Here is a 56994-nt window from a genome sequence, read left to right as displayed (position 1 = left end):
GAGAGGTGCTCCCAGCCCAACTGTACGCCGTGTTCGAGGCGACGGCCCAGTACACCGAGCCGTTCACCACGATCCTGGGCACCGACCTGTCGGTCCTCAAACGCCTGCCGGCGCGGGATGACCACGGCCAGGTCTGGCCCGCACACGACGGCCCCGCCGTCCACGCGAACGTCGACCGGGCGACCCTGCGCCAGGTCCTGCTCGCCGGCCTGGAAGACGCGGTGCACTTCGGCAAGAGGTTGCAGCGCTACGAAAACACCGCCGAAGGGGTGACCGCGTACTTCACCGACGGCTCCACGGAGCGCGGTGACGTCCTGGTCGGCGCGGACGGTATCCGTTCGACCGTCCGCCGGCACAGGGCCCCGCGATGCGAGACCGTCGACGCGGGCATCACCGCGATCTACGGACGCCTACCGATGGCCGTCGCCGAACCGCTGGTACCGGTCGAGACCCTCACCGACGTCTTCACAACCGCCTCGGACGAACGGAAAGTCTTCCTCGGGCTCGGTTCGGTGCGCTTCCCGACCTCCCCCGCCCAGGCCGCACAGCGGTTCGCACCGGGGACGAGCATGTCCGATCAGGACGACTACGTGGTGACCATCGTCGGCGGCCGCCACGAGTTCTTTCCTGCCACCGCCGCGGCGATGCGTGCGCTTCCGGCGGAGCAACTGCGCGGGATCGCCGCCGGGCTCCTCCAGGACTGGCCCGGCGGTGCCGCCGAGATCGTCGGCAACGCGGACGCCGCCTCGTTCTTCCTCGTCGAGATGTCCACCAGTGTGCCTGCCACGCTGGACGCGCCTGCCCGCGTCACCCTGCTCGGCGACGCGATCCACGCGATGACCCCCACTTTGGGGCGAGGGGCCAACGTCGCGATGCGGGATGGCGCCCTGCTCGGTCGCGCGCTCAAGGAAGTCGTCGACGGCTGCCTGCCCCTGGCCGAGGCTCTGGCCGGCTACGAGCGTGAGATGACCGCCTACGGGTTCTCCGTCGTGCGGCAGGCAGCCCGGATCGGCCGGCAGCGCATGGCCCAGAACGCTCTGCCTGAATAACGGGTGCTGACGCCGTGCTGTCGGCAGTTGGCGCCACAGCACCAACTGCCGACAGCCACCGAACATCCGCTTGAGGAGCCGCGAGCTGCGCCACGACCTCATCGAGCCCGGCTCCGCTCAGCAGGCTGGTGGATTGCAGGCCCGGCGGAAGCCCGAGCACGCGCCGCACAAGGTCATCGGCCACCGGCGAATCGACCCGATCCGCATACCAGCGGTCGAACTCCTCAGCACGTCTCGCCACCTCTCGACCATCCCACACACCACGCCATGCGAGCGCAACGCACGCTCATGCCGGGGAGCGCGACGCGTGATCGGTTTTCCACGGCCGAGGCAGGGCGGGTTGCGGGCCAGAACAGGCTCGAGGTACTTTCGATACGCGACGGTAGCGTAGCGAAAGGAGCGGATGAGCGCGGTGGCCAGCGACACGACTCAGCCCCCGGCGACGGGACGGCCCCGGGATCACACGCGCGACCTGGTCATTCTTGACGCGACACTGTCACTGCTGACCGAGGTGGGGTACGAGCAGCTCTCGATCGAGGCGGTGGCTGCGCGTTCCGGGGCAGCGAAGACGACGATCTACCGCCGGTACCGCGACAAGGCGGCGCTGGTCACCGCGGCGGTCGAGCGCCGCGCGCCCGCGAAGCCTCCGCAGCCAGGAGGAAAGAGCCTTCGGGAGGACGTGCATTCCCTGGCAACCTGGCTCGCGCGGAGCATTTCCGAACAAGACGCAGGTCTGCTCGCGGCCATGTTCGCCGGCATGCGCACCGACGCGCGGCTCGCCCAGGAGATGCGGCAGATCCTGCGGCGGGACGAGACCGCGATGACGGACGGACTTGTTCACCATGCGGCCGAACAGCTGACGCCCGGGGCAGCAGCACTGTTCGCCGAGGTCGCCCCTGCGATGATCATGCATCGCATCATGGTCGTGGGCGAACCGTGCGATACCGCCTTCGTTGCGCATCTCGTCGACGACGTCCTCATGCCACTCCTGCGCCGAACCTGAGTGTCCGCACACGCGATCCGGCCGGCTCGAATCACGCGCAAATCAGGAGACACGATGAAAGCAGTACGTTACGACCGTTTTTCGGGCATCGACGGGATCTACCTCGCGGACGTCCCCGAGCCCGTGGCCGGCGCGGGCGAAGTGGTCGTGCGGGTCGAAGCCGGTGCGCTCAACCCCGGGGCACTACCGGCGCTGCACGGCAGTTCGTACACGCCGGGCCGCGATCTCGCCGGTGAGATCGTGGCGGTCGGTGCCGACGTGCTCGGCTTCGCCGTCGGTGACGCGGTGCTGGGCCGGCTGCAGAGCTGGGACGCCCACGCCCAGTTCGTCGCCATCCCCGCAGACCAGCTGGTGCGCAAGCCCCACGACCTCTCCTGGGACGCGGCGGGCTCGCTCTCCACCACACCGATGGCGGGCCTCGGCGCCATCCGGGCGGTCGAACCCCGGGCAGGCGAGACCATCGTGATCTCGGGCGCCTCGGGCGGCGTCGGGTTCACCGCCGCACAGCTCGCACTCCGTGCCGGAGCGAGGGTGATCGGCCTGACCAGCAACGCACATTTCGACCTGCTCCGGCACCATGGCATCGAGCCCGTCCGGTACGGCGACGGCGAACGGGAACGGATCCTCGCCGCGACCGACCGAGCCGACGCCTTCATCGACACCGTCGGCGGTGGCTACCTCGACCTCGCCATCGACCTCGCCATCGACCTCGGCGTTCCGGCAGACCGCATCGACACCGTCGTCGACTACCGCGGAGCAAAAGAGAAGGGCGTCAAATCCCTCGGAACGACCGACGCCGGCGGACCACCGGCACTCGCCGAACTGGCCACCCTCGCCGCCACCGGCGACCTGCACATCCCCATCGCCGCAACATACCCGCTCACCGCCGTGCGCGACGCCTACCAGGCCCTGGCCGACCGCAAGACCCACGGACGCATCGTGCTGCACCCCCAGGACCTCGCCTGAACCGCCTGGTCCCCCATCCGCTCATGCGCTGACCGGTCGTCCTGCGGTCGCACGCTCACGCCGATGTGCGCGCAAAAAACTTAAGTAGTTACTTGACCAATGGGCCCTGCCGGGGATAACTTAAGTACATGCTTAACCATGGTGAGTCGCTGGACCTGGTGTTCCGCGCGCTGGGAGACCGGACGCGGCGTGCCCTGGTGGAGCGGCTCGTGCGCGGTCCGGCGTCGGTCAGTGAGCTGGCCGCGCCGCTGCCGATGTCGCTCGCGGCCGTCGTGCAACACCTGCAGGTACTCGAAACGGCCGGGATCGTGCGCTCGGAGAAGGTCGGCCGGGTGCGCACCTGCCGGATCGAACCGTCGGTTCTCCGCGCCGGCGAGCACTGGCTCGGACACCAGCGCACCGCGTGGGAAAGCAAGCTCGACCGGCTCGGGGACTTCCTCGAGCCAGGTGACTCGGAAGGAAATGCCTCATGACCGTCACGCACGCCACGTTCACCCTGGAACGCACCTACAACGCGACCCCCGCGCGGGTATTCGGCGCCTGGGCGGACCCCGCCGCGAAAGCCCGCTGGTTCGGCGGGGAAACCCACGAACTGGACTTCCGCACCGGCGGCCGCGAGGTCACCACGGGCACCGCGCCGAACGGGAACAAGCTGGAAGCCTCCTCGACCTACCACGACATCATCCCCGACGAGCGGATCGTCTACTCCACCACGCTGACCGGCGGCGACACCCTCGCCACCATCTCGACGACGACGATCGAGCTGCTCCCCGACGCCGGCGGTACCCGGCTGGTTCTCACCGAGCAAGGCACCTTCCTCGACGGCGCGGAAGAACCCGCCTGGCGCGAGCAGGGCACCAGTGCCTGGCTGGACAAGCTCGGCGAGGAGCTGAAGTGAGCGCCGGCCCGCGGGCGGTGATCGAGGCCCGCGTCGCGGCGGTGGCGGCGAAGGACCTGGACGCCCTCCTGGCCTGCTACGCCGAGGACGTCACGCTGTTCGACGCGGTCGGTCCCCTCCGCGACACCGGCCGGGACGCGGAACGGGCCCGGCTGCGGGAGTGGTTCGGCGCCTACCGGTCCGCGATCGAGCTGGACATCCGCGACCTGGACGTGGTCGCCGACGGCGACGTCGCGTTCGCGTCCTTCCTGTTCCACGTACGCGGGACCATGCTGGACGGAACCGACGTGGCGATGTGGGTACGTTCCACCGCCGGGCTCCGCCGCGACGACCAGGGCTGGAAGATCGTCCACGAACACAGTTCGGTGCCGTTCGACGGCGCGACCGGCGAGGCGCTCACACGGCTGCGGCCCGAGTCCGGTCCTGCGGCAGGCTGATGCCGAACCTGGTGGGCGATTGCGCCAACCATGGGCTTCCCCGTTGCTTGTCCTCCACGAACTGCCCTCAGGCGTTCGGGACGGCGATGTATTCGAAGACCGAACCGTCCGGATGCCTTGCCACCAGCCGTTCCCCGTTGGGCCCTGGCGACGGCCCCTCGATGATCTCGCCGCCGGCCAGTTCGATGTCCCGGACGACAGGTGCGACGTCGAACACGAGGATGGTCGCGGTCCGGTCGGTGTAGCCCTCGGCACCTTCTGCCCGCAGCAGCAGGAAAGGGCCGACACTGGCCAGTTCCACGGTGCCGTGACCGAACTTCTGCACCTCCTCGGCACCGGAAAGTGCCTGGTAGAGCGGTATGGCCTTGTCCAGGTCGTCCACCACGACCCTCGCCAGTACCTTCGCGATGTTGGGCACTGCTGCTCCTGTCATCGTGAACGCGCTACCAGGTGACCGGCAGCGAACGGACGCCATAGGTCACATTGGACCGGCGGTAGGACACCTCGTCGAAGCCGATCGCGAGCTTCAGTGACGGGAACCTCTTCAGCAAGGCGGGAAACGCGACATGCATCTCCATCCTGGCCAGCGGCAGGCCCACGCAGTGATGGATGCCGTACCCGTAGGCGAGGTGGGTCCGTGGCGGCCGGTCGAAGTCCAGCTCGTCCGGCCGCTCGAACCGGGCCGGGTCGCGGTTCGCCGAAGGCAGCGACACGAGCACCTGCTCGCCGCGGCGGATCAACGTCCCGTTCACCAGCACGTCGGCCGTGGCCGTGCGTATCTCGCCGTGGTGCGGGATGCAGACGTACCGGACCAATTCGTCCACAGCGGACTGGACGATCGCCGGATCGTCGCGGAGCCGGGCGAGCTGCGCGGGGTGACGCAGCAGGGCCAACGTGCCGATGCCGAGCATGTTGGCCGTGGTCTCGTGGCCGGCGACCAGCAACAGGTTGCCGATCCCCACGAGTTCTTCGTCGGTCACCTCCGAGCCGTACCGCCGAATCACTCTCCCCAGCAGGTTGTCGCCGGGATCGGCCCTGGTGGCCAGGACGTGAGCGCGCATCCCGGCGCGCAGCGCGTCACGGGCCGGGATCAGGGTTTCGAGGCTCGACATGACGTCAGTCATGATCGCGGTCAGGCCGGCGAAGTCGAACCCGTCCGCGTCGAGGCCGAGCAGTTCGCAGATGAGCATCGAGGGCACCGGAAGGGCGAACAAGGCGACCAGGTCGGCCGGCGGTCCGGCGGCGGCCATCGCGTCGAGCCGCTCCTCGACGATTTCGGTGAATCTCGGCCGCAGGGCGCGCATGCGCTGTTCGGTGAACTCGCCCGCGATCATGCGCCGCAGCCGGGTGTGCTCCGGCGGATCGCATTCGATGAACGTCCCCGGTTGCTGCGATCGCAGCTCGTCGGCCAACGTCCGGTCCTCCGGCTTCGGCAGCACGATCCCGAGCGGTGTCAGCTCACTGCTGAACCGGGCGTCGCCGAGCACTCGGCGTGCGTCGTCGAACCGGGTGATGAGCCAGACCTCGTCGCCGCCGTTGATCGACACCCGTGACACCGGCCGCGTGGTGCGGAGCTCGGCGAATTCGGGATCCGGGTCGAACGGGCATCCCGCGGCACGCCGGTACGGCAGCGGCAGGGTGTCGGCCGCGGTCACGGGAGGTCGTTCCCGGGTCCGGCTTCCGGCACCTGCACGGTCCAGTGGCAGCTGCGCTCGCCCAGCTCGTGCTCCACCGTGACGCCGAGCTTGTCCGCCGTCCGGTGATGCAGATCGACGCAGTATTCACACGGCCGCCGCAGGGTCAATTCGACGCCCTGCTCCTGCGCGCGCTCGCGGTAGTCATAGATACCGCAGCGGCGGACGGCGAGTGAAGTGCTGCGCGGCTCGTCGGTCCGGACCGTGTCGGAGCCGTAGACGTCGAGCATGGTGGCCAGCCCGGTCAGCAGATCACGCGCGCGGTCGGCCGGGTCCTCGATGCGGTTGAGCATGGCCGCGGAGTTGATGCTTGCCACCCGGTCGGTCCACGCGGGCAGCCCGTCGGCGCCGAGGTACTTCTCGATCGCCGCCTGTGTCCGGAAGTAGACGCCGAGGACGAACTGGGTCTTCTCCGCGTCGGTCATGGCGAGTCCGGGTTCGGGAGAGCTCATCGGGTTCCTTCGGTCAGGGGAATCGCCGGCCGCAGGCCGGTGGAGGCTTCGATCTCGGCGAGCGAGACGCGGACGACCTCCGCGATGGGCGGCGGAAGCCGGTCGGTCATGGCGGGGTCGTCCAGATCGACCAGTCGTGAGAGCTTCCAGCCGAGGTACGAACCGAGGGAAGCCAGCGGCGGCAGCGCCGGGACTGTCCGCACGGAAAGGTTGCGGCCGTCGAACAGGCCGGCCAGACGCCGTCGTACCGCGTCGAGGCTGGGCGCCTCCGGTTCGCGATCGGTGGTGAGCAGGCATACGACATCGGAGCCGCGAAGGACGAGCATGTAGTTGAGGACGGTGAAGTGCCCTGGTTCGGGGCTGTTTTCCGCCCACAACACCGATTCCACGTCCTCCTGGCGGACGCCGTCGCCACCGAGGCGCATGACGTCGTGCACGCGCCCCAGCGTCCGCACCACCGGGAGTGCCACCCCGCACGGGCAGGGGGTCCCGGTCACCTCGACCAGGTCACCGGTCCGGTAGCGCAGCAGGGGACGTGCGCGCAGGTCGAGACAGGTGACCACCAGCTCGCCTTCGTCCCGATCGCCGCGGACCGGCCGGATCCCCCGGGAGTCGGCCAGCTCGAACAGGTAGCTCTGCACCTGGAGGTGCAACCTGCCCTGCTCACAAGTGGCCGCCGTCGTGCCCGTCTCCGATGAGCCGAAACTGCCCACGAAGGCTTTCGCCCCCGTCAGCCGCTCCAGATGCCGCAGCAGCGACGGGCCGGCCTGCTCGGCCATGAGCAGCAACCGGCGGAACCGCGGCAGCGGCTCTCCGTGCCGGTACGCGAAATGCAGCATCTCCAGCAGACGCGAAGGGGAACCCACATAGGTGCTGACCGAGAGTTCACGCAGCAACCGCAGGATCCGGGTGTAGTCGCCGGTGACGTTGTCGACCCACAAGCGGAGCGAGAGCACCCCCAGGTACTCCATCACCTTTTCGAACTGGTACCCGGCCGGCGCGAACGGGCCGTTGATCAGGATCAGGGCGGAGTCCGCCGGGGTGAGCACCCGGCGCCACATCTCGCCGATGTTGATCGTGTTCGCGGCGAGGTCGTCCAGTGCCTTGGGCGCGGCCACCGGGTCGCCGGTGGTTCCCGAGGATTCGTAGTAGTGCAGGAACTCGCCTATCGGGCGGGTGAACACCGCACTCGAACCGGACCGGAATTCCGCCTGACTGAGGACGGCGAGTTCTGCCAGCATCTTCTCGACAAAGACTGCCGGCTCGTCGGCACGTGCCCGCACCACGGTCTCCTCGTCGCGCCAGCCGGCCAGGACGCTCCCGAACTGCCGGGAATCCGCGGCGGCGACCAGCGTTCGAACGAGTTTGTCCGCGTGCAAGGCGGGAAGATCCTCTTCGCCCGCGTGGACACGGCGGACAGCGGCGATCTGACGGTCCACGAAATCCGCATAGTCGGCGCGTACTTTCCCGTCACTGAACAGCATGCGAACTCCATTTGTCACCGACGGAAACGCGCAACCCGTTGTCGTTTCCCGAGTCTTTAAGATTGCGCAGACCATTGTCGAGCACTTGAGAACGTCAAGAACGAAGATGAAGAATATACTGACGCAAGAGGAACGAGTCCATGACCATTGCACTCTATCGGCGGCCGTGGCCACGACGCACCAGAAGGACCGGTAATCGACTATCAGTGCCCGTTTTCCTTGCCAAGCTTGCCCGTCCGGACCGCTTCGCCGGCGAAGCCCACCGGCGCGGATCTGCCGGGTACACCCGCTGGTGAGCTAGCATCCGGTGTGCGCAACACACGTTTTGGGGGATGAGGCCGCCTCATGGATTTCCGCGTGCTCGGAACGCTGGAGGTCTGGACCGACGCAGGCAGGGTGACGTTGCCGAGCCCGCGGCATCAACGGGTACTGGCCGCGCTCCTGCTCGCACCGAACTCCGTGGTGTCCATCGCGCGATTGGCCGATGCGGTCTGGCACGACGAACCACCCATGACAGCCACGAAGCAGATCCGGAACTGCGTGTCGGTGCTTCGTGAGCGGCTGGGCCGCGAACGCGACTTCATCGTCACGGACGGACCCGGTTACCGGCTGTCGATCGTGGACGACGAGCTCGACGCCATCCGGTTCCAACGTGGCATGGCTGTGGCGCAACAGTTCGCGGCCGAGAACAGCCTGCGGCGGGCGGTCGACACCGCCCGCGACGCGTTGCGGCTGTGGCGTGGCCCCGCCCTCGACGGATTGGACGCGGTCGCGCTGGCCGGGCCCATCACCAAACTGAACGAGCAGCGGTACAACGCCGTCGAGGCGTGTGCCGAGTGGCAGCTCCAGCTGGGTGAACATCAGGCTGTCGTCGAAGAGCTGGGCGAGCTGGTCGCCCTCCACCCGCTGCGCGAGCGCATGCACAGGCAGCTGATGGCGGCGCTCGACGGCTGCAGCCGGCCGGCCGACGCGCTCGCGGTGTTCAGCGCCCTGCGCGCCAGGTTGGTCGACGAGCTCGGCGTGGAACCCGGGCCCGAACTGCGAGCGCAGCAGGCACGCATCCTCGCCGGGGCGCGCGGCAAGCCATCGCCCGCCACCGGCGTCACGCCGGTGGCAGCCGATCGCGTACCGCGGCAGCTCGCGGCGGCCGTCGCCCGGCAGTGGACGGCCGAGGTCGAGCTGCGATCGCTCAACCGGCCCGAACCCGTCCCGCTCACCTGGAGGAGCACCGGACGGCCGGTCACCGCCGGGGCCGCGCTCCCCCGCCGCGACGTCGCGAGCCGGGGCGAACGACTCGTGTTCAGCGGTGACCTCCGCGACGTCGTCGCCAAGTTCCGGCAGGTGCCCTCCCGCCAGCTGGTCGTCCTCGGCGACCCAGGCGCCGGCAAGTCCGTCCTGGCGATGCTGTTCACCCTCGGACTGCTCGCCGACCGGTGCGAGGGGGAACCGGTACCGGTGTTGCTGCCGCTGGCGTCCTGGAATCCGCACCGGGAGCACCTGTGGCAGTGGCTGGCCACCAAACTGGTCGAGGACTATCCCGGCCTCGGCAACAAGGCTGTGTACGGCGCCGACGCGGCGACCCGGCTGGTGTCGGACCGCAAGATCGTCCCCGTGCTGGACGGCCTCGACGAGATACCGCCCGCGCTGCACGCCGCCGCCATCGACGCACTCGACCGCGCCGTCGCCGACGGCAGTCCGCTGGTGGTGACCTGCCGCGCCACGGAGTACGAGCAAGCCGTGACACAGAGCGGTTCCGTCATCGCCAGAGCCGCCGTGGTGGAGATCGAGCCGGTCGAGGCCGAGGCCGCCATCGAGTTCCTGACCGCGCGGACGAGAGCCGGCGAGACCCGGTGGCAGCCCGTCGAGCAGCGGCTGCGCCGGCAGCCGGACAGCCCGCTCGCGCTGGCGCTGCGCACCCCGCTGATGGTCGACCTGGCCAGAACCGCCTACGCCCACCCGAAAACGGATCCCGGCGAACTGTGCGACACCGACCGGTTCGGCGGTCCGGAGCTGATCGAAGACCACCTTCTGGACGCCTACCTCCCCGCCAGCTACACACATCGCCCTACACCACCCGCTCCGCACGGCCGGCCGGTCACGCCGCGGACCTACGACCCGCAGCAGGCCGAGCGGTGGCTCCGTTTCCTCGCCCGGCGGTTGCAGGACCAGCAGACCCGCGACCTCGCCTGGTGGCGTCTCGACCGGTTGATGCCCCGCCACGTCGCCGGGCGCTACCTCGGCCTGCCACCCGCACTGCTGTTCGCGGCGACCGGCTGGGTCGCCGCCGGCCCGATCGCCGGCCTCGTCTATGGCCTGTCGTTCGGTCTCGCGGGCTGGTTGGCGCACACCATCGGTGAGCGGCCAGGCCCACTTCGGGTGGAACTCCGCTTCCACCGGACGACCAGCCGTTTCCTCCGGCGGTTCCTCGCCGGCGCCGTCGCCGTCAGCCTGCTCGCCCTGGGCTGGTCGCTTTCACCGCCCGTCATCGCCCTGCTCGCCGTGGTGTTCGGGCTGGGCATCGCACCCCACGTCTGGCTGGACACCCCGATCGACGCCGGCACGGTGACCAGCCCGGCCACCGTGCTGCGCAGCGACCGGACCGCGGCTCTCGCCTACACCCTGTCGTTCATGATGTGCATGGGCCCGTTCTGGGGGATCGCCTTCGCCCTCACCAACGAGACCCGGTTCCTCACGGTTCTGGGCGGCAGTTTCGACCTGGTGCTGGCGCTGGCCACCGGCCTGGCTTCCGGGCTGCTCGGCCGTTTCATGCTCGGTACCGCGGGAAGCATCGCCTACGGGCTGGCGGGCGCGGTCGTCGGTGGTCAGGAGCTCCCGCGCGCCACCAGCGCCACGCAGGCGGTCATCGCCGGAATCCTGTTCGGGCTAGCGGTCGGGCTCGCCGTGTGCCTCGCCCGCGCGTGGGGTGCGTTCACGATGATGCGCCTGTTGCTCGCCGCTCGAGGCCACCTCCCGTGGCATTTGATGGGCTTCCTCGCCGACGCCCACCGCCGCGGCGTCCTACGCCAGGTCGGCGGCGTGTACCAGTTCCGCCACGCGCGCCTGCAAGCCCGCCTCGCCGGCCGGACGGAACCCACGGCGCACAGCTGACAGCCGAACAACGGCAGGACTCCGATTATCTGGTATCGATCGATACCGTATCGCGTGATTCGTTGCTGCTAGCGTGCCCCGCATGACCGCTGATACCCCCCGTCGGGCGACCGACCGCCCCGGGGATGGTTCGCCCTTCGCGCTCGGGCTGCTGCTGCGGCGGGCGCACTGGCGCGCCGCCGCGGTGATGACCGAGGCGCTGCGGCCGCTCGGCATCGAGCTGCGGCACTTCGCCGTGCTGATCGTGCTCGCCGATCGTGGGCCCACCCTGCAGCGGGACCTCGGTGCGGAGACCGGGTCCGACAAGGCGGGGATCATGCGCGTCGTCGACGACCTGGAACGCAAGGGCCTGGCCGTGCGCAAGGCCGTCCCCGGGGACCGGCGGGCCCGGGCCGTGGAGATCACGCCCGCGGGCCTGGAGCTGTTCGACGCTGCCCACGTCGCCGCGGAACCGCTGGCCGAACGCCTGGTCGCCGAACTCGAGCCCGGTGAGCCCGAGCGGCTGGCGGAGCTGCTGACCCGGTTCGCCCATCCCGAGAACCGCGACGCCTGACCCCGGCCGGAGAGTCGCGTCCGTCACCCAGCGGGGCGTTAGTATCGACCGAGAAAGTATTGAATGATACCGTCTCACTTGTAACGAACTACGTGGGAGGCGGACGATGGACGTCTACGAGGCGGTCGAGAGCCGGCGGGCGGTGCGCGGGTTCACCGACCGGCCCGTGCCGGAGGAGACGCTGCGGCGGGTCCTGTCCGCCGCCGCGCAGGCTCCTTCCGGTTCGAACCTGCAGCCTTGGCGGAGCTACGTGCTGACCGGCGCGCCGCTGGCCGAGCTCAAGAAGCGGACCGGCGAACGCCTGGCCGCCGGAGACCCCTGGGACGAGCCGGAGTACGAGCAGTACCCGGCCGCGCTGAAATCTCCGTACCGCGAGCGCCGGGCCGCCTTCGGCGAGCAGCGGTACGGTTCGCTCGGCATCCCGCGGGAGGACGTGGAAGCGCGCCAGCGTGCCGCTTCCGCGAACTGGGACTGTTTCGGCGCCCCGGCGGCCCTCTTCTGCTACCTCGACCGCGACCTGTGCCGGCCCCAGTGGTCCGACGCCGGGATGTACCTGCAGACCGTCATGCTGCTGCTGCGCGCCGAAGGGCTGCACAGCTGCCCGCAGATGGCGTGGGCGAAGTTCCACGAGACCGTCTCGGAGATCTTGGCGCCGCCGAAGGAACTTCTCCTCTTCTGCGGCCTGTCGATCGGGTTCGAGGACGCCGCGGCCGGCTCTTGCCGCACGCCCCGTGCTCCGCTCGACGAGACGGTCACGTTCGTCGGCCTCTGACCTCTTTTCCTTTCCCTTCACCAGATCAGGAGTTCGTCATGGCCACCTTGCTGCACCTGGACACGTCCGTCTGGCCGGAGTCCGCCTCCGCCTCCCGGCCGGTCACCGCCGCCTTCCGCAAGGCCTGGGAAGAGCAGCACCCGGACGGCACCGTCGTCTACCGCGACCTCGCCGCCGAGCCGGTCCCCCACCTCGGCACCGCCGGCGCCGAAGCCGGGTTCGCCGACCCGGCCACCCACACCCCGGAGCAGGCCGCCGCCTTCGCCCGGCGCGTCGAACTGGCCGAGGAGCTGGAGCGCGCCGACGTCGTCCTCATCGCCGCGCCGATGTACAACCTCACCATCCCCTCGACCCTGAAAGCCTGGCTGGACCACGTGGTCATCGCGGAGCGGACCGCCGGTCCCGGCTCGTCGGTCGCCGGCACCCCGGTCCACGTCGTCGCCAGCCGCGGCGGCTCCTACGAACCGGGCACGCCCCGCGAGGGCACCGACTACGTCCGGAACTACCTGACGGCCGTCCTCGGCGGCACGATGGGGATGAAGGTCGAGTTCATCGTCCCCGAACTCACCAGGGCCCACCTCCACCCGGCCATGGCCGCGCTGGTCCCGAAGGCCGAAGCGTCCCGGGCGAAGGCGCTCGAAGAGGCCGTGGTCAAAGGCAAGGCCGCCGCTGCCTAGCCCGTGGGAACGTCCCGGGTGGATCGTCGCGGGCTGCCATAATCGTGGCTGACCAGCGCAGAACCACCCGCGGCGAAAGCGGACCACCATGGCGTTTCGAGGGCATTCCGGACTGGTGGGGCGGGGATCGGAATGCCGTGTCCTCGATCAGCTGGTCGCGGCCGTTCGGACCGGCGAAAGCCGCGTGCTCGTCCTGCACGGCGCGCCGGGCGCCGGCAAGACGGCACTGCTGGAGTACCTGGAGAGCGCGGCGACCGGCGTCCGGGTCCTGCGCGCGGCCGGCGTCGAGTCCGAAATGGAGCTGACTTACACCACCCTGCACCACTTGTGCGGACCGCTGCTGGACCGGCTGGCGGACCTGCCCACGCCGCAACGCGAAGCGCTCGAGACGGTGTTCGGGAGGCGAGCGGGCACCCCGCCGGACCGGTTCCTGGCCGGCCTGGCGGTCCTCAGTCTCCTGTCGGACGTCTCGGCGGACGGTCCGGTGCTGTGCGTGATCGACAGCGCGCAGTCGATGGACAGCGCCTCGGCGCAGGTCGTCGGCTTCGTGGCCCGCCGGCTGCTGGCGGAGCCGGTCGCCTTCGTCCTCGCGACCCGCCACCGGCGCGCGGACCTGCTCGGGCTGCCGGAGCTGGAGATCACCGGGCTCGGTGAGGCCGACGCCCACGCCCTGCTCGACTCGGCCGCCCACGCCGGCCTCGACCAGCACGTCCGCGACCGGATCGTGGCCGAGGCCAAGGGCAACCCGCTCGCCCTGCTGGAGCTGCCTCGCGAGCTGCCCGCCGGTCGGCCGGAGGGCGGGTTCGGCCCGCCGGACACCGGCACGCTGCCCACCCGGGTCGAGCGGAGCTTCCTGAAGCGGATCGAGGAGCTCCCCGAGCAGGCCCGGCTGCTGCTCCTGGTCGCCGCCGCCGAGCCGGTCGGCGACCCCACCGTGGTGTGGCGCGCCGTCGAACGGCTCGGCGTCACGCCGTCGGCGGCCCTCGACGAGACGGACGGGCTGCTGTCGTTCGACGTCCGCGTGACCTTCCGCCACCCGCTCGTGCGATCGGCCGTGTACCGGGCCGCCGGCGACGCGGATCGCCGGGCGGTGCACCTGGCGCTGGCCGAGGTCACCGACCCGGAGTCCGGCGAGGACCGCCGTGCCTGGCACCTCGCCTCCGCCGCCGCCGAACCGGACGAGCTCGTCGCCGCGGAGCTCGAGCGGTCCGCCGGCCGGGCACGGGCCCGCGGTGGCCTGGCCGCGGACGCCGCCTTCCTCCAGCGGTCCGTGGCGCTGACCGTCGACGCCACCCGGCGCGCCGAGCGTGCCGTGGCGGCCGCGGACGCCAGCGTCCGGGCAGGCGACCTGGCCGGCGCACGCCGGCTCGCCGACCTCGCCGAAACCGAGACGCACAGCGAGTTCCTCCGCGGGCGAGCCCACCTGGTGCGGGGTCGCATCGCGCACGCGGCGGGCGACGACGAGGCCCCCCGCTTGCTGCTGGCCGCCGCGCGGCGGCTGGAGCCCTTCGACCCGGCTCTCGCGCGGGAGACCTACCTGCTCGCGTGGGGTACCGCCGCGTCGGGGGCCGCGGACGACGAGAGTCTCGTGGCGATCTCCCGGGCGATCCGGGACCTTCCCCCGCCGGAAGGCGATCCGCGCCCGCTCGACCTGGTGCTCGCGGGCTGCGCGCTGCTCGTCACCGAGGGCCGGGCCGCCGCGATCGGCCCGCTGCGCACGGCGATGGCCGCGCTCGTGGACGTGCCCACGCCGGACCTGCTGAAGTGGGGCTGGGTGGCCTGCGGGGTGAGCCCCGCGGCCTGGGACGAGCAGGTCATGTGCGAGACGTACGCGCGAGCCGCCGAGGTGGCGCGCACCACCGGCAGCCTGACCGAGCTGCCCGTCTACCTCGCCTGCCTGGGGTCGGCGAAGTCGGTGACCGGGGACTTCGCCGCCGCCGCGGCGACCTTCGCCGAAGCCGAGGCCGTCGCCACCGCCACCGGTCTGCCCGCTCCGCCGCACCCCCTCATCCTGAAAGCGTTGCAGGGCAAGGAGCCCACCGCGGCCGGCGGGCCGATCGCGCACTGGGCGGCCGCGGTCCTCTACAACGGCCTCGGCCGCTACGAGGAAGCGCTGTCGGCGGCCCAGGCCGGCGCCGAGGTCGCCCAGCTGATCGTCTCGGTGTGGGTGCTGCCCGAGCTCGTCGAGGCGGCGGTGCGGGTGGGCGACGACAAGATCGCCCGCCGCGCGCTCGAACACCTGGCGGACGCGGCGGCCGGGTGCGACACGGACTGGGCGCGGGGAATCCTGGCCCGTTCCCGGGCTTTGCTCGCCGAGAACACGGCCGCCGACGACCTCTACCGCGAGGCCATCGAGCGGTTGGGCCGGACGTTGTTGCGGCCCGACCTGGCCCGGGCGCACCTGCTGTACGGCGAGTGGCTGCGCCGCCGGACCCGGCGCGCCGACGCCCGGCACCACCTTCGCACGGCGCACGACATGTTCGTCTCGATCGGCATGACGGCGTTCGCCGAGCGGGCCCGCGGCGAGCTGGTCGCCGTCGGGGAACAGGCGCGGAAGGGCACCGCCGGTGCGTCGCCGAGCGACGAGCTGACCCCGCAGGAACGGCAGATCGCCCTGCTCGTCCGGGAGGGCTTCTCCAACCCCGAAGTGGGCGCCCGGCTCTTCCTCAGCCCGAGGACGGTGGAGTGGCACCTCCGCAAGGTCTTCACCAAGCTGTCGATCACCTCCCGGCGGCAGATCCGGGACGCCTTGCCGCACAACGAATGACCGGTCCCTGGTCCGCGCGGACCCGGGGGTGGTGGCGTCGCGAATGACTCATTCGGGACGCCAGAGGTCCCAACGAGTCATTCGCGACGCCGGACTCGCGTGACGCGCCCGGCGGATCACACCTGGCGCAGCACCGCCTCGATCTCGAGAGTGATCTGCACCTTCTCGCCGACCACGACCCCGCCGCCGTCGAGCGGCAGCTTGACCGTGACGCCGAAGTCGTTGCGGTCGATGGTCGTCGAAGCCGAGATGCCGGCCCGGGTGCCGCCGGCCGTGTCCGGCACGATGCCGTTCACCTCGAGCGCCAGCGACACGGGCCGGGTGATGCCCTTGATGGTCAGGTCGCCGTCGGCGACGAGGCCGTCGCCGTCGACCCGCACGCCGGTCGAGCGGAAGGTCCAGAGCGGGTGGTTTTCCACGTCGAGGAACGAGGCCGAGCGCACGTCCTTGTCCCGCCATTCGTTGCCCGTGTCCACCGACGCGGCCTCGACCGTGGCCGTGACCGACGAGCCGGTCACGTCGTCGCCGGTCACGATCCGGCCCGTGAACCGCGCGAACCGGCCGTGCACCTTGCTCACCATCATGTGCGGCACGGTGAAGGACACGTCGGAGTGGACGGCGTCGACGTCCCAGACCCCCGCGACGTAGCCGGGAATCGAGAGCTTCGCCGCCGTGGTCATTGCTGCGCGAGCCACTTGTCGAACGTGATCTCCCCGAGCCGGGCGTCCGGGCCGGGCAGCAGCGTCCGCTCGCTCAGCCGGACCCCGTAGTAGGTGGCCTGCTCGTCGACCACGACGTCACGGGGATCGCCCTTGGCCGCGAGGCCCTTGCGCACCAGCTCGGGCAGCTGGTACTGCTCCGGGCCGCCGATCTCGCGGAGGCCGTTCACCGGCTGCCCGATGGCGACGTGGCCGAGGCCGGCGGCGACGTCCTCGGCGGCCATCGGCTGGATCAGCCCCGGCGGCAGGTGGACCACGCCGTCGACCGTGCTGATGTCCGCGATGGTCTTGACGAACTCGAAGAACTGGGTGGCGTGCACGATCGAGTACGCCTGACCCGACTCGCGGATCAGCCGCTCCTGAACGCTTTTGGCGCGGAAGTAGCCCGACTCCAGCATCCGGTCCGTGCCGACCACCGACAGCGCCACGTAGTGCCCCACCCCGGCCTTCGCCGCGCACTCGAGCAGGTTGGTGGTGGAGGTCCGGAAGAACTCCATCACCGGCTCGTCGGCGAACGACGGCGAGTTCGACACGTCCACCACCACCGCGGCGCCCTCCAGCACCTCGGCCAGCCCTTCTCCGGTCAGGGTGTTCACCCCGGTGTTCGGAGCGGCGGCCACCGCCTCGTGACCGTGCTCACCCAGCTTGCCGACCAGCTTCGAGCCGATCAGCCCGGTTCCCCCGATTACGACGACCTTCACGACATTTCCCTTCGTTCGGCGAACGCGCTTCCGCAGCAAGGACAAGCCGGCACAGGGATGTGTGACGCAGGAGGCAGTCACATCCGCGCGGGCCGCATTGTCCTGGTGGTGAAAGGTGCCCGGCCGAGCCGCGAGGTAAGAGCGAGAACACCGGGTTTCAGACGGCTCCCCGGAGTACGCGTCAAGCAGAGCGTGGCTGGTCCCACCCGCCGCCGGGCGCCTTCACCGGACGACGAGAGGACGACGCATGAACCCGACCGAGCGCAGGCTCGCGACCTCCGTATTGGTGATCGGCACCGGCGGCTCCGGCCTGCGGGCGGCGATCCGGCTGGCCGAACGCGGCACCGAGGTGCTCCTGGTGGGCAAGCGGCCCAGCTCGGACGCCCACACCAACCTCGCCGCGGGCGGGATCAACGCGGCACTCGGCACCATGGACGTCGAGGACACCTGGCAGCAGCACGCCGCGGACACGCTGCAGGAGAGCTACTTCCTCGCCGACCCGCGCACCGTCCGGATCGTCGCCGAGGGCGCCGCTCGCGGCATCGCGGAGCTGGAAAGCTGGGGCATGCCGTTCGCGCGCGAGGCCGACGGGCGGATCTCCCAGCGGTTCTTCGGCGCGCACACCTTCCGCCGGACCGCGTTCGCCGGCGACTACACCGGCCTGGAGATCCAGCGGACCCTGGTGAACCGGGCCCGGCAGCTGTCCGTGCCGATCATCGACACGATGTACGTGACCCGGATCCTCACGCGCGACGGCGTCGTCTTCGGCGCCTACGGGTTCGACCTGGGCGACGGGACCCGGTACCTGATCCACGCCGACGCCGTGATCCTCGCCGCGGGCGGGCACACCCGGATCTGGCGGCGGACCTCGTCACGGCGTGACGAGAACACCGGCGACTCGTTCCGGCTCGCCCTCACGGCGGGCGCGCGCCTGCGCGATCCCGAGCTCGTCCAGTTCCACCCCTCCGGGCTGATCGCCCCGGAGGACGCGGCCGGCACGCTCGTGTCCGAGGCGGCCCGCGGCGAGGGCGGCATCCTGCGCAACCAGCTCGGCGAGCGGTTCATGGCCCGCTACGACCCGGCCCGGATGGAGCTGTCCACCCGCGACCGGGTCGCCCTCGCCGCTTACACCGAGATCAAGGAAGGCCGCGGCAGCCGGAACGGCGGGGTGTGGCTCGACGTCTCGCACCTCCCCCGCGAGACGATCATGCAGCGCCTCCCCCGCGTCTACCAGACGCTGATCGAGCTGCAGATGCTCGACATCACCACCACGCCGATCGAGGTCGCCCCGACCGCCCACTACTCGATGGGCGGGGTCTGGGTGCGGCCGGACGACCACGGCACCGGCGTGCCGGGCCTGTACGCCATCGGCGAGGCCGCGAGCGGGTTGCACGGGGCCAACCGGCTCGGCGGCAACTCGCTGATCGAGCTGCTCGTCTACGGCCGGATCGCGGGCGACGCCGCCGCGGACTACTCGGCCGCCCTCGATGCCCAGCAGCGTGACGCCGCCGCGGTCGCCGAGGCCCGCGACGAAGTGGACCGGCTGCTCGCGGCGGACGGGCCCGAGAACGTCCGGTCCCTGCAGCGGGCGATCCGCGACACGATGACCGAGCACGCCGGTGTGGTGCGCGACGAGCCGGGCCTGAAGACGGCGCTGGGCCGGCTCGACGACATCGAAGCGACCGCGGAGGACGTCGGCGTGCACCCCGACCTGGCCGGCTTCCAGGACCTGGCCCACGCGTTCGACCTGCGGTCGTCCCTGGTCGCCGCCCGCGCGACCGTGGAGGCCGCGATCGAGCGCCGGGAAACCCGTGGCTGCCACAACCGCTCCGACTTCCCCGAGCCGGACCCCGCGCTGCGGGTCAACCTGGTCTGGTCGGGACCGGGGCAGATCACCCGTGAGGCGGTGGCACCGGTGCCCACGGAGATCGCGGCGTTCGTCCGGGAAGTCTCGACGGCGGGCAAGCTCGTCGAATGATCGCTTGCCGGTGACCCGGCGCCGGTCCCGGTAGTCTCCTCGCGGAGACATGATGCAAAACAGCCGATCGCCGGAAACCCTCGTCGGGCGGCGAGATGAGTGCGAAGCCCTCGACGACCTCCTGACCGGTGTCCGGGGTGGCCTGAGCGCGGCCGTCCTGGTGCACGGCGAGGCCGGCATCGGCAAGACGGCACTGCTGGAGTACCTGCGGCGGAACGCGACCGGCTGCCAGGTCGGGCGGGCCACCGGCGTCGAGTCCGAGATGGAGCTCGCCTTCGGCGGGCTGCACCAGCTGTGCGCACCGTTCCTGGAGCACGCCGACCGGCTGCCGGGCCCCCAGCGCGAGGCACTCGGCACGGTGTTCGGCCTGACCGCGGCGCCGCCGCCGGACCGGTTCCTGGTCGGGCTGGCGGTGCTGAGCCTGCTCGCCGAGGCGGCCGGGGACCGGCCGCTCGTCTGTCTCGTCGACGACGCCCAGTGGCTGGACCAGGTCTCGGCCCAGATCCTCGTCTTCGTGGCGCGCCGCCTCCTCGCCGAGCAGGTGGCGCTGGTGTTCGCGATGCGGGACCCGAGCGCCGGCCACGCGCTGACGACGCTGCCGCGGCTCGAGGTGGCGGCGCTGAGCGGCTATGACGCGGGTGTGCTGCTGGACTCGGCGACCCGGGGACCGCTCGACGAACGGATCCGGGGGCGGATCCTGGCCGAGGCGCGCGGGAACCCCCTCGCCCTCCTGGAACTGCCGCGGACCCTGACCGCCGCGGAGCTGGCCGGCGGGTTCGGCAGTCCCGACGCCCGGCCCCTATCCGGCCAGCTGGAAGAGGGGTTCCTCCGCCGCGTCCGGTCGCTGCCGGCGGAGACCCAGCGCGTGCTGCTCATCGCCGCCGCCGAGCCGGGCGGCGACGTCGCGTTGGTGCGGCGGGCCGCGCGGCGCCTGGACATCGCGGCGGACGACGCGGCGGCCCCCGCGGAGGCGGCCGGGCTGCTCACTTTGGACACCTGGGTCCGGTTCCGGCACCCCCTGGTCCGGTCGGCGGCCTACCGCGCGGCGCCCACCCGTGACCGCCAGGCCGTGCACCGGGCGCTCTCGGAGGCGACCGACGCCCAGGCCGACCCGGACCGCCGCGCCTGGCACCTGGCCTGCGCCACCGCGGGGCTCGACGAGTCCGTCGCCGCCGGGCTGGAACGGTCGGCAGACCAGGCGCGGGCACGCGGCGGCGTCGCGGCCGCGGCGGCCTTCCTCGCCCGCGCCGCCCAGCTCACCCCCGACCCGGCCCGCCGCGGTGCCCGATCGCTGGCGGCGGCCCACGCCCAGCACCAGGCCGGCGCCTTCGGCGAGGCACTCACGCTGCTGGACGCGGCCGACCTCAACCCGCTCGACGACCTCGCCCGCGCCCAGTCGACCCTGCTGCGCGGCCAGGTCATGTTCGCCTCCCGCAGCGCCAGCGCCGGTCTGCCGGTGCTGCTCGACGCGGCGAAACAGCTCGAACCGCTCGACGCCGGCCTGGCCAGGCAGACCTACCGCGACGCGATCTACGCGGCGCTCACCGCGGGCCGGATGCCGGGCGACGAAGCCATCGAAAAGGTCGCCAGGGCCACGCTCACCATGGCGCCCGCACCGGACGCGACGCGAACCGGCCTGCTCCTCGAAGGCCTCGCACGGATGACGGTCGAGGGCTACCCGGCCGGCGTGCCGCTGGTCCAGGAGGCACTGACCGCTTTGCGGGACGCGGAGCTCGCCGACGACGAGGCGCTGGGCTGGCTCCCCCTCGCTTGCCGCATGGCGCACGCCGCTTGGGAGTTCGACACCTGGTCCGTTCTCTCGGCCAGGCTGGTCGAGCTGGCCCGCGGCACCAGGGCGTTGTCCGTGCTGCCGTCGGCGCTGCTGCTGCGGCTGTCGAACCGGGTCTACGCCGGGGACCTCACCGAGGCGGCCGCGCTCGTGGCCGAAGCCACCACGATCGGCGAGGCCACCGGCAGTGGTTTCTTCGCCCACTACGGCGCGCTGGTGCTCGAACCGTGGCGCGGCGGCGAGGCCGAGACGCGCCGGGTGATCGACGTCATCACCCACGACATGCTCCTGCGCGGCGAGGGGAAGGTGCTGACCGCGACCGGCTGGGCGGCCGCGGTGCTCCACAACAGCCTGGGGCGCTACGAGGAGGCGTACGCCGCCGCTGGGCGCGGTTCGGCGTACCCGCAGGAGCTGGGACTGTCCCTCGGGTCGACGGTCGAGCTGGTCGAAGCCGCGGTCCGGACCGGCCGGACGGCGGACGCGGCCGCGGCGGCCGCCCGGATCGGCGGGCTGGCCCGGGCGAGCGGGACCGACTGGGCCCTGGGCACCGCGGCGGGGGTGGCCGCGCAGGTGAGCGACGGACGTGCGGCCGACGAGCTGTACCGCGAGGCGGTCGAACGGCTCGACCGGGCCGGGGTGCGGATGGAAGCCGCCCGGTTCCGGCTGCTGCACGGCGAGTGGCTGCGGCGCGCGGACCGCCGTGACGACGCGCGGGACCAGCTCGGCCTCGCCCACGAGCTGCTGAGCGGAATCGGGGCCGAGGCGTTCACCGAGCGCGCGCGGCGTGAGTACGAGGCGACCGGGGCGACCGTGCGCAAGCCGGCCGTCCGGGCGCCGGCGACCCTCACCCCGCAGGAAGCACAGATCGCCCGCCTGGCCGGCGAGGGGCTGACCAACCCGGAGATCGGGGCGCGGTTGTTCATCAGCCCCCGCACGGTCGAATGGCATCTGAGTACCGTTTTCGCCAAGCTGGGCATCACGTCGCGACGGCAGCTGCGCACCGCGACGGCGAACAGGGTCAGCTGACGGTCCGCGCGGTCCGGCCGAGCACGGCCCAGATCGCGAGGAGCAGGCCGGTCACCAGCAATACCGCGTCGCCCATGCCGACGCCGAGGAGGAGCAGCGGCCCCGCCGCCCATCCGGCGTACCGGTACAGCCGTCTCACCGCGTCGCCGCCGAACGAGCGAAGCTGTTCGGCCAGTTCGGGGTCGTCGGCTTTCATGCTTTTCTCGATGGCCCGCAGCGCGCGGTGCTCCTGGCGGTTGAGTGCGCCCATCACGGCGTCCTTTCCGGACGGACGACGGCGACCGGGCAGGGTGCGTGGTGCAGCACCGCGTGGCTGACCGAACCGAGCACGAAAGCGGTCGCACCACCACGGCCGTGCGACCCGACGACCACGAGCCGGGCCGCGGCGGCGGTGGCCTGCTCGATCACCGCGTGAGCGGGCCGGTCCCGCACGACGACGCGCTGCACCACGACGTCGGGGTACTTCTCTTCCCAGCCCGCCAGCCATTCGGCCAGCAGCGGATGCTCGGCGGTCTCGATGTCGTCCCAGCCCAGCAAGGGCACCAGGCCGGCGTCGAGCGCGCCGTCGGTCCAGGCGTGCACCGCGATCAACAGCGCTTCACGCAGATCCGCCGTCCGGAAGGCGAACTCCAGTGCCGCCTCGCTGAGCTGCGAGCCGTCGATGCCGACGACCACCGGGCCGTCGTTTTCGGACGGCTGATCCCCGCGCACGACGACGACCGGGCATTCCGCGTGCGCAGCCAGTCCGATCGCGACCGAACCGGTCAGCGGCGACGTGCCTCCGCCGAGGCCGCGGTCACCGACGACCAGCAGCTCGGCGCGACGCGAGGCCGCAACCAGCAGCGGTACCGGGAAGCCGTCGTCGACCCGGCCGGAGATTTCGATGCCGCCGGCGGCCTCCGCGGCTGCCTCGACGCCCGCAGAGACGGCGGCACGAGCGCGGGTCACCATCGCCTTGCGGTAGTGACTGCCGAAGCCCGGATCGCCGAGGTGCCGGGTGCCGAACCAGCTGAAGGCGCCGATCACCGCCAGCGGGGCCCCGCGGCGTGCGGCTTCGCGTGCGGCCCATCGGGCTGCGTCGAGTGCCGTCGGCGATCCGTCGACGCCGACGACGACAGGCAGGTTCTCTTCTGGCCGATGTCCCATCTCACGCTCCAGTCCCGAGTCGACAACCAGGACCGGACCGGGCCGCGGGTTTGTGACATCAGTGACCGTCAGTGGCCCGCCGGGGCTCCGCGGAGCTGCTTGCGCGAGTCGACGCCGAGCTTCGTGAACACCTTGCGCAGGTGCCATTCGACGGTGCGGGGGCTGATGAACAGCTCGGCGCCGATCTCCGAGTTCGTCTTCCCCTCGCCGGCGAGACGGGCGATCTGGGTTTCCTGTGCTGTGAGGGCGTCCCGTGCCTCGGCCGTGCGCCGGCGTACCGACTCGCCGGTGGCCAGGAGTTCGCGGCGGGCCCGTTCGGCGAAGGCTTCCGCGCCGAAGCCGCGCAGCATCTCGTGCGCGGTGTGCAGGTGCTCCCGCGCGTCGCGGCGCCGGTTCTCGCGCCGGAGCCATTCGCCGTACACCAGGTGGGTGCGGGCGAGATCGACGGCGACCCGGCTGTGGGCGAGCCGCTCGACGGACTCGCGGTACAGCCGATCCGCGGTGGCGCCGCGGCTGAGCAGCGCTCTCGACCGGGCCAGCACGCCGAGGGCCCACTCCGTGCCGCTGGCCGTGGCCCGTTCCTCGAGCCGGCGCAGCGCGTCCGCCGCCGCTTCGGGGGCATCGGCACGAGTGCCCGCCTCGACCAGTTCGGCGAGGGCGAACCCGAACATCCCCAAGTCTTCGTGCTCGCACGCCTGCCGCGCGCTGGACAGCGCGGCCCGGTACTGACCGAAACCGTTGTACAGCAACGCGTTGAAGTAGTGACGCGCAGCGCTCGCGCGCCCCTCCTTCCAGGTGCTCGCCCACTCCGCGCCGGCCTCGAGCACCGCATGCGTCGTGGCATCGCCACGCCACGCTTGGAGCATGAGCCGGGCGTAGGCGAGGTGCGAGTTGCCGGTCACCTTCAAGATCGCGTTGGACTCCTCGACCAGCGCCGCGGCCGCCTCGAACTCGCCGGCGTACACGTGGACGACCCCCCGGTAGTTGAGGGCCAGGGGCAGGAAGTTGAGCGCGCCGTTTTCGCGTGCCCCGCGGACGGCGTGGACGGCCAGTTCGTGCCACGTCTCGTCGTCCCACATGTCCGCGGCCGCCAGCCAGGCCAGCCAGTGCCAGCGCATGGTCTCGTCCGGTTTGTCCCCGGCCTCCTGCCGGAACGTCACCAGCGCCCGGTGCAGGGGCGGCGCGCCCTGGACGTAGCCCTCGGCGAGCCGCGTCACCAGGCCGTCGAGCAGGGTGTCCACCAGCCGGGGTGGCTGCGGTCCCGGCGGCGCGGCCCTGGCGGCCTCGGCGACCTTCCGCAGTGCGCCGGGTTCGCCAAGCCGGCCGGCCGAAACCGCCGATCCGATGGTTTCGAGGTACGCCTCACGCGCTCGTCCGTCGCCGGCCCTCGCCAGCTGCCCGGCGGCGTCGAGCAGCAACGGCATGGCTTCGCCACCGCGTCGGCGCGCGAACGCGATCCGGCCGCGGAGCCAGGCCAGCAGGCCGCGCTGGAGCTCGTCCAGCGGGCCGATCTCCGCGGCGGCGATGAGCTCCAGCGCCGCGTCCGGGTCCCCGGCCTCGAAGGTCGCCTGGGCCGCGGCCACCGCTCTCGCCCCGCGCCTGGCCGGATCGGGTGTCAGCCCCGTCGCCCGCCGCAGGAACGCCGCCGCCGCTCCGACACCACCGCGAGCCTGGGCCTGGCCGGCGCACCGCTCCAGCTCCCCCGCCACGTCCTCGTCCGGTTCGGCCGCCGCCTGGGCGCGATGCCAGGCCCGGCGTTCCGCGTCGGAACGGGGATCGGTCGCCTCGGCGAGGGCCCGGTGCACCTCCCGGCGTTCGAAGGGGTCCGCCGCGCGGTACACCGCCGAGCGCACCAGCGGATGCCGGAACCGCACCTGCGTACCGAGCTCGATCAGCCCGGTCTCCTCGGCCGCTGCCGCGGCATCCGCACCGACGGCGAGCCGCTCGGCTGCCCGCCTCAGCAACGACAGATCGCCGACCGGCTCGGCGGCCGCCGCCAGCAGGAGCCGTCGCGTCGCGGCCGGCAGCGACCCGACGCGGCGCAGGAAACTCTGCTCGATCTGGCTCGCCAGCGGCCGCGCGTCCGGGCGCCCGAACCCGCCGGCCAGCTCCCCCGCCGTCAACCCCTTCGGCAGCTCCAGCAGCGCCAGCGGGTTGCCGCGAGCCTCGGCGACGATCCGGTCCCGGACCCGCTCGTCGACCCGGCCCAGCAGCACCGAATCCAGCAGCGTCCGCGCATCGCCGTCACGCAGGCCCCCGACCACCAGCTCCCGCAGCCCGACCAGCGGATCGTCGCCCGGGCCGAGCGTCTTTGCCCGCACCGCGAACACCAGCGTCACCCGTTCGGCCAGCAGCCGGCGCGCGACGAAGGCGAGCGTCTGCGCGGACACCCGGTCGAGCCACTGGGCGTCGTCGACCACGCAGACGAGTGGTTCGTCCTCCGCCAGCTCGGCCAGCAGGCTGAGCACCGCCAGCCCGACCATGAACCGGTCCGGTGCGCTCCCCGTGCTCAGCCCGAACGCGACGGACAGCGCGGCCCGCTGCGCGTCCGGAAGCCGGTCGAGCTCCCCCAGCATCGGCGCGCACAGCTGGTGGACCCCGGCGAACGCCAGCTCCATCTGCGACTCGACGCCGGCGGCGCGCGCGATCCGGCATCCGGCGGCGTTCGCCACGAGGTGGTCCACCAGCGCGGACTTGCCGATGCCCGCCTCGCCGCGCAGGACGAGCACCTGGCTCCGGCCCGACCTGGCGTCCGCCAGCAGCCGGTCCAGCGCCGCGCACTCGTCACGCCGGCCACGCAGCCCGCGCCGGGGATCGCCGCTCGAGATCACCCAGCGAACTGTAATGCCCCGGGTCTCGCCCAGAGGCACGCTCAGGGAGCGGGGAAGCTCACCTCGTACAGATCGCGGAGGTCGACCATCCCGACCAGCCCGTGATCGTCGACGACCGGCAGGTGGTGGAGACCCTGGGACACCATCAGCCGGGCCGCCTCCTCGGCGGTGGCATCGGCTCGCACGGGCACCAGCTTCGTCCTGGCGACCTCGCTGACCCGTGTGTTCTCCAGGTTCCGGCGGTGCGCGACCGCCCGGGTGATCTCGGCGTCGGTGATCATGGCGACGGGCACGTGGGTGTCGTCGGTCACCACCACGAGCGCGGGGTCGTGCCGGTGTTCGATCACGTAGGCGGCCGCGGCGAGGTGGGCGCCCGGTTCGATCGTCGTCGGCGGCCTCATGACTTGGCCCACGGTCTGGAGCCCGGTTTGCGTGCTCATGACGAGTCCGATCCTCGGCGGTGGAAGGGCACCGGCCAGGGATCCGGTGCCCGAGGTCACCGGGAGGACCGGACGGCGGCCGGATTCGTGACAGCGCTCCCTGGTCGTGCTTCCCCCGGGACTCACCCGGGCGCGACCCGGGCCCGGACCGGGCGACGGTGGGTCCATGCCCCCACGAGACCAGCACAGTCCGATCAGGACGATCGCGTTCCTGAACATCGGGATGCACGGGCGGGTCAACCCGACCCTGCCGGTCGTGGCCGAGCTCGTCCGGCGCGGCCACGCCGTCAGCTACCACACTTCACCCGCCTTCCGCGCGGAGATCGAGGCCACCGGCGCGACCGTGTGCCTCTACCCGGGAGGTGACCATCCGCTTCCCGACCCGCCGACGCCGGCGAGTCTGGTGGCGGCGCTCGCCGGCGCCGCCGTCGAGCTGCTGCCCGCCGTGCTCACCGACTTGCGACGCGTCCGGCCCCGGCTGATCGTCCACGACAGCGCCTGCCCGTGGGGTGCCGTCGCCGCCCGCGAACTCGGCGTGCCGGCGGTGTCGTCGTTCACCACGTTCGCGTTCAACCGGCGGGTGCCCAGCCCCACCCGGGGGTCGTGGGACCTGCTGGCAACAGCTCGGCCCCGCAGTCTCGGGGCCTACCTGCGGGCACGGGGCGAGCTGCGCCGCCGCTACGACACGCGGGGGCTGCCGCCGGTCGACCTCGGCAACATCCGCCAGCGCCGCAACCTGGTCTTCACCTCGCGGGCCTTCCAGCCCGCCGCCGAAGAGTTCGACGGGTCCTACCGGTTCGTCGGCGCGAGCATCGGTGCCCGCCCGGCCGACCCGGCGTTCCCGCTCGACCGGCTGCGGGATCCGGTGCTGTACGCCTCCCTGGGCACCATCTTCAGCACCACGCCCCGGTTGCTGCGCGTCTTCGCCACCGCGCTCGCCCCGCTGGGCGGCACCGTCGTCGTCTCCACCGGCCAGACCGATCCGGCCGCGCTGGGCCCGTTGCCCGCCACCGTGATCGCCCGCCGGTTCGTGCCGCAACCGGACGTGCTGGCCCGCGCGGCGCTGTTCGTCACCCACGGCGGGATGAACAGCGTCAACGAAGCCATGTACGCCGGAGTGCCGATGCTGGTGGTCCCCCAGGGCGCCGACCAGCCGGTGGTGGCCGGCCGGGTGGCGGAACTCGGGGCCGGCCTGTCGATCCGCACCGAAGACGTCACCGAGGACGCCGTGCGTGCCCTCGCGCGGCGCCTGGTCGGCGAACCCCGGTTCCGGACCGCCGCGGCCGCCTTGCGGACGGCTCAGCGCGAGGCGGGGGGTTACCGGCGCGCCGCCGACGAACTCGAGCCGTACCTGCACGAGGCCGCGTGATGTCCCCCGCGATCGCCGTCCTGCTGCTGCTCGCCGGGTGCTCGGAGGCCGCCGGGCGCATCCTGCCGCTGCTGGTGCGCCGGCCCGGGCTGTCCCGGACCGCCGTCGCCGCGTGGCTGCTGTCCGGTGGCCTCGTCGAAGGCGCCGTGTTCGCGTTGTGGCCGCTGACCGCGTGGACGCTGGCCGGGGCGGCGCCGTCGTCGTCAGGTGCGTTCCTGTGGACGCCGGGCCTGCTCGCCCCGCTGGCGCTCACGGCCGTCCTCGCCTTCCCGATGCTCGGACCGCTGCTCCACCTGCTGCTCTTCGCCGGCGTCGGCGCCGGGCTGGCCGGCCCGCTCGCCGCGGCGGCCGGACTGGGCTGGTGGCCCGCCGCCGGGTGCCTGGCGGTCGCCGGGACCGGGCTCGCGGTCGCGGTGGCCGGCGTCCGGCGGCTCGTCATGCGGATCCCCGCGACCGAGGTGGCCCCATGAACGGCTTCCTGCTCTGGGCAGGCGGGTCCGGGCTGGTTCTGCTCGCCGAAGGCCTGCTGGCCCGCTACGAGGTCCTGACCTACGGCGCCGGCTGGCGCGTTCCCACGACCGAACTGCCCGAGGACGTGCCCCTGGCCCGGGGCGCGGCCCTCGACCGTCCCCCGGCCGCCTTCCTGGTCTACCTGGACGGCATCGGGAAACGCCGCGCCCGCGACACCCGGGACGGCGGGCAGCTGGTCGAGGCCCTGCTCGCCGGCGCGCCGGAACTGCGGGTGCTGGGCCAGGTGCAGCCCTACTCGCCGCTGGCCGAGCCGCTCGCCGACCGGCCGGTGTGGGCCCGGCTGCGCCGTCACGCCGGGCTGCTGCTGTTCCTGCACAACGTCGTGCAGACCTTCGTCGCCGCCGACCACCGCTACCGTCCGCTCTACAACCGGGCCATCGGCGCGCAGATCGCCGTCCGGCTCCAGCGCGCCGGCTACCGGCCTGGCACCGGCATCCCGGTGGTCCTGCTCAGCTACAGCGGGGGTGCCCAGGTCGCCACCGGCGCGGCCGGCGAACTGCACACCCGGCTGCGCGCCCCGCTGCTGCTGATCACGCTCGGCGGGTTCCACAACGGCACGGGCGACCTCACCCACGTCCGGCACCTGTACCGGCTCACCAGCGCGAGTGACCGGATCGAACGGACCGGCACGTGGATCTTCCCCCAGCGCTGGCCGCTGGTGCGCGGCAGTGCCTGGAACCGGGCCCGCCGCGCCGGGAAGGTCACCGTGCGCCGGCTCGACCCGGCCACGCACGTCGGGCCGCGCAGCTATATCAGCCCGACCGCCCTGCTGCCCGACGGCCGCAGCCACCTCGACCGCACCGCCGCCACCGTCATCGCGCTCGTCCGCGCCGCAGCGCCGGGGTTTGCGTGTCGTCCGCCTCACAGAACAGGAAACCCGTGATGGGCATGTCCGAAGTCAACGTCATTTCCGCGCCCGCGGCGGTCGATGAAGCGGAGGATTTCCAGCGCGTCCGGCCTCGCCTGTTCGGCATCGCGTACCAGGTGCTGGGCCGGGCGGCCGATGCCGAGGACGTCGTCCAGGACGTCTGGATCCGCTGGCAGGGCGCGGACCGGGCGCGGGTGCACGACCGGGTCGCGTACCTCGTGCGGATCACGACGAACGTCGCGCTCAACGTCGCCGTCTCGGCCCGGTTCCGCCGCGAGATCGCCGTCGGGAACCAGCTGCCGGAACGGATCGCCGGCGCCGAAGACCCGACGCTGGCGACCGAACGGCTCGAAGACCTCCGGTACGCCGTCCGGTTGCTGGTGCAGCGGCTGTCTCCGGCCGAGCGCGCCGTCTTCGTGCTGCGGGAGGCGTTCGGCTACCGGTTCGGCGAGATCGCCGAGACGCTCGCGATCAGCAACGCCAACGCGCGGCAGCTGGCCCGGCGAGCTCGAGCGCACCTCGCCGAGCGACGAAGCGAACCGGTCCAGGCGGTCGAGTGCGACCGCCTGGTCCGGGTCTTCCTCGACGCCGCGCAGGACGGCGCTCTGGCCGGACTCGAGCACGTCCTGCACGACGATGTCATCACACGTTCTTCTCTTGCGGCCGCGGGATGACGGCGAAAGCGGTCAGCAGGGCACAGCCGGCCGCGATTCCCACGACCACGACGGCCACGCCGAATCGCGGCGCGGCGAGGGGCAGCAGCAGGACGACGGTGACGCACGCCAGGATCGCGACGGGCCGGATCACCGGCTCCGCCACGATGGGCGAGTGGACCAGCCCGAGCATGACGAGGAACACGGCGACCGAGACCGCGACGGCGTAGCTGATCGCGAGCGGTGACGCCGCGATGCCGTGTCCGGTGTCCTCGACGGCGACCTCGAGAGCGGCACCGAGTGCCGCGAGCGCCGTGAAGATCCCGTAGTGGCCGTAGCCCCACAGGTAGGACCGGTCGCGGCGATCGTCGAGCCCCTCGCCGGCCGGTTCCAGGAAGTACAACCACCAGAGGGCGAAGAGCAGGACGAGGCCCGCGACCGCGATGGTGATCAGCGACCCGCTGATCTCGGCGCTCTCGAGCGCCCCGCGGACACCTCTGCTCGCCGCGAGGACGCCTTCGCCCAGCAGGATGATCGTGAACAGCCCGTAGCGTTCGGCGATGTGGTGCGGATGCCAGTTCGTGGGCCCGGCCCGTTCGGCCCACCGCGGCACCGCGAGCTCCAGGACGACCAGGACGGCGAAGAGCGCGGGCAGGAGGGCGGGTGGCACGACGCCCGTCTCGGCGAGCACGAGACGCACCACCCAGCACGCCTGCAGGAGCGAAATGCCCGCGGCGTAACGCAACGCGGTCCGCCGGCCCGCCGCGTCCTCGACACCCGCCCGCAGCCATTGCGCGACCAGCCCGATCCGCATGAGGACGTAGCCGGCCGTGACGGCACGGTAGTCGGAACCGGCCGCCGCCGGCACGCCCGCGGCGAGGACCAGCACTCCGGTCATCTGCACCATGGTCAGCAACCGGTACGCGACGTCGTCGGTGTCGTACGAGGACGCGAACCAGGTGAAGTTCATCCACGCCCACCAGATCGCGAAGAAGACCTGGAGGAAGCCGCCGAGCGCGGCCCAGCCGTGCCCGCCGGCGATGCCGTGCGCGAGCTCGTCGGTGGCCGCCGCGACCGCGACCACGAAGATCAGGTCGAACAGCAGCTCGAGCTGGCTCGAGCTGCGGTGCGGCTCGTCGATCGGACGCGCGCTCATCCGGACCCGGATCCGGATCCTGCTCTCTGCCGGCACCGGTTCACTCCGTTCGACGCTCGGTCGGTCTCGCCCCCAAGACCGGGCCGGGTCCCGATCCGTGACACGCGGGGAATTCCGCCGTGGCTGTCACACCGCCGGCGGCTGCCCGGTCCTGGCTGAGGAACCATTCGTCACGGAGGGATTCGCCATGTCCGACACCACCTGGCAGAACGCGCTCACGATGCTGCAGGAAGTGGAACCACCGTCCGTCCCGCCCGGCGCGCACGCGATGACCGTGGTCATCGAGTACCCGCCGGGCGATCGCGGCGCCCCGCCGCACCGGCACTCCGGCCCGGCGTTCGGCTACGTGGTGGAAGGCGAGATGCGGTTCGAGCTCGAAGGCGAGCCGGAGCGGATCGTGCGGGCCGGCGAGGCGTTCTGGGAGCCGGGCGGCGACGTCATCCACTACCAGGACGGCAACAACCGCGACGACGTCCCGGTCCGGTTCGTCGTCACGATGTTGTGCCCGCCCGGCGGATCGATGATCACGCTCGTGGACGAAGCCGAACTGGACCGGCGCCGCGACCGCCGTGCCCTCCGGCCGGCCTGACCGGGACACCAGGAGGAGCAAATGAGCAACCCGGGCGATTCCTTTCACAGGCTCGAGGTCGAGATCGAGGTCGAACTGGCCATCGCGGAGTCGGGTCACGAGGACGTCTCCGACACGCCCGCCACCGAATGGCTGTCGGATCCGGTGGACGAAGAGCGCTACGAAATCGGCCTGCACGGTCTGCTCGACGCGGTGAAGGCGGTGGAGAACCGCCCGAACCGGACTTCGAAGCCGCCACAACAGGGTTGATCCGCGTGTCAGGTCGGACCTACGCTTCAGCGTCGATGATGGCCGAGGAGGACCCATGCGAGGCAGCAACCGTGGCCGTAGCCGTGGCCACTTGGTGATCATCTCCTGCGCGCTGTCCGCCGGTCTGCTGGCCGCGACGAGCCCGGCGGCGAATGCGGCAGTGGACGCGGCACCGCGGTACTCCCCCGGCGCGCCAGGCGCCGGGGATCCGTACTTCCCCGACATGGGCAACGGCGGCTACGACGTCGGCCACTACGACATCCGGCTGGCGTTCAGCCCCGGAACCCAGGCGATCAACGCGACCACGACGATCCTCGCCACGGCCACCCAGGATCTGTCCCGCTTCGACCTGGACTTCCAGGGACCGCTGACGATCAGCAGGCTCACGGTGAACGGCCTGAACGCCACCTACACCCGCAGCGGTGCCCAGGAACTGGTGATCACCCCGCCGAACGGGCTGCGGAAGGGCAGCCCGTTCGTCGTCTCGGTGACCTACGCCGGCGTCCCGCAGAAGATCGACGACCCCGCGCTGGGCCTCTCCGGCTGGGTCGCCACCAAGGACGGCGCGGTCGCGCTCAACCAGCCGATCGGCGCGGCGACCTACTACCCGGTGAACGACACCCCCGACGACAAGGCGACCTACACGCAGACCATCACCGTGCCGGCCGGGCTCACCGTGCTGGCCAACGGCGAACCCGGGCCCACCACCACCCGCGATCACCAGACCACCTTCCGCTGGTCCATGAACCGGCCGATGGCCAGCGAGCTGAGCATGCTCGCGATCGGCGACTACGACGTCACCCGCGGCGTGACGGCAGGCGGCCTGCCGAACATCACCGCGATCGGCAAGTCGATCGACACCAAGCCCGGTCAGGGCAAGGTGTTCAACCAGACCACGGCGCAGATCATCCAATGGGAATCCTCGGTGTACGGGCAGTACCCGTTCGACTCGACCGGCGGCATCCTCGCCGACGTCGGCGTCCACTACGCCCTCGAAACACAGAGCCGGCCGGTCTACGACCAGGACACCAGCGACGTCGACGGCGACCTGCTCGCCCACGAACTCGGCCACCAGTGGTTCGGCGACAGCCTCACGCCGGTGCACTGGTCGGACATCTGGCTCAACGAAGGCTTCGCGACCTACTCGGAGTGGCTCTACCAGGAGAAGTTCAACAACGTCCCGGTGCAACAGACCTTCGCGAAGACCTACGCCGACGAGAAGGACTGGAGCGGCGAAGTCGCCGACCCCGGCCGTGACAACATCTTCAACGACCTGGTCTACAACCGCGGCGCGATGACACTGCAGGCGCTGCGCATGAAGATCGGCGACCGCGCCTTCTTCGAGGTGCTCACGCTGTGGCCGACGGTTCACCGGTACGGCAACGTCTCGACGCGGGAATTCATCCAGTTCGTCGAGCGGCTGACCCACCGCGACCTCGACTCGTTCTTCCACACCTGGCTCTACCAGCCGGGCAAGCCCGCACTCTGACCTCCTGACATCGCGAAAGCGCGGACCCGAGGAGCTACCGACTTGGTCGAGACGCCCGACATCGTCCGGCCGCCCGCCGAGCTCAGTGCGGGCCTCGCTGCCATCGGCAGCGCGACGGCCAGCGCCGAGCTTAGCCGCATGGGCATTCGCAGCGCTTTCATCCGTGGCCCGGTTTCGGTGACCCCCGGGGTGCGCGTGGCCGGGCCCGCGCTGACGCTGCAGTTCCTGCCGAAGCGGGAGGACCTCTACCCCGTCGACGAGTACGCCGAACCCGAAAAGCAGCTGCACCGGCACGTCATGTACCACGCCCGGCCCGGCGACATGATCGTCGTCGACGCGCGGGGGGACATGGGCAGTGGTGTGTTCGGTGAGATGATGCTGACCTACTTCAAGGGCCGCGGCGGCGCCGGCGTGGTGGTCGACGGGTGCCTGCGCGACATCGGCGAGGCCAGGCAGCTCGGCCTCGGGCTGTGGATCCGGGGCGCCACCCCGAACTTCCACGCGCAGACCGACATCGTCCCCGCCGCCGTCAACGTGCCGGTGGCGTGCGGTGGCACGCTCGTCGAGCCGGGCGACATCGTCGTCGCCGACGACGACGGGGCGGTCGTGGTGCCGGTCAAGCTCGCGCCCGCCGTGCTGGCCGTTGCCCGGGAACACGCGGAGTGGGAGGAGTTCTCCCGGATCCGGCTGGCCGAGGGCGGCGACCTGCGGCTGTACTACCCGCTGTCGGACGAGGCCCGGCCCGAGTACGAGCGGTGGCGCGCCGAGCGGGGCCGGGACTGAAGAGCGCGCTCATCCCTTCACGGCCCCCGCGGTGAGGCCCTCGGTCAGGAAGCGCTGCCCGAACCCGTACATGAGCACGACCGGGATGCTGATCAGCAGCGAGGCCGCGGCCAGCTGCCCCTGCGGCACGACGTCGCTGAAGATCATCGACTGCATGCCGACGGGCAGCGTCTTGTAGTCGTCCTTGGTGATGAACACGAAGGCGAACAGGAACTCGTTCCACGCGTTGGTGAGCGTGAACAGCGCGACCGCGAGCAGGCCCGGCTTGGCCAGCGGCAGCACGATCCGCAGGAACGCCCCGAACCGCGTGCAGCCGTCGACCAGCGCGGCCTCCTCGAGGTCGGCCGGGATCGACTTGAAGTAGCCGACGAGCAGCCACGTCGCGAACGGCAGGGTGAACGTCGGGTAGGCGAGTACGAGAGACCACAGCGAATCGTTGAGCCCGATCCCGCTCATCATCCGGTACAGCGGGATGAACAGCAGCGCGCCCGGCATCACGTAGGTGAGCAGGATCGTCACCGTGAAGCTCTCCGAACCGCGGAACTTCAGCCGTGCCAGCGCGTAGCCGGCCAGCGCCGCGCAGACCAGGGCGATCACGGTGGACGCCACCGACACCAGGATCGTGTTGACGTACCAGGTGCCGAACGCCTTGCCCGTGAACAGGTTGGTGAACTGCTCGGTGCTCCACGGGGTCGGCCAGAGGTCGTCGGTGCGCGCGACGATCTGGTCGTCGGACTTGAAGGCCGTGACGGTCATCCAGTAGAGCGGGGCGAGCACGAAACCCAGCAGGCCCACGAGCGCGATCCCCGAGCCGGTGCCGCCGACCAGGCGTGCGGCCAGCCGGTTGCCCCGCACGGCGAACGCGGAGACGACCCGTCCGACGACGGCCGCGAGCACCACGAACACGCCCAGCACGAGCGCGGCCTTCCAGACGATCTGCGGCGACGCCCAGACCAGCACGAGCACCGAGCCCGCGACGATCACCCACGGCAGCGCCCTGCGCTGGGCGGGGCTCAGCCGCCTGCGCCCCAGGTCGGCCGCACCCGGCAGGTCGCTGCGTCGCATCATCCGCACGAGGATCACCACGAGGATGCCGATGACCGGCAGCATCACCAGCGTGACCGCGGCTCCCGCCCCGAGCTGCAGCTGCTGGATCGCCTTCGAATACGCCACCATCACGTACGGGGCGGTGGCGTCCCCGGGGCCACCCTGGGTCATCAGCCAGATCAGGTCGAAGTTGTTGAACGTCCAGATCGACGACAGCAGCACCGTCACGATCATGACCGGGCGCAGCCCCGGCAGCGTGATGTGCACGAAGCGCTGCCACGGCGAGGCGCCGTCCACCATCGCCGCCTCGTGGAGACCGCTGTCGATGGCCTTGAGCCCGGCGAGGAACGTCACCGTGAAGAACGGGATGCCCTTCCAGACGTTGACCAGGATGACCGACGGCAGCGCGAGCGCGGGGTCGGACAGCCATTCCGCGGGCCACTTGTCGACGAGCCCGATCGCGGCGAGGCCGGGCCCGATTCCGGAGTCGGTGAGCAGGACGTTGACGCTGCCGAAGATCGGGTCGAGCAAGGACCGCCAGGTGAAGGCCGTGACGACCGTCGGAACCACCCACGGCAGCAGGATCACCCCGGCGATGAGCGCCCGGCCGCGGCGCATGTGGTGCAGCATCAACGCCGCGATGAGACCGAAGGTCACCTTGAAGATCTCGGCGTACGCGGTGAAGACGAACGAGTTGAGCACGCCCTTGTGGAACAAGGCGTCGTCGATGAGGTCGGTGTAGTTGTCCAGCCCGACGAAGACCGTCTCCGCACCGTGGCGCTCCGTGACGCTGGTGAAGACCGAGCTGACGATCGGGAACAGGATCAGGCCGGCGACCAGCACCAGCGTCGGCCCGATGAACACGGCGGCGAGGCGCCAGTCGCGCCCGAGCCGCCGCTGCACCGGCGTGAGCGAGGACGACGCGCCCGGCGCCGGACGGGCCGGCGCCGGCGGTGTCCTCTTCGGACGCAGGACGGTCACTGCTTGTAGCCCTGCTGCTCGAAGATCTGGACGATCCGGCCGTGGGTCGCGGCGACGGCGTCGGCCGGCTTGGTGCCCTGGATGACCGACTGCATCATGTCGGTCAGCAGGTAGGCGGCGAGGGCCGCCTGCTCGCCGGGGCTCGGGGCCTGGGGGAAGGCGTAACCGGTCTTGGTGGTCACCGGGAGCTGCGCGCGGGTCTGCTCCCGCAACACGGGGAAGGCCGGGTCACCGCTCGTGTAGTACGGGTCGGAGTCCCACACCTTGCTCCACGACGGGTTGACCAGGCACGGCGCTTCCTTCGCGACACCGAGCAGCGCGCTCCCGCCGACCATGAACTTCGCCACCAGCTTGGCGAGGTCGGGATTCTTCGCCCCCTTGAACACGACGAAGGAGTTGGACTCGCCGTACGCGAGCGGCCGGTCGAGCGCCGGGCCGGTGGCGCCGTTGAACGCGTGGGTGTTGGCGTAGACCGGGTTCTTCTTGGTCTTCGAGTCGGCGTAGACGCTGTACTGGTTGAGCGTGAGCCCCAGGATCTGGGCCAGCCAGTTCTCGTTGTTGCTCGAGTCGGTCCAGCTCCCGATCCCGGGTGGCAGCATCGGCGCGTACTTCGGGTTCGTGTAGATGTCGCCGATGAACGTGACGGCGGCGACGGTCTCCGGCGAGTTGAACACCACCTTCGTGCCGGTGTTGTCGGCGATCGCCCCGCCGTAGGTGTTGATGACGTTCTGGATGAAGCCGTTGGCGTCGCCGGAGCGGTTAACCGTGAGGCCCCAGCCGAAGCGCCGTTTCGCCGGGTCGGAAACCGCCAATGCGTTGTCGCGCAGCTCTTCCCACGAGTAGTAGGGCTTGAGCGGGAGCCCCTTCTCCTGGTACCAGTCCTTGCGCAGGTACATCCCGGACGCGATGAAGTGGTACGGGATCGCGAACCAGCGCCCGTCGAACACGCAGTAGTCGTTCGCCTCCGTCGCGGGGTCCCCGTAAAGCGCTTTCATCTCCATGACCACGTCGGTGACGTCGGTGAGGGCGCCGAGGTTGTGCAGCTGGCCGACGAACCGCCGGTCGCTCATGAATGCCAGATCGCGGTTGGTGCCCGCCTTGACCTCGGCGTCCATCTTCGCGACCATGTCGCCGGCGTCGCCGGAGACCAGGTCGTTGCGGATCGTGGTCCCGGTGGCCTGTGCGAACACCTGCAGCGACCTGTCCAGCGCCTTGTTCGCGGCCTCCGAGTACAGCTTCTGCGAGAGCATCCCCACCGACCCGCCGCGGAGCGCGGCCGCCTGATCGAGCAGCGCCTTGGGCACCTGGACGTCGACCTGCGGCGCGGGGGCGGGACTGCTCCCGCACCCGGCGAGACCGAGCACCCCCAGCGCGCTCAGCCCCGCGCTCATCCCGAGGAACGAGCGTCTCGACCAGTCCGTTTTCTCTTCCATGACAACTCCTCATACCGACGGGGCGACGGTGCAACCGGCGGGACAGCGGGGCGAGTGCCGCGCTGTGAGTCTTCAAAGCTGTGAGTCTTCAAAGCTGGGTCTTTTCATGCGGCGAAGGACGCCGTACTGCTGATGCGTTGTCCTGGCAGCCCGTCGAACAGCCCGGCCGAGCCACGGGGCCGCCACAGCGGTACCGGGCCCGCGCCGGGCACGGGGTCGAGCGCCAGTACGGCCGCCCGTTCCGCGGAGTCGAACGCCCGCTGGACGACCATCGCGTTGGCCACGCTCTGGGCAACGCTGCCGACCGGCCGGGCACCGAACTGCACGGCATCGGCGAAGTCGACGAGCTCCGCGCGGTAGCCGTTGTCGCTGCCGCGGAAGACTGTCGTGTGGGTGGTGGCGTCGGAGCCGCTGCGCGTCACGCGGCACTCCGGCTCGGATCCGGCGAGCACGAGCACGCCTTCGGTGCCGTACAGCCGCATGTCGTTGGGTTCGGACGGCACCGGGATCTCGGGGAAGGACGCGGTGTAGTTGCCGATGGCGCCTCCTGCGAAGACGAGGTTGAGCGCGAGGTCCGACGGTGCGTCGACCGTGCTGTTGGCCGCCTGCACGGCACCGTGCACCCGCGCGATGTCGCCGCAGAGCAGCCGGATCTGGGCGATGTGGTGCACGCCGAAGTCGAGGTGCACGCCACCGCGGTACTGCGGCCGCTGCCGCCACGGCGTGCCGGTGAACCCGCCCGCGCGGGGCACCGACCGCACGGCGTACCGCCACGCCATCAGGTGCGGGCGGCCGATCGCGCCATCGTCGAGCAACGCGCGGGCGTAGCGCAGGTCGTCGCGGTAGAAGTAGTTCTCGCCCACCATGAAGGTGCGGTCCGGATGCCCGGCCGCCAGGGCGAGGAAGTCCGCGGCCTGCTCCGCGTCGACGCCGGCCGGCTTCTCGCACAACACGTCCTTGCCTGCCGCGAGCGCGTCGCACGCCACCTCGTACAGGTGCGGGATCGGCACCGAGATCAGCACGGCGTCCACGTCTTCGCGGGCCAGCAACGCGGCCCGGTCGGCGGCGGCCTTCGCCGGGTCGACCCCGCTGTAGCCGGCGAACCTCCCGCACTGCTCGGCGGAAGCGTCGGTGAAAGCGGTGACCACGTACCGATCGGCGAGCCCGCGCAACGCCGGCCAGTGCAGCTTCTCGACCGCGAGACCGGTGCCGATCAGCCCCAGCCGGATCGGTGGGATCGCCGGTGCTGCCATGCCTCGTCCGTCCTCGTCATCGGTTCCGGATCTGGGTCGTGCAGTGCGCTAACGCCGCCGGGCGGCCCGCTTGCTTCGCTGTTCCTTTTCTTTCTCCGCGACGAGCGTGGAGTAGTTGTTGCTCAGGTGCTTGCGCATCGCCGCGCGGGCCGCTGCCGGGTCGCGCGCCACGAGCGCCTCGTAAATCTCGGTGTGCTGGGCCGTGGCGCGGTGCAGCCCGGCCGGCGCCTCGTTGGTGACGCGCCGGCTGGCCGTGCCGAGCCAGCGGGCGGAGTACATGATCCGGTCGAGGATGCGGTTGTCGGCCGCCCGGCAGATCTCCATGTGGAATTCGTGGTCGACCTCGAGGTAGGCCTCGGGGTCCGTCTCCAGCGCCGCCATGCGGCCGATCTCGTCCCCGAGCCGGGCCAGCGTCTCGTCGGTGATGCTGGCCGCGGCCATGGCGGCCAGCTCGGGCTCGAGCAGTGCGCGCATCTGGTGCAGTTCCTGCAGCAGCTCCTCGACGCTCTCCGCGGGCAGCCACTCGATCAGCAACGGGCTCAGGTAGTCCCACTCCGCGCGGGGGCGCACGACGACGCGGCGGCCCTGCGCGACGTCGACGATGTCGAGCGAGGCGAGGATCTTGAGCGTCTCCCGCGCCACCACGCGGGACACCCCGAACTCACTCGAGATCTCGAGCTCCGACGGGGCCCGGCCGTCCTCGATTTCGCCGCTGACGATGCGCCGGGTCAGGTGGGCCGCCACCTGCACCGGAAGAGTCCGGACCTTGACAGCGTCCGGAGACTCTTGTCTCCTTGGCATGTCATCAGCTTATAGGACAAGTTGGACCTCGCGACAGTCCGTTCTTCGGCACTACCCGGCGGCGGGAGAGCAATGCGGATCGTGAACGTCACGACGGCGGTGGTGGCCTACCACGGTGAGGCCACGCTGGTGCGGATCGACACCGACGAAGGCCTCAGCGGGTTCGGCGAGGCCAACCCCGATGCCGGCGCGGGCGCCGTCGTCGGGATGATCGCCTCCCTGACACCCCTGCTGATCGGCGAGGACCCGCGCAACGTCGAGCGGTGCTGGGAGAAGCTGCGCCGCAGCAAGGTTTTCGCGGGCCCCCAAGGCGGGGTGTTCGTGATCGCCCTGTCCGGGATCGAGCTCGCGCTGTGGGACCTCGCGGGTAAGGCCGCCGGGCAGCCGGTCCACCGGCTGCTCGGCGGGAAGTTCCGCGACCGGATCCGCCTCTACGCCGACTGCGGCGACGGCGACGACCCGGCGGGCTCGATCGCCGGGTGCGTCGACCGGGCCCAGCGGATGGTCGCCGAAGGCTTCACCGCCCTCAAGTTCGACATCGACGACCTGCACCACCCGGCCAAGTTCGACGCCTTCAACCACACGATCAACGCGGCCGAGCTGCGCTCGATGGTCGAGCGCGTGGCCGCCGTCCGGGAAGCGATCGGCCCAGACGTCGACCTGGCCATCGACCTCCACGCCCGTTACGACGTGCCGAGCGCGTGCCGGATCTCGTGGGAGCTCGAGCCGTTCCACCTGATGTGGCTCGAGGAGCCGCTGCCGGCGGAGAACGTCGACGCGCTGGTACGGGTGCGCGCGCAGACCCGCACGCCGATCTGTGCGGGAGAAAACCTTTACCTGCGATGGGGGTTCCGCGAACTGCTCGAACGCGGCGCCGTGGACGTCATCGAGCCGGACGTGCCGAAGTGCGGCGGTCTCGCCGAGGCCAAGAAGATCGCCAACCTCGCGGAACTGCACTACATTCCCTTCGCACCGCACCTGGTGTCGACGCCGCTGGGCACGATGGCCACGTCGCACCAGTGCGCGGCGATCCCCAACTTCTTCGTCCAGGAATGGCACGCCCTCGAGGAGCGCGCGGTGTGGGACAGCTACGTCCACGCCCCCGACGGAAGCGGCTCGATCGTCAAAGACGGGTACATCACGCTTCCCGACACTCCCGGCATCGGCGTGGAACTCGACATGGACGGCGTCCGTGCCCACGCCGTCGCGGGCTACGGAGTGTTCGAGTAGCGGAGCCGATCACCCGGGTGCCGAGCGGACGTTAGCTCGTCCGAGTGGTGCGATGATTCGCGTTCCGGAACAGCTACCGGCCATTCGGGCGGCTCCGGGTGACTTTTCCGTCCAGGCGAGCGGTCACCTGTTTGAAGCCGGGCCCACCGGTTTTCCGAGCGTAGGGTCATGATCAAGTTGTTCTCTCCTCGCCATGGCGGCGTACATCGTCCACGGCGTTCTCGGCGGCATTTCGATGTAGCCCGGACGCGGCCGGACCGGATGCCCATCGGGGTCCGATCCGGCCCGAGTAGCCTCGAACCCGGCGAGTCCGCACACTCGACTCGCCGGGTTCGAGCCTTCCGTCCCGGCGGTCCGGGCTCGCGGCGGTCCATGGTGAACCACGATCGCCCGTCCCGCGGACCGTGCGAGGCCCGCCGTGTCACGCCGGACTTCCGCCGAAAACCTCCCCGTTACATCTTGACGCCGTCGGCGCCATCGTTCACAGTCTCGTGGTGCGGTCAGCCGTACCGCCGATTGGCCCCTTACCCCTCCATCCCCCATGTCCCCCGCCTGGTTCGTCATCGGAAATGTTAGCGCTAACACGCCTCGCTGGACCGTCGTCCGTGCGTGGGTGTCGCCGGGGCCCGCGCCGATGCGGCTCCCTCCTGAAAGGAAGATGCTCATGTCGGTCGGGTTTGCGCGGACCTCGAGGTGGCGCCGCCGGTGGCGCCCGGGGTTGGCCGCCGCGGCGGTCGTGACGGTCGTGACGGGGCTGCTCACGGTGGCCCCCACCTCGGCGTCGGCCGCCACTGTGGACACCACCGCCTGGTACGTCCTGCTGAACCGCAACAGCGGCAAGGCCCTCGACGTCAACGGCGCGTCCACCACCGACGGCGCCAACCTCATCCAGTGGACCCGGACCAACGCCACCAACCAGCAGTTCCAGTTCGTGGACGCCGGTGGCGGCAACTACAAGCTGCGCGCGCGGCACTCCGGCAAGCTCGCCGACGTGCTGGGCGCCTCCACCGCCGACGGCGCCGCCGTGGTGCAGTGGACCGACAACGGCGGCGCCAACCAGCAGTTCAGCCTCGCCGACGCCGGCAGCGGGTACGTCCGGCTGGTCAACCGCAACAGCGGCAAGGTGGCCGACGTGCAGGGCGCCTCGACGGCCGACGGCGCCGGTGTGGTGCAGGTGAGCAGTGCGGCCGGCAACGACCAGCAGTGGCAGCTCGTCCAGGTCGACGGGGGCAGCGGCACCTGCACGCTGCCGTCGACGTACCGCTGGTCGTCGACCGGCCCGCTGGCGAACCCGAAGTCGGGGTGGGTCGCGCTCAAGGACTTCACCAACGTCGTCTACAACGGCAAGCACGTCGTCTACGGCACGACGCACGACACCGGGTCGAGCTGGAATTCCATGAGCTTCACCCCCTTCACGAACTGGTCCGACATGGCCACCGCCGGCCAGAACACGCTGTCCATCGGTGCCATCGCGCCGACGCTGTTCTACTTCGCCCCGAAGAACATCTGGGTGCTCGCCTACCAGTGGGGCGGGCCGACCTTCTCCTACCGCACCTCGAGCGACCCCACCAACCCCAACGGCTGGTCCGCACCGCAGACCCTGTTCACCGGCACCATCTCCGGTGGAGCTCCGATCGACCAGACCATCATCGGCGACGACACGAACATGTACCTGTTCTTCGCCGACGACAACGGCAGCATCTACCGCGCCACCATGCCCATCGGGAACTTCCCGGGCAGCTTCGGCTCGTCGTACACGAAGATCATGAGCGACACTCCCCTCAACCTGTTCGAAGCGCCCGAGGTCTACAAGATCCAGGGCCAGAACCAGTACCTCATGATCGTCGAAGCGCGGGGGACGAACGAGCACCGCTTCTTCCGCTCGTTCACCGCCACCAGCCTGAGCGGTTCGTGGACCCCGCAGGCCGCGACCGAGAGCAATCCCTTCGCGGGCAAGGCCAACAGCGGCGCCACCTGGACCAACGACATCAGCCACGGTGACCTGGTCCGCACCAACCCGGACCAGACGAAGACCGTCGACCCCTGCAACCTGCAGATGCTCTACCAGGGTCGCGACCCCAGCTCCGACGGCACGGACTACGGCCTCCTGCCGTACAAGCCGGGTGTGCTGACGCTGCAGCGCTGACCCGGTGACGCAGGGCGGGCTCGGTGCCGGACCGAGCCCGCTCGCGTCAGGGCCAGTTGTGCCGGCGCCGGTCGCGCTGGTACTGCAGAACACCGAACTGGTAGCGCCGGCGCTCGTCGATCCGCACCACCGCGTTGGCGGCCACGCCGCTCCGCACATCCGACGGCACCCAGCCGACTCCGGGTTCTTCGCTGTACTGCTCCTCCACCGGCTCGCCTTCCGGTGGTGTCCACACGCGGATCACGGTGAGCGGGTCTTCCACCGGGCGGCCTTCGCCAATGATCGCGAAGTACTCGTAGACGCGTGCTTCCTTCTCGAAGTACGGGCGGTGCCGCGCCACGAGGACGCCCTGGAGACGTTCAGCCTCTTTCTCGGAGATCTCCGTGGCTCTGGCGTCGGAAAAGAAGCTTCCGGCGTCGATGTTCGACAGCGTGAAGCCTTCACGCCACCGGCTGTCCCGGGGGTGGAAGTCCTCCTCCCGCCGGAACCCGTGCTTGCCGGTCCACCAGCGGACCAGGCTGGACACTTCGTCCCGGCTCCCGGGCCGGGCAATCGCGGCGTAGCCGAACCTGCCGCCGGGCGGCAGGTCGCCCCGGTACCGCTCGGCCTGGATCTCCTCGAAGCGCCGGCCCGCGGATTCGTCGATCTCCACACATTCACTGCGCTCGGACCACCCCCAGTTGCGCACCCATTCGCAGTTGATGCTGTAGACCTCTTCGATCACATAGCCGTTGCCGTCGTCCCATTTGCGGCCGACGCACGCCGGGTCGGCGACGGCCGGGTGGAACTCGCTCAGCAGGGCGTAGTACCGATACCGCGGGCCTTCGGGTTCGGTGCGCGCGCGGAGTGCCTGGATCGCCTCGAACCGGCGGGCGGCCTCCTCGCTGATCCGCACGGTCTCGCGTTCGCTCGCCCCGCGTCCCGCGACCTCCCTGCCCGGCTTGACGGCGTGCACCCATTCGAGGTCGCGATCGAGGTTCTCTTCGAGGAAAATCCCGGGAAGGAACTCCCACACCCGGACCACAGTGGACGGGTTGGTGACGTCCGGGTAGAACAGGTTGACGACCGCCCGGTACTCGTAGTCCGACGGCGGGACGGAGCTGACCGGCACGAGACCGAAGGTGTGGTCGAGTTCGCCCATGTGTTCCCCCAGAACAACCAGCCGGAACCAATTACTATCACGCCGCCGCGCTGTCGTCCTCCGTGAAACCGGTCACGGCGAGACCCGCGGTCGGCTAGGGTGACCGCGTGCGGATCCGGGCAAGCGCGCTCATCCGGAGTATCGGCGGGCGACCTGCCGTGCTCGCCGAGCTGAGCCTGCTGCTGCTCTGGTTCCTGCTCTTCGCGCGTCTCGATGCCGCTGTGGGCAAGGACTTCGCGGCCGCCAACGCCAACGCACTGGCCCTCCAGTCCGCGGAACACGCGATGCACATCGACATCGAGCGAAGCGTGAACGGTTGGCTGGCCGGGAATCCGGTCCTGAGCCAGTCGGCGGTGTACCTGTACCGGCTGTACTACGTCGTCGTCGCCGGTGTCCTGCTGTGGGTGTTCGTCCGGCACGCCGCCGTCTACCGCCAGGTCCGCCGGACGATGGTCGCGATGATGGTCCTGGTCCTGCCGGTCTACTGGGCGGTGCCGATGTCGCCACCGCGGTTCGCACTGCCGGGTACCGTCGACGTCGTGGCCCGGTACGACTTCCTGCACGTGGAGAGCTGGACGCGGCCCACCCACTACACGGCCATGCCCAGCATGCACGTCGGCTGGTCGCTGTGGTGCGCGTTCGCCGTATGGTCCGCGCTGCGGGGCACGCATCCGCGCCTGGCGCTGGTGCCATGGCTGTTCCCGCTGCTCATGGCGGCCGACGTGCTCGCCACGGGCAACCACTACGTCCTCGACATCGCGGGCAGCGTCACCCTGCTGGCCGCCTCCGTCGCCGCCGCGTCGCTTTGGGGCCGCCGGCTGCCGCCCCGCCGTCACTCACGGGACACGAGCCGCACCACCACGCCGACCATCCTGTCCCGCGGCACGAACCCGTAGTGCCGGGAGTCCCAGCTGGCCGGCCGGTTGTCCCGGCCAGGGCGCGCGCAGCCGGGATCAGGTGGTTCGGTGAACGCCATCCCGCCATGGTGGGCGCGATCCCGCGCCGGCGGGCGCGGTTGGCGAAGATGGCGGCCGTCACCAGCGTCGGCCCGTCACCCACAATCAATCTTCGATTACCGGCCTGACCGGAGAGAGAAACGGGTCCAAGCGCTGGCGTATTTCACCGCGAGCCATGACTCGCACCCGGAAAGCGCCAGGGCCAGGCGGCGTGTCCATGTCGTCCGACCGTTCGTACAACATGCCCCAAGACCCGGGAAAGCGCCGAGCGACGTACTCCAAGAGCGCGGTCAGCTCGCGCTCTTCGTCCCGGCGCCGGTTCGGCACGCCGTGCACTGTCAAGAAGTGCAGGCCGTTGAAGACCTTGAGTGCCGCCTCACCCGAAGACCAGTCTATTTCGGACACCTTCACACGCAGCTCGGCCAACAGGCCGTCAAATTGCTCGTCCTCGATTTCTTCCGGAGTTTCCGCCAGCCCAAACCAGCCATGAAATTCATACAATCAAATCACCCAAGCGGTCCGATGTCGACAACAGCCTTGATACCATACCGTCGCTCGTACTCAGCCAACTTGACGAGCACCTCGGGATCCGGCGGTCCCTCGAAGTGAAAGTACGGAATACGACCGGATCGAATGGCGAATGCGAACGTGCTCTTGGCCTGCTTGCGCCAAGAGCTGCCGATCTTGAGCCGACCAAGTCCTGTCCGCCGGCGGCGCGCAACGCCGCTTCGTCCTCGGCGCTGAGCGGGCCTGACTGCCCCTGCCCGCTCGCTTGCCGCCGCTGTTCCTCCTCGTTCTGACGGTCCGCGGCGAACTTGGCCGCGTCCGACGCCGCCTTGGCCGCTTCGGCGGCGTCCTTGCCCGCCTCGACGGCGACGGCACGGGCTCGCTCGGCGTACTGCTGGGCCGAGCTCGCGGCCGTGCTCGCCCGCGTGGCCGAAGCCCGGGCCTGGACGGCCGAATTCGCCGCGCTCCTCGCCGCTTGCTGGGCGCTCTGCGCCGCGTTCCGGGCCTGCCTCGCCGATTCGGCGGCCTGTTCCGCGGACTTCTGCGCCTGGTTCGCCGACTCGTTCGCCTGGTCGGCATAGATCTTCGCCTGGTCGACCTGCCGGCGGGCCTCGTCGGCCGCTGCGGCCGCCTCGGTCGCGGCGTTCCGGGCGCGAGCCGCGGCTTCGGCGGCCCGCGCCGCGTCGGCCTGGGCGTTCGCGGCGATGCTCGCGGCCTCGGTGACGTACCGGTGGACGTCGGCCGCGTGCGTGGTGGTGTCGATGTCGCGTTGTTCCGCCTTGAAACGCTCGGTGCCGAGGAAGTCCTTCAGGTACGACACCGGGCCGGCGAGCGCGGCCTCGGCGGCCGCCTTGACCTCGGGACCACCGTTCGTCAGGGCCTGGGTCACGACGATCCGGTCGTCGTGTTCGGCCGCCACGTACTGCCCGGTCCGCAGGAATTCGGCGACGTCGCCGGCGGTCCCGCTGAGGGCCCGGTTGGCGGCCTCCTTGGTCGCCGGGCCGCCGTTGTTGAGGATCAGCTGCGCGGCGATCCGGTCGTCGTCGGCCTTGCCGGGGTAGGCACGGTCCGCAGGAAATCGGCCACTCCTGCGTCCGCTCCGGCGAACGCGGTCAGCGCGGCCTGCTTGTACCGCGGATTGGTGGTCTCGTCGGCGAGCGCGACGACGCTGGCACGGTTGTCCTGCTTGGTGGAAACGGCCAGGCCGTTGCGCAGGAACTCGCGCAGGCCGGCTTCCTCGCCGCTCAGGGTCGAGGCGGCGGCGGCCTTGGTCCACGGGCCGCCGCTGTCAAGAAGCTGGACCGCCGCCTTGCGGATGTCGAGGATCACCGTCTCCGGCGCCGTGGCCGGGTTCGCCGCCTCATCCAGCAGCCGCTGGGTCTCCGCCGCCCGCTTCGCCGCCTCCCCCGCCTTCCAATCCCCCGCCGCCGTACGCGCGTCCTCAGCCTGCTTCGCCGCCTCCGCGTCCGCGATCGCCTGCGCCTTCTGCGCCTCCAACCGCGCCGCATCCGCATCACGAGACGTCTTCTCCAACGCCGCCGCCTGCGTCGCTGCCGTGGTCGCGGTGTCCGCCGACACCTTCGCCGCCGCCGCATACCGGCCCGCGGCATCCGCGTCCTTCTTCGCCTGATCCGCCGCCGCAGCCGCCTGATCCGCCGCAGTCGCGGCCGCATCCGCATGCGCCGCCGACGCGTTCGCCGCATCCCGCGCCTGCCGCGCCGCCCCCGCAGCCTGACCCGCCAGCGACTCCGCCGCACTCGCCGCCCGACTCGCCCCTCCCCAGCCCACGACAACACCCCGGCCGCCACGAGGGGACGCGCGCACGAGTTCCCAGTACGCACAAGAAAGAAGAGAGCGCTTACCGCCCTGGCCCCGCTCTGGATCTCCCCCAAAGCGGTCGAAAAGTAGCAGAGACACCGAACCGGCCGGAAGCCGCAAACGGGTGAGCACCACCTCACGAGTCAACCTGACAGACATTCATTGACGCCACGCCCGGAACGTGATCGGAGCCGGCTCGCGTCCGGCGGGCCGAGTCAGCCCAGCTGATCGAGCCGTTCGAGCCAACGGTCGAGCAACGCGGCCTCGGCCGACTCCAGGTTTTCCGTACCACTGAGGGAAAGTCGGTAACGCAGCTGCCGGGCGGCCGCGCCGACCGGGTCGGGGCCGGGCTGGGTCTCCGCGTCGGTGAGGATCGCTGCGAAGACCGCGTCTCGGGCGCGCTCCGACAAGGCCGGGTCGTCGTAGAGGGCCGGCTGGGCGATGCGGCCCAGGGCGACCCCCACGTTCGCCGACAAGACCAGCTGGGCCGCCTGGTGCGGTGTCGTCCGCAAGGCTCCGGCCGCGGCGCATCGCACCAGCGTCGCCTCGAGCAACTCCAGGATGCGCCGGTGGGCCGTCGAGGCCGCCTGGGGGCGGGGGGCGAACATCAGCTGGTAGAGCGCCGGGTTCTCGGCCGCGAACGACATGTGGTCGGCCCAGCCCGCATGCAGGTCGGCCACCGGGTCGCCGGTGACCTCCAGTTCCTGCTTGCGCCGCGCGTACCGGTCGAAGCCCGCGTCGGCGACCGCGTCGAGCAGGCCGCGCTTGTCCCCGAAGAGCCGGTAGAGGACCGGCTGGGTCACGCCGACCTCCTCGCACACCGCGCGGGTGGCGATGTCGCCGTCCGCGGAGCCGGCCAGCTGCCGCTCGGCCGTCTCCACCAGCGCCGTGCGCACCGTGACGTCGTCGGCCGGGCCTACCGCGCCGCGACGGCGGCGACGGGCCGTCTCTGTGTCAGACACCATGAATCGATGATACGACACCGCGCTAGCGTCGATTCGAGCTCCGTGCTACGGTTGTCGTATCATCGAAACGATGCGTAGATATCACCACTAACTCCAGCAAGGGAACGACATGCCTTTCGCCAACCTCAAGGTCCCCGCCGACACCCTGACGCCGGAGTCGAAGAAGAAGCTCATCGACGCCGTCACCGACGCGTACGTCGGTGTCTACGGTGAACGCGCCCGCGCGACCACCCTCGTGCTCGTCGACGAAGTCGCCGATGGCGGGTGGGGGCTGGGCGGCAACGTCCTGACCGCCGAGATGCTCGGCCGCAGCTGATCCGGCGCTACTTCTTCTCGAGAGTGCCGCTGACGTACCGCATGTCGCCCATCCGGGCGTCGTCGTCGCTCAGGGGCGGCAGGTCGTGGGCGGCGAGCAGGTCCCGGATCGTGATCGCGTCCAGCGCCCAGCCGCGGTCGGCGAGGTAGGGAGCCGCCTCGTTGCGCTCACCGTAATAGCGCAGGCTCGCCATGTCGGTGTCGAAACTCCGCGCACTCCAGCGCTCGGAAATGCGCCGCAGGCGGTCCTTCGTCCTGTCCTCGTCGCCCGGCCGCGGGTTGGGCTTGCTTTCGGTGGCCAGCCGGCTGCCCGGCGCGCTGAGTTCGGTGATGGTGTCCAGCAGGCGGTCCTGCGCCTCCGGCGGCAGGTAGCCGAGCAGGCCTTCGGCGCTCCACGCGACCGGCCGGGCCGGGTCGAACCCGGCGGCGCGCAGTGCGCCGGGCCAGTCGTCGCGCAGGTCGGCCGCGGCCACTCTCCGGTCGGCGGTGGGCTCGGCACCCAGTTCGGCCAGCGCGCGCGTCTTGAATTCGGCGACGCGCGGCTGGTCGACCTCGTACACCACCGTCCCGGCCGGCCAGGGCAGCCGGTACGCGCGGGAATCCAGCCCGGAAGCCAGGATCACGGCCTGCGTGATGCCCGCGTTCGCCGCTTCGAGGAAGAACTCGTCGTAGAACCTGGTCCGGATCTTCGCCACATCGATCCAGACCTCCTCGACGAGGTCGCCGGGCGGCACTTCGCCGCTCGCCAGCCGGGTGAGGAGGTCGACGCCGACCGCCCGGACGAGCGGTTCGGCGAACGGGTCGTCGATGAGCCGCCGGTCCGTGCGGGTCGCGATCGCACGGGCCGCCGCGGCCATCGTGGCCGTCGCGCCGACACTGGAGGCCAGATCCCAGGTGTCGCCCTCGCGCCTGGTGGAAGTCATGCGCTGCCCCGGCTTTCTCCCGGCTCCACACGGACAAAGCCGAAGATTCGTCCAAAGTGGAGGAATGCCCAGCTAGGGATTGTCGGTGTGCCCGCCGGTATGGGCCGGGGTGTACACCGGCTGGAGGAACAGGCTCCCGTACCGGTCGTCCTGGGACGTGGTGAGCGCTTCGGGCCGGGGCTGCTCGGCGACCGGGTGACTGAACAAAGTGTCCACTGTGGATTTACTGATGGAGTTTCCTTTCGCGGATGCCACCGGTTCACGATGGCATCGAGGACGTGGAGTGCGTCGCCGGGACGACTGGTCGCGGCTGATCACGATCGAGGTGCCGGACTGTCCGTGAGGTGGCAGGGCACGCCGTCAGCGGCCGCCACCGGCACACGAAGCTTCTCGGACACCCCCAGCCTACACGCCCGGCAGGTCGAGGAAGAACTTGCGGACGTCGGCGGCGAACAGGTCCGGCACCTCCATCGCGGCGAAGTGGCCGCCGCGGTCGAACTCCGACCAGTGCGTGATGTCGTACCGCCGCTCGGCCAGCGGGCGCACCGGCAGCGTGATGTCGTGCGCGAACACCGCCACCCCCACCGGCACCGGGCACGGCTGGGCGGCTCGCGGGGCGTCGTGGTGCAGCCGTGCCGAAGAAGCCGCGGTGGCGGTCAGCCAGTACAGCGAAACGTCGGTGAGCAGCCGGCCGTCGCCGATCCCCGAACGAGGATCCGTCCACTGGGCGAACCGCTCGGCGATCCAGACGAGCTGGGCGACCGGCGAGTCGGTCAGCGCGTAGCCGATCGTCTGCGGGGTCACGGCCTGCAAGGCCTGGTACGGCGGCCGGTTCGCCACCAGCTGCCGGACCTTGTCCAGCCGGGTTTCGTCCGATTCGGACAGCTCGACGCCGTCGCCCGGGTCCGGCCGCGTCGGCAGGAAGTTCACGTGCACCCCGACGACCCGCTCGAGGGCCACCGCACCGAGCGCCAGCGAGATGCCCGAGCCGAAGTCGCCGCCCTGCGCGCCGTAGCGGTCGTAGCCGAGGCGGCGCATCAGCTCGGCCCACGCCCGCGCGATCCGGACGACGTCCCAGCCGCGCTCGTGCGTCGGCCCGGAGAAGCCGTACCCCGGGATGGACGGGATGACCAGGTGGAAGTCGCGCGACAGCGGCTCGATCACGTCGGTGAACTCCAGGAACGACCCGGGCCAGCCGTGGGTGAGGACCAGCGGGAGCGCGTCCGGGTTCGCCGACCGGACGTGGACGAAGTGGATGTTCTGGCCCTCGATCTCGGTGGTGAAGTGCGGGAGCTCGTTGAGCGCGGCTTCCTGCTCGCGCCAGTCGAAGCGGGTGTGCCAGTGACCGGCCAGCTCCTTCAGCCGCGCCAGCGGGAAGCCGTAGTCCCACCCGGCCCCGGCCACTTCGTTCGGCCAGCGGGTGCGGGCGAGGCGGTCGTGCAAGTCGTCGAGGTCGGCCTGCGGGACGTCGATGCGGAACGGCTCGATCATGGCTTGGCTCCTGTCGTTTCTGTTGGCTCAACCAACGATAGCAGATTCGTTGGGTGAGCCAACCAATATCGCCTCGGTGCTACCATCACCGGCGATGAGCTGGGCGGGGTGGAAGGTGCGGTTGCGGGAGGTCCGCCCGGCGGACCGGCGCACCCTGATCGGGTTCGACCGGGACTCCGCCCGCGTCCGCGACCCGCAGATCGGCGGCTACCGCCACTGGGCGACGCACCGCAGCGGCGAGGACGGCTCCGGTGACGACTTCCACTTCGCGATCGAGACACTCCACAACCGGACGCTGGTCGGGTCGATCTGGGTCCAGGCCGACCCGGCTTCCGGGCGGTTCAGCTACGGCATCGGGATCGGGCCGCAGCACCGCCGCTGCGGGTACGCCGCCGACGCCGTCACGACCCTGCTCGCGGTCATGTTCGAGCTGCGCGGCTACCGCAAGTGCGAGGTCAGCGTCAACGGCGGCAACTTCGCCTCGCTGGCCCTCCACGGCGAGCTGGGCTTCCGCGAAGAGGGCAGGACGCGCGACACCGAGCTGCTCCGCGGCGAGATCCGGTATCCGGTGCTGATGGGGCTGACGGCGGACCGGTTCGCCGAGCACCGCCCGGCGTTCGTCGCCGCCCGAGGTCCGGTGCGGCCCTCACGGGGACGGCACTGGCGCACCCCACGGCGCGGACGGCACTGGCGCCCCGACCACCTGCGGCGGCTCCCCCGGCCGACCCGCTGAGACTCCCCGGCGCCGCGGCTTGTCGTGGGTGAGAAACAGGGTTCTAACACTGTTTCTCACTCACGACACCCGCCCCCTCAGCGCGCAAATGCCGCCACCGGTCCCGGCGCCGGAGACGCCGCCGGCGCGAACGAAACGACCACCGGGTCCGGCCGGTCGCCGACCCGGGCCTCGACCCGGCGCAGCAGACCCGCCGTGTCCAGCCAGTACTGGACCCGGGCCGCCTTCGCCGCCTCCTGAGGGTGGGCCGGCTGGGGTCCGTCGATGACGTCGACCGGGGTGTCGCCGACCGTGTCGGTGCGGACCCAGCGGGCCGAGCTCTGCCGGAGCAGCTGGACGTTGTCCGGGCGGTCCGTGCCCAGCCCCAGCAGGAGGCGCAGCGCCGTGTCGAGTTCCGGGCCCTGCTGGAGCGGCCGGTACTGCCAGCGGTCGGCCGGCGGCGGGTCGGTCGCCGTCTGGCCCGGGCCGCCGCGGAAGGCCACCGCGGACGGCGTCCACTGCAGCAGTCCACCGGACGCGTCGTCGTGGCGGCCGTCCGTGCTCATCTCCGCGTAGCCCAGGCCCTCGACGAAGTCCACCCGTCCCCGCAAAGCGATCCGGCCGGCGCCGGTCGGCACCGTGGCCGTGAAGTTCTCCGCCCGGAACCGGTAGTTCGCGAACCGGGCCAGCGCCAGCCGCTCCGCCTCCGCCGCGGACAGCGGCCGGGGCTGCGGGCCGGCGCCGCACGCGGCCACCAAGAGCACCGCGGCCAGCGCCGCCAGGCGCTTCACGGCTTGACCCCGGCGTGCTCGGCCAGCAGCGCGAGCGGCGGCACGGGGTAGCTGTCGAGGTCGACCGGCCCCGGCAGTCCCCGCGCCGGCCGCGGAGGCGCCGTCGCCGCGGCGGGCAGGTCCGGCTGCCTGGGTGGGGCGGCGACGTCGGGGAACGGCACGCCGCGGGGTGCCGGGGGCAGGGCGAGCCGCACGCCGGCGGCCTGGGCGAGAGGCGCCGGGCAGGCCATCGTCCCGGCGAGGCCGTCCGGGGCCGTACTCGTCAGGACGTTGTCCTGCAGGCAGTTGCCACTCCCCGGCGCCCGGTCCGAAGCGGCGTAGACGACGTCGACGCCGTTGCCGGAAAGCACGTTCCCGACCAGCCGGTTGTCCGACGGCGCCAGGTCTTCGGCCGACGCCAGCGCGATCCCGGCGCCGGGGTTGCCGGTGACCAGGTTGCGGGCCAGCAGGTTCCGGGTGCCGCCGGCGATGCCGATGCCCACGCCGAACCCGCCGTCGGCCTGCGCCGGGCTGCCCGGCTGGGCGTTCGCCGCGACGAGGTTGCCGACGATCGCGGCGTCCCGCTGCGGCACGAACGCCTCCTGGTAGTCCGAATTGGCCGACAGGCCCACCCGGTTGCCGACGAACCGGTTGCCCACCACGGACATCCGCCCGGACGCGTTCGTGCCCTCGTAGCCCACCGCGTTGCGTTCGGCGACGTTCCCCCGGACCGCGATGTCGCACGGGTTGCACTGGCCGACGTAGAACCCCGAGTCCGCGCTGCCGGAGGCGTAGCTGTGCTCGATCAGCCCGTGCTGGGAGTCGAACGCGTAAACGCCGTACAGCCCGTTGTTGCTCGCCGTCACGTACGAGACGCGGAAACCCTGCACCGGCGGGAACTTCGCCGGGTCGAGGCGGGTGTAGCCGTCGCTTCCCCTGGCCAGTCCCCCGGTCTCGTCGGCCATGCCGGTGACGAGGACGCCGTTGAGGACGTGGTCGCGGACGGTCAGGTTTTCCACCGCGACACCCGGCGCGGTGACCACGATCCCGTTGGCCCGGCGCACTTCGCCGTCGAACACCACCCGGTTCCGGTCGGTGCCGCGCAGCACGAGGCCGGGCACGGTGATCCGCACCGACTCGCGGTACACGCCCGGGGAGACGAGCACCAGGTCGCCCGGCCGCGCCGAGTCCACGGCCTGCTGGACGGTCGGCGCGTCCTGCGGTACCCGGATGGTCGCGGTTCCGGCGGCGTCCGGCCGGAACGACCGGTCGGCGGAAGCGCAGCCGGCGACGGCCAGCGCGCAGAGCAGGAGGACGGGAAGCGGACGCACGGCGAAACCATAGGAGTGTTCCGCACCGCGCAGCCCGAACGACGCGAAATGCCACCTGGTGGAGTGACAACCACCGGTTCCGCGGTGGCGAGGCGGCACAATCCGCGCGTGGCCACTCCTCCCCCGTTGTCCCGCCGCGCGCTGCTGCTCAGCGCCGGTGCCGCCGGCCTGCTGTCCGCCTGTTCCGCCCCGGCCGCCGCCTCGGACCCGGGAGTGGTGGACGTCTTCGGTGCGCAGCAGGCCGGGATCGCGCGGCCCGCACCGCCCCAGCGGCACGCCGACGTGTCCGTCTGGGACGTTCCCCCGGGCGCCCGGCTCGGCGCCCTCCTGGCCACGCTCGGGCGGCGGACGGCGGCGTTGTGCGCGGGCGGGGACGCCGCGCTCGCGGACCTCCCGCCCGCGCGGCTGACGGTCACGGCCGGGCTCGGCCCGCGGATCGTCGCGGCCGCCGGGCCGGACCTGCCCGGCGCGCAGGACCTCCCGGTGTTCCCCGGCGACGACGTCGACGACCACCACCGCGGCGGCGATCTTCTGCTGCAGGTGTGCGCGGACGAGCCTCTGGTCGCCGCCCTCGCGGTGACCGAGCTGACGGCCGGCACCGGACTGACCCCGCGGTGGCGGAAAACCGGCTTCCGCGGACCGTCCGCATCGGACGGTTCCGCGCGCAACGTCCTCGGCTTCGCCGACGGCATCGTGGTGCCCAAGAGCGACGCCGAGCTGACCGCCGACGTCTGGCTCGACGGCCCGCCCGCGGTCCGCGGCGGCACGATCGCGGTCGTGCGGTCGATGCGGCTGGACACCGCGGCCTTCCACGCGCTGCCGGTGACGCGCCAGGAGCAGGTCATCGGCCGCCGCAAGGCGACCGCGGAACCGTTGTCCGGCCCCGAACTCGACCTGGGGGCCAAAACCCCGGACGGCGAGTACCTCATCCCGGCCGACGCGCACATCCGGCGAGCCCACCCGCTCACCGTCGGCGCCGGAGTCATGCTGCGGCGGTCGTACAACTCCGACGAGGGCCTGCTGTTCATCTCGTTCCAGAAGGAACTGCGCACCTTCGTGGCCACCCAGCACCGGATGAGCGACGGCGACGCCCTCCTGCGCTACGCGACGACGACCGCGTCGGCCACTTTCCTGATCCTGCCCGGCTTCAGCGCCGACGTCCCGCTCGGCCACGGCTTGCTTGCGTGAACTCTGCAAACCCTCGTTGATCCACCACCCCGAAGCTGGATTGTGACTACGGCCGGCAGCACCGCGTCAAGGCGGGAAAGCGTGCCTTGACCCGGCACTACCGGCCGTGTTCTGGCTTCGTATCGGGGTGCCAGGGGGAGGTCTGGGTGGGGCGCCGTTCACGCCGGTTCGGGGTTCGGAAAGGGGCGCTAAGACTTTGCCGGAACCCTGGGGTGAAGGGTGGGCGCCCGGTCGGGCGCCCACCCTGACGGTCATTCGATCCTGCGGGACCGGCGCGCGGCCAGCAGTGCCGCGATGCCGGCGGCCACGGCCAGACCGCTCAGGCCCAGGAGCCAGAACCCGGGGAAACCGGTGCCGGCCAACGGACCCTTCTTCGGCGGCGTGACCGGAGCCGGGGCCGACGTCGGGAGCAGACCGGCGTCCGCACCCAGGTCTTCGCGCTTCGCCGGGCCGACGGAGAGCACCGGGGTGCACCCGTCGGACGGCTGGGCGTCGGAGTCCCGCAGGTCGTCGGTGCCCACGTCCGGCTGGGTCAGCTTGCGGCCGCCGGTGTCGAAGCAGACCTTGTACCCGCCGTCGGGAAGGTTGTCGAACAGGTACTTCCCGCCGCTGTCGGTCTTCGTCGACGCCAGCTGCTTGCCGGTGCCGTCCTTCAGCACGACCGGCACGTCCGGCACGCCCGGCTCACCCGGGTCCTGCAGGCCGTTGCCGTTGCGGTCGAGCCACACGAAGTCGCCGATGCGGTTCCTGGGTTCGACCAGGCCCGCGTCGAGGGTGAGGTCCTCGCGCTTGCCCACGCCGAGGGTGACCACCGGCGTGCACCCGGTCGCCAGGCCGGCGTCCGAGTCCGTGCCGTCGTCCCCGGCGTCCGGCTTGGTCCACTGCCAGCCGGCGTACTTGCCCGTCAGCTTCGAACGGTCGAAGCACACCTGGTAGGACCCGTCCGGCAGGTTGTCGAACGAGTACTTCCCGTCCGGCCCGGTGCTCGTGCCGGCGAGCTGCTTGCCGTTGCCGTCCTTGAGCACCACCGGCACGTCCGGCACACCCGGTTCACCCTGGTCCTGCAGGCCGTTGCGGTTCAGGTCGGCCCACACGAAGTCGCCGAGGCGGTTCGGCGGCGAAACCAGACCCGCGTCGAGGGTGAGGTTTTCCCGGTTGCCCACGCCGAGGGTGACCACCGGGGTGCACCCGGTCTCGGTGTTGGCGTCGGAGTCCTTCCCGTCGTCACCGGCGTCCGGCTTGGTCAGCTTGTAGTCGGCCACCGGTGCCGGCAGGTGCGCGATGTCGAAGCACACCTGATACGACCCGCCCGGCAGCTTGTCGAACAGGTACTTGCCGCCGCTGTCGGTCTTCGTCGTGGCCAGCTGCTTGCCGTTGCCGTCCTTCAAGACCACCGGCACGTCCGGCACACCCGGCTCACCAGGGTCCTGCAGCCCGTTCGCGTTGAGGTCCTTCCACACGAAGTCACCGAGGCGGTTCGTGGGTTCGACCAGGCCCGCGTCCAGGGTCAGGTCCTCCGGGCGGTCGATCCCGAGGGTCGTGACCGGCGTGCACCCGGTCGCCGGGTCGGCGTCGGAGTCCTTGCCGTCGTCGTCGGGCACGTCGGGCTTCGTCCACTGCCAGTCCGCGTAGGCCGGGGGCAGCTTGGCACGGTCGAAGCACACCTGGTACGCGCCATCGGGCAGCTTGTCGAACAGGTACTTCCCGTCCTGGCCCGTCTTCGTGGTCGCGATCTCCTTGCCGTTGCCGTCCTTCAGCACCACCGGCACGTTCGGCACGCCCGGCTCGCCCGGGTCCTGCAGGCCGTTG

General features: G+C 71.2%; 54 protein-coding genes and 1 pseudogene (1 of these 55 only partly in view). 27 read left to right on the top strand and 28 right to left on the bottom strand.

The annotated features are described in order from the left end of the window. From CF165_RS26150 to CF165_RS26125, 6 genes are all read left to right on the top strand, one after another. Positions 1-1049 carry the 3' portion of an FAD-dependent oxidoreductase gene (locus tag CF165_RS26150; RefSeq protein ID WP_093950234.1) on the top strand. 172 nt of this gene lie to the left of the window's left edge, so the window shows 1049 of its 1221 coding nt (coding positions 173-1221); the start codon falls outside the window, past its left edge; it ends in the stop codon at positions 1047-1049. A gap of 403 nt (positions 1050-1452) precedes the next feature. Continuing rightward, positions 1453-2052, top strand: coding sequence for a TetR/AcrR family transcriptional regulator (locus CF165_RS26145; protein ID WP_093950216.1), 600 nt, complete (start codon positions 1453-1455; stop codon positions 2050-2052). 54 nt (positions 2053-2106) lie between these two features. Further along, positions 2107-3018, top strand: coding sequence for an NADP-dependent oxidoreductase (locus tag CF165_RS26140; protein ID WP_093950215.1), 912 nt, complete (start codon positions 2107-2109; stop codon positions 3016-3018). A 128-nt stretch (positions 3019-3146) separates the two neighbouring features. Beyond that, positions 3147-3491, top strand: coding sequence for an ArsR/SmtB family transcription factor (locus tag CF165_RS26135; RefSeq protein WP_093950214.1), 345 nt, complete (start codon positions 3147-3149; stop codon positions 3489-3491). After that, the gene (locus tag CF165_RS26130; RefSeq protein ID WP_093950213.1) at positions 3488-3916 is read left to right on the top strand and encodes an SRPBCC family protein; all 429 of its coding nucleotides are present in this window, start codon (positions 3488-3490) and stop codon (positions 3914-3916) included. The genes CF165_RS26135 and CF165_RS26130 overlap by 4 nt, the downstream gene beginning before the upstream one ends. Next, on the top strand, positions 3913-4353 hold the full coding sequence (locus CF165_RS26125) for a YybH family protein (RefSeq protein WP_093950212.1): 441 nt from the start codon (positions 3913-3915) through the stop codon (positions 4351-4353). Before CF165_RS26130 ends, CF165_RS26125 begins: the two co-directional genes overlap by 4 nt. 67 nt (positions 4354-4420) lie before the next feature. Here the strand turns inward: CF165_RS26125 and CF165_RS26120 are convergent, their stop codons facing one another. From CF165_RS26120 to CF165_RS26105, 4 genes are all read right to left on the bottom strand, one after another. Next, a complete protein-coding gene (locus tag CF165_RS26120; protein ID WP_240521794.1) occupies positions 4421-4735 on the bottom strand; it encodes a VOC family protein in 315 nt (104 codons plus the stop codon). Between the two features lie 61 nt (positions 4736-4796). Continuing rightward, positions 4797-6008 carry a cytochrome P450 gene (locus tag CF165_RS26115; RefSeq protein WP_093950210.1) on the bottom strand — a complete coding sequence of 404 codons (1212 nt, stop codon included), beginning with the start codon at positions 6006-6008 and terminating at the stop codon, positions 4797-4799. Continuing rightward, positions 6005-6499: a hypothetical protein gene (locus CF165_RS26110; RefSeq protein ID WP_143268664.1), complete on the bottom strand. Its 495-nt coding sequence runs from the start codon at positions 6497-6499 to the stop codon at positions 6005-6007. The genes CF165_RS26115 and CF165_RS26110 overlap by 4 nt, the downstream gene beginning before the upstream one ends. Then, the gene (locus CF165_RS26105; protein ID WP_143268663.1) at positions 6496-8157 is read right to left on the bottom strand and encodes a phenylacetate--CoA ligase family protein; all 1662 of its coding nucleotides are present in this window, start codon (positions 8155-8157) and stop codon (positions 6496-6498) included. Before CF165_RS26105 ends, CF165_RS26110 begins: the two co-directional genes overlap by 4 nt. 183 nt (positions 8158-8340) lie before the next feature. Here CF165_RS26105 and CF165_RS26100 point away from each other — a divergent pair, with 183 nt between their 5' ends. The 5 genes from CF165_RS26100 (at position 8341) to CF165_RS26080 (ending at position 15860) form a co-directional block, all read left to right on the top strand. Beyond that, positions 8341-11091 (top strand): BTAD domain-containing putative transcriptional regulator, encoded by a 2751-nt coding sequence (locus CF165_RS26100; protein ID WP_240521793.1) that lies wholly within the window; start codon positions 8341-8343, stop codon positions 11089-11091. An 82-nt stretch (positions 11092-11173) separates the two neighbouring features. After that, positions 11174-11644, top strand: coding sequence for a MarR family winged helix-turn-helix transcriptional regulator (locus CF165_RS26095; protein ID WP_093950206.1), 471 nt, complete (start codon positions 11174-11176; stop codon positions 11642-11644). A gap of 106 nt (positions 11645-11750) precedes the next feature. Next, positions 11751-12416, top strand: coding sequence for a nitroreductase (locus CF165_RS26090; protein ID WP_093950205.1), 666 nt, complete (start codon positions 11751-11753; stop codon positions 12414-12416). A 38-nt stretch (positions 12417-12454) separates the two neighbouring features. After that, complete coding sequence (locus CF165_RS26085; RefSeq protein ID WP_093950204.1) at positions 12455-13093, top strand: FMN-dependent NADH-azoreductase; 639 nt, start codon at positions 12455-12457, stop codon at positions 13091-13093. Positions 13094-13208: 115 nt separating this feature from the next. Beyond that, a complete protein-coding gene (locus CF165_RS26080) occupies positions 13209-15860 on the top strand; it encodes a helix-turn-helix transcriptional regulator (RefSeq protein ID WP_240521792.1) in 2652 nt (883 codons plus the stop codon). A 116-nt stretch (positions 15861-15976) separates the two neighbouring features. Here the strand turns inward: CF165_RS26080 and CF165_RS26075 are convergent, their stop codons facing one another. Together CF165_RS26075 and CF165_RS26070 are read right to left on the bottom strand one after the other, a co-directional pair. Beyond that, positions 15977-16540, bottom strand: a complete 564-nt coding sequence (locus CF165_RS26075; protein WP_093950202.1) for a YceI family protein — start codon at positions 16538-16540, stop codon at positions 15977-15979. After that, positions 16537-17280: an SDR family oxidoreductase gene (locus CF165_RS26070; RefSeq protein ID WP_093950201.1), complete on the bottom strand. Its 744-nt coding sequence runs from the start codon at positions 17278-17280 to the stop codon at positions 16537-16539. Before CF165_RS26070 ends, CF165_RS26075 begins: the two co-directional genes overlap by 4 nt. Positions 17281-17527: 247 nt before the next feature. On the opposite strand from CF165_RS26070, the gene CF165_RS26065 reads away from it, so the two are divergent. Together CF165_RS26065 and CF165_RS26060 are read left to right on the top strand one after the other, a co-directional pair. After that, positions 17528-19258 (top strand): L-aspartate oxidase, encoded by a 1731-nt coding sequence (locus CF165_RS26065; protein ID WP_093950200.1) that lies wholly within the window; start codon positions 17528-17530, stop codon positions 19256-19258. 52 nt (positions 19259-19310) lie between these two features. After that, entirely contained in the window at positions 19311-22073 is a 2763-nt protein-coding gene (locus CF165_RS26060) for an ATP-binding protein (RefSeq protein ID WP_338023442.1), read from the top strand. Here the strand turns inward: CF165_RS26060 and CF165_RS26055 are convergent. The 4 genes from CF165_RS26055 to CF165_RS51285 all read right to left on the bottom strand — a co-directional run bounded on the left by CF165_RS26055 (position 22066) and on the right by CF165_RS51285 (position 26490). Next, positions 22066-22323, bottom strand: coding sequence for a DUF3040 domain-containing protein (locus CF165_RS26055; protein ID WP_093950198.1), 258 nt, complete (start codon positions 22321-22323; stop codon positions 22066-22068). The two genes, CF165_RS26060 and CF165_RS26055, sit on opposite strands and share 8 nt — an antisense overlap. Continuing rightward, entirely contained in the window at positions 22323-23219 is an 897-nt protein-coding gene (locus CF165_RS26050; protein WP_093950197.1) for a universal stress protein, read from the bottom strand. The genes CF165_RS26055 and CF165_RS26050 overlap by 1 nt, the downstream gene beginning before the upstream one ends. 68 nt (positions 23220-23287) lie before the next feature. Continuing rightward, positions 23288-26050, bottom strand: coding sequence for a helix-turn-helix transcriptional regulator (locus CF165_RS26045; protein WP_093950196.1), 2763 nt, complete (start codon positions 26048-26050; stop codon positions 23288-23290). Positions 26051-26091: 41 nt separating this feature from the next. After that, complete coding sequence (locus CF165_RS51285) at positions 26092-26490, bottom strand: CBS domain-containing protein (RefSeq protein ID WP_158226830.1); 399 nt, start codon at positions 26488-26490, stop codon at positions 26092-26094. 166 nt (positions 26491-26656) lie between these two features. On the opposite strand from CF165_RS51285, the gene CF165_RS26035 reads away from it, so the two are divergent. The 4 genes from CF165_RS26035 to CF165_RS26020 are packed head-to-tail and all read left to right on the top strand — an operon-like array spanning position 26657 to position 29932. Next, positions 26657-27859, top strand: a complete 1203-nt coding sequence (locus CF165_RS26035; protein ID WP_205660971.1) for a macrolide family glycosyltransferase — start codon at positions 26657-26659, stop codon at positions 27857-27859. Further along, positions 27859-28329 carry a hypothetical protein gene (locus tag CF165_RS26030; protein ID WP_093950194.1) on the top strand — a complete coding sequence of 157 codons (471 nt, stop codon included), beginning with the start codon at positions 27859-27861 and terminating at the stop codon, positions 28327-28329. Before CF165_RS26035 ends, CF165_RS26030 begins: the two co-directional genes overlap by 1 nt. Beyond that, positions 28326-29273, top strand: coding sequence for a hypothetical protein (locus CF165_RS26025; protein WP_093950193.1), 948 nt, complete (start codon positions 28326-28328; stop codon positions 29271-29273). The genes CF165_RS26030 and CF165_RS26025 overlap by 4 nt, the downstream gene beginning before the upstream one ends. After that, positions 29273-29932 (top strand): sigma-70 family RNA polymerase sigma factor, encoded by a 660-nt coding sequence (locus tag CF165_RS26020; protein ID WP_093950192.1) that lies wholly within the window; start codon positions 29273-29275, stop codon positions 29930-29932. The genes CF165_RS26025 and CF165_RS26020 overlap by 1 nt, the downstream gene beginning before the upstream one ends. Here CF165_RS26020 and CF165_RS26015 read toward each other — a convergent pair. Next, complete coding sequence (locus CF165_RS26015; protein ID WP_240521791.1) at positions 29901-31103, bottom strand: low temperature requirement protein A; 1203 nt, start codon at positions 31101-31103, stop codon at positions 29901-29903. The two genes, CF165_RS26020 and CF165_RS26015, sit on opposite strands and share 32 nt — an antisense overlap. A 151-nt stretch (positions 31104-31254) precedes the next feature. Here CF165_RS26015 and CF165_RS26010 point away from each other — a divergent pair, with 151 nt between their 5' ends. Genes CF165_RS26010 through CF165_RS25995 form a run of 4 tightly spaced genes read left to right on the top strand, consistent with a single transcriptional unit; the run spans position 31255 to position 34177 of the window. Continuing rightward, positions 31255-31656, top strand: a complete 402-nt coding sequence (locus CF165_RS26010) for a cupin domain-containing protein (protein WP_093950190.1) — start codon at positions 31255-31257, stop codon at positions 31654-31656. A 21-nt stretch (positions 31657-31677) separates the two neighbouring features. After that, complete coding sequence (locus tag CF165_RS26005; RefSeq protein WP_093950189.1) at positions 31678-31905, top strand: hypothetical protein; 228 nt, start codon at positions 31678-31680, stop codon at positions 31903-31905. Between the two features lie 55 nt (positions 31906-31960). Continuing rightward, positions 31961-33394 (top strand): M1 family metallopeptidase, encoded by a 1434-nt coding sequence (locus tag CF165_RS26000; protein WP_240521790.1) that lies wholly within the window; start codon positions 31961-31963, stop codon positions 33392-33394. A gap of 42 nt (positions 33395-33436) precedes the next feature. Beyond that, on the top strand, positions 33437-34177 hold the full coding sequence (locus tag CF165_RS25995; protein ID WP_093950188.1) for a ribonuclease activity regulator RraA: 741 nt from the start codon (positions 33437-33439) through the stop codon (positions 34175-34177). Positions 34178-34186: 9 nt separating this feature from the next. On the opposite strand, the gene CF165_RS25990 is transcribed toward CF165_RS25995, so the two are convergent. The 4 genes from CF165_RS25990 to CF165_RS25975 all read right to left on the bottom strand — a co-directional run bounded on the left by CF165_RS25990 (position 34187) and on the right by CF165_RS25975 (position 39692). After that, positions 34187-36205: an ABC transporter permease gene (locus tag CF165_RS25990; RefSeq protein ID WP_093950187.1), complete on the bottom strand. Its 2019-nt coding sequence runs from the start codon at positions 36203-36205 to the stop codon at positions 34187-34189. Further along, complete coding sequence (locus CF165_RS25985) at positions 36202-37638, bottom strand: extracellular solute-binding protein (protein WP_093950186.1); 1437 nt, start codon at positions 37636-37638, stop codon at positions 36202-36204. Before CF165_RS25985 ends, CF165_RS25990 begins: the two co-directional genes overlap by 4 nt. 104 nt (positions 37639-37742) lie before the next feature. Then, complete coding sequence (locus CF165_RS25980) at positions 37743-38891, bottom strand: Gfo/Idh/MocA family protein (protein WP_093950185.1); 1149 nt, start codon at positions 38889-38891, stop codon at positions 37743-37745. A 48-nt stretch (positions 38892-38939) separates the two neighbouring features. Continuing rightward, positions 38940-39692 (bottom strand): FadR/GntR family transcriptional regulator, encoded by a 753-nt coding sequence (locus tag CF165_RS25975; RefSeq protein WP_240521789.1) that lies wholly within the window; start codon positions 39690-39692, stop codon positions 38940-38942. Between the two features lie 72 nt (positions 39693-39764). Here CF165_RS25975 and CF165_RS25970 point away from each other — a divergent pair, with 72 nt between their 5' ends. Continuing rightward, positions 39765-40922, top strand: coding sequence for a mandelate racemase/muconate lactonizing enzyme family protein (locus CF165_RS25970; RefSeq protein ID WP_093950183.1), 1158 nt, complete (start codon positions 39765-39767; stop codon positions 40920-40922). Between the two features lie 664 nt (positions 40923-41586). Then, complete coding sequence (locus tag CF165_RS25965) at positions 41587-43068, top strand: non-reducing end alpha-L-arabinofuranosidase family hydrolase (RefSeq protein ID WP_093950231.1); 1482 nt, start codon at positions 41587-41589, stop codon at positions 43066-43068. 46 nt (positions 43069-43114) lie between these two features. Here CF165_RS25965 and CF165_RS25960 read toward each other — a convergent pair whose 3' ends face one another. Next, entirely contained in the window at positions 43115-44209 is a 1095-nt protein-coding gene (locus CF165_RS25960) for a hypothetical protein (RefSeq protein WP_093950182.1), read from the bottom strand. 107 nt (positions 44210-44316) lie between these two features. On the opposite strand from CF165_RS25960, the gene CF165_RS25955 reads away from it, so the two are divergent. Then, on the top strand, positions 44317-45105 hold the full coding sequence (locus CF165_RS25955; protein WP_093950181.1) for a phosphatase PAP2 family protein: 789 nt from the start codon (positions 44317-44319) through the stop codon (positions 45103-45105). On the opposite strand, the gene CF165_RS52795 is transcribed toward CF165_RS25955, so the two are convergent. From CF165_RS52795 to CF165_RS25930, 6 genes and pseudogenes are all read right to left on the bottom strand, one after another. Next, entirely contained in the window at positions 45042-45185 is a 144-nt protein-coding gene (locus tag CF165_RS52795) for a S26 family signal peptidase (protein ID WP_240521788.1), read from the bottom strand. The genes CF165_RS25955 and CF165_RS52795 overlap by 64 nt on opposite strands. 85 nt (positions 45186-45270) lie before the next feature. Then, the gene (locus tag CF165_RS25950) at positions 45271-45666 is read right to left on the bottom strand and encodes an Imm7 family immunity protein (RefSeq protein WP_093950180.1); all 396 of its coding nucleotides are present in this window, start codon (positions 45664-45666) and stop codon (positions 45271-45273) included. Between the two features lie 5 nt (positions 45667-45671). Next, entirely contained in the window at positions 45672-45800 is a 129-nt protein-coding gene (locus tag CF165_RS53835) for a hypothetical protein (protein WP_369126865.1), read from the bottom strand. A 659-nt stretch (positions 45801-46459) separates the two neighbouring features. Further along, positions 46460-46690, bottom strand: a pseudogene (locus CF165_RS53830) (ALF repeat-containing protein); the annotation flags it as partial. Then, entirely contained in the window at positions 46690-47460 is a 771-nt protein-coding gene (locus tag CF165_RS52790; RefSeq protein WP_093950178.1) for an ALF repeat-containing protein, read from the bottom strand. The pseudogene CF165_RS53830 and the gene CF165_RS52790, both read right to left, overlap by 1 nt. A gap of 245 nt (positions 47461-47705) precedes the next feature. Continuing rightward, positions 47706-48455 carry a TetR/AcrR family transcriptional regulator gene (locus tag CF165_RS25930; protein WP_093950177.1) on the bottom strand — a complete coding sequence of 250 codons (750 nt, stop codon included), beginning with the start codon at positions 48453-48455 and terminating at the stop codon, positions 47706-47708. A gap of 109 nt (positions 48456-48564) precedes the next feature. Between CF165_RS25930 and CF165_RS25925 the strand changes: the two genes are divergently transcribed. Continuing rightward, positions 48565-48771 (top strand): tautomerase family protein, encoded by a 207-nt coding sequence (locus tag CF165_RS25925; protein ID WP_093950176.1) that lies wholly within the window; start codon positions 48565-48567, stop codon positions 48769-48771. Between the two features lie 7 nt (positions 48772-48778). Here CF165_RS25925 and CF165_RS25920 read toward each other — a convergent pair whose 3' ends face one another. From CF165_RS25920 to CF165_RS25915, 3 genes are all read right to left on the bottom strand, one after another. Next, positions 48779-49693: an SAM-dependent methyltransferase gene (locus CF165_RS25920; protein ID WP_093950175.1), complete on the bottom strand. Its 915-nt coding sequence runs from the start codon at positions 49691-49693 to the stop codon at positions 48779-48781. Positions 49694-49765: 72 nt separating this feature from the next. Next, positions 49766-49948, bottom strand: coding sequence for a hypothetical protein (locus CF165_RS50375; protein ID WP_143268661.1), 183 nt, complete (start codon positions 49946-49948; stop codon positions 49766-49768). A gap of 150 nt (positions 49949-50098) precedes the next feature. Next, the gene (locus CF165_RS25915; RefSeq protein ID WP_093950174.1) at positions 50099-51184 is read right to left on the bottom strand and encodes an epoxide hydrolase family protein; all 1086 of its coding nucleotides are present in this window, start codon (positions 51182-51184) and stop codon (positions 50099-50101) included. Between the two features lie 94 nt (positions 51185-51278). Here CF165_RS25915 and CF165_RS25910 point away from each other — a divergent pair, with 94 nt between their 5' ends. After that, the gene (locus CF165_RS25910) at positions 51279-51917 is read left to right on the top strand and encodes a GNAT family N-acetyltransferase (RefSeq protein ID WP_240521786.1); all 639 of its coding nucleotides are present in this window, start codon (positions 51279-51281) and stop codon (positions 51915-51917) included. Positions 51918-51994: 77 nt separating this feature from the next. On the opposite strand, the gene CF165_RS25905 is transcribed toward CF165_RS25910, so the two are convergent. After that, positions 51995-52687: a hypothetical protein gene (locus CF165_RS25905; RefSeq protein WP_093950172.1), complete on the bottom strand. Its 693-nt coding sequence runs from the start codon at positions 52685-52687 to the stop codon at positions 51995-51997. Then, positions 52684-53997, bottom strand: coding sequence for a right-handed parallel beta-helix repeat-containing protein (locus CF165_RS25900; protein WP_205660969.1), 1314 nt, complete (start codon positions 53995-53997; stop codon positions 52684-52686). Before CF165_RS25900 ends, CF165_RS25905 begins: the two co-directional genes overlap by 4 nt. A gap of 108 nt (positions 53998-54105) precedes the next feature. Here CF165_RS25900 and CF165_RS25895 point away from each other — a divergent pair, with 108 nt between their 5' ends. Then, complete coding sequence (locus CF165_RS25895; protein WP_167441571.1) at positions 54106-55185, top strand: Dyp-type peroxidase; 1080 nt, start codon at positions 54106-54108, stop codon at positions 55183-55185. A gap of 251 nt (positions 55186-55436) precedes the next feature. On the opposite strand, the gene CF165_RS25890 is transcribed toward CF165_RS25895, so the two are convergent. Beyond that, positions 55437-56994, bottom strand: a 1558-nt coding sequence (locus CF165_RS25890; RefSeq protein ID WP_276209742.1) for an SdrD B-like domain-containing protein, incomplete at its 5' end; no start/stop codon positions are given.

Source organism: Amycolatopsis vastitatis (assembly GCF_002234595.1).
Lineage (GTDB): Bacteria > Actinomycetota > Actinomycetes > Mycobacteriales > Pseudonocardiaceae > Amycolatopsis > Amycolatopsis vastitatis.
The sequence above is the reverse complement of the archived record's forward strand: the minus strand, read 5'-3'. Positions and strand labels throughout refer to the sequence as shown.

Coding starts and splice junctions, on each gene's coding strand:
- CF165_RS25985 (WP_093950186.1), bottom strand. CDS start 37,638: ATGGAAGAGAAAACGGACTGGTCGAGACGCTCGTTCCTCGGGATGAGC.
- CF165_RS25910 (WP_240521786.1), top strand. CDS start 51,279: ATGAGCTGGGCGGGGTGGAAGGTGCGGTTGCGGGAGGTCCGCCCGGCG.
- CF165_RS25930 (WP_093950177.1), bottom strand. CDS start 48,455: ATGGTGTCTGACACAGAGACGGCCCGTCGCCGCCGTCGCGGCGCGGTA.
- CF165_RS26090 (WP_093950205.1), top strand. CDS start 11,751: ATGGACGTCTACGAGGCGGTCGAGAGCCGGCGGGCGGTGCGCGGGTTC.
- CF165_RS25960 (WP_093950182.1), bottom strand. CDS start 44,209: ATGGGCGAACTCGACCACACCTTCGGTCTCGTGCCGGTCAGCTCCGTC.
- CF165_RS26030 (WP_093950194.1), top strand. CDS start 27,859: ATGTCCCCCGCGATCGCCGTCCTGCTGCTGCTCGCCGGGTGCTCGGAG.
- CF165_RS26085 (WP_093950204.1), top strand. CDS start 12,455: ATGGCCACCTTGCTGCACCTGGACACGTCCGTCTGGCCGGAGTCCGCC.
- CF165_RS26035 (WP_205660971.1), top strand. CDS start 26,657: ATGCCCCCACGAGACCAGCACAGTCCGATCAGGACGATCGCGTTCCTG.
- CF165_RS25980 (WP_093950185.1), bottom strand. CDS start 38,891: ATGGCAGCACCGGCGATCCCACCGATCCGGCTGGGGCTGATCGGCACC.
- CF165_RS25965 (WP_093950231.1), top strand. CDS start 41,587: ATGTCGGTCGGGTTTGCGCGGACCTCGAGGTGGCGCCGCCGGTGGCGC.
- CF165_RS26020 (WP_093950192.1), top strand. CDS start 29,273: ATGGGCATGTCCGAAGTCAACGTCATTTCCGCGCCCGCGGCGGTCGAT.
- CF165_RS26110 (WP_143268664.1), bottom strand. CDS start 6,499: ATGAGCTCTCCCGAACCCGGACTCGCCATGACCGACGCGGAGAAGACC.
- CF165_RS26095 (WP_093950206.1), top strand. CDS start 11,174: ATGACCGCTGATACCCCCCGTCGGGCGACCGACCGCCCCGGGGATGGT.
- CF165_RS25920 (WP_093950175.1), bottom strand. CDS start 49,693: ATGACTTCCACCAGGCGCGAGGGCGACACCTGGGATCTGGCCTCCAGT.
- CF165_RS51285 (WP_158226830.1), bottom strand. CDS start 26,490: ATGAGCACGCAAACCGGGCTCCAGACCGTGGGCCAAGTCATGAGGCCG.
- CF165_RS26140 (WP_093950215.1), top strand. CDS start 2,107: ATGAAAGCAGTACGTTACGACCGTTTTTCGGGCATCGACGGGATCTAC.
- CF165_RS25970 (WP_093950183.1), top strand. CDS start 39,765: ATGCGGATCGTGAACGTCACGACGGCGGTGGTGGCCTACCACGGTGAG.
- CF165_RS26000 (WP_240521790.1), top strand. CDS start 31,961: ATGCGAGGCAGCAACCGTGGCCGTAGCCGTGGCCACTTGGTGATCATC.
- CF165_RS26145 (WP_093950216.1), top strand. CDS start 1,453: ATGAGCGCGGTGGCCAGCGACACGACTCAGCCCCCGGCGACGGGACGG.
- CF165_RS26075 (WP_093950202.1), bottom strand. CDS start 16,540: ATGACCACGGCGGCGAAGCTCTCGATTCCCGGCTACGTCGCGGGGGTC.
- CF165_RS26010 (WP_093950190.1), top strand. CDS start 31,255: ATGTCCGACACCACCTGGCAGAACGCGCTCACGATGCTGCAGGAAGTG.
- CF165_RS26050 (WP_093950197.1), bottom strand. CDS start 23,219: ATGGGACATCGGCCAGAAGAGAACCTGCCTGTCGTCGTCGGCGTCGAC.
- CF165_RS25915 (WP_093950174.1), bottom strand. CDS start 51,184: ATGATCGAGCCGTTCCGCATCGACGTCCCGCAGGCCGACCTCGACGAC.
- CF165_RS26060 (WP_338023442.1), top strand. CDS start 19,311: ATGCAAAACAGCCGATCGCCGGAAACCCTCGTCGGGCGGCGAGATGAG.
- CF165_RS26065 (WP_093950200.1), top strand. CDS start 17,528: ATGAACCCGACCGAGCGCAGGCTCGCGACCTCCGTATTGGTGATCGGC.
- CF165_RS26025 (WP_093950193.1), top strand. CDS start 28,326: ATGAACGGCTTCCTGCTCTGGGCAGGCGGGTCCGGGCTGGTTCTGCTC.
- CF165_RS25975 (WP_240521789.1), bottom strand. CDS start 39,692: ATGCCAAGGAGACAAGAGTCTCCGGACGCTGTCAAGGTCCGGACTCTT.
- CF165_RS25925 (WP_093950176.1), top strand. CDS start 48,565: ATGCCTTTCGCCAACCTCAAGGTCCCCGCCGACACCCTGACGCCGGAG.
- CF165_RS26135 (WP_093950214.1), top strand. CDS start 3,147: ATGCTTAACCATGGTGAGTCGCTGGACCTGGTGTTCCGCGCGCTGGGA.
- CF165_RS26055 (WP_093950198.1), bottom strand. CDS start 22,323: ATGGGCGCACTCAACCGCCAGGAGCACCGCGCGCTGCGGGCCATCGAG.
- CF165_RS26130 (WP_093950213.1), top strand. CDS start 3,488: ATGACCGTCACGCACGCCACGTTCACCCTGGAACGCACCTACAACGCG.
- CF165_RS52795 (WP_240521788.1), bottom strand. CDS start 45,185: ATGGCGTTCACCGAACCACCTGATCCCGGCTGCGCGCGCCCTGGCCGG.
- CF165_RS26005 (WP_093950189.1), top strand. CDS start 31,678: ATGAGCAACCCGGGCGATTCCTTTCACAGGCTCGAGGTCGAGATCGAG.